This is a genomic window from Pseudomonas sp. JH-2, assembly GCF_036231725.1.
GTDB classification, from domain to species: Bacteria; Pseudomonadota; Gammaproteobacteria; order Pseudomonadales; family Pseudomonadaceae; genus Pseudomonas; species Pseudomonas delhiensis.
In genome coordinates this window covers 1-56,794 of sequence record NZ_JAZAQP010000001.1, presented here as the reverse complement: position 1 = coordinate 56,794, position 56,794 = coordinate 1, and the positions used below count along the sequence as shown (strand labels likewise).

Sequence of the window (56,794 nt, the reverse complement as noted above, 5' to 3'; positions counted from 1 at the left end):
AGGATGACCGGGGTGCGCCCGGCATCGCCGCTGGCGAAGGCGCCGACGTAGTAGTAATCGGTGCGCAGCTGCGGCTCGCCGAGGTTGCCGAGGTTGAGCCCGCCGCCGTCGCTGGCGAAGAAGGCGGCGTGCTGGCGCAGCCTGTGCTCGAAGCGGCTCACGTTGTCGGAGCCCAGGTAGTCGACGGCGTTCTGCGCCTGGCCCCACCAGGCGTCCGGGTCGTTGCCCCAATGCCACCGCCAACGCTCGTCGCTGACGCTGCGGACGCTGGTGGCGAGCAGTACGCAAAGCCCCTTGCGATCGATGCAGCTGGTGCCGCGGCCGTCGTCTTCCCGGGTTTCGCGGGCCAGGCGCCGCTCCACCTCGCGCAAGGCCGACTCGGCGGCGTTGAAGGTGCGCGCCAGTTCCGCGCGGTTGCCGGCCAGGCGGCTTTCCAGCTGGCTGGCGGTGATGCCGGCCAGAGCCAGCAAGGTCATCATCAGCAGCATGACCAGCGCCACCATGAGCACGGCGCCGCACTGGGCCTGGGCGCTCGGGCGGGGGCTCATGGGCTCGGGTTCCTCAGGGCGACGCCGGCCAGGCCGATCTGCAGCAGGCGGCCATCGTCGGCGGGGATGGCCGGCTTGCGGCCGCTCAGCGCCTCCCAGTCGTCCAGCACGTCGCTGGCGATGCCGCCCTGCAGGCCCCGCTCGCTGGCGAACAGCAGGTACAGGTCGAGCAGCTGCACCTTGTCGCCGGCCTTGGGGACCGGCTGGAAGCTGAAGTCCACCAGGCCGTCGACCAGCACGCCGGTGGCGCCCATGCTGCCTCCCTCCAGGGCGGATGCGCAGCCCAGTTCTCCGGTGGTGCGGTCCAGCGTCAGGCGGGCCAGCACGGTGGCCGGCGCCGCGGAGAAGCCCAGCGAGGCGCCGCTGCAATCCACCTCCTCGGCCTCCATGCCGCGCTGGTAACGCACGCACAGCGCGGCGCCAGCCTGGCTGGAGGCCAGCGCCACCGTCTGCCCCGCTGCGAACGCCGGGCAGCCCCTGCCGGCCGGGCGTGGCGGGAAGGCCTCCGCGGGCATCTGCAGCTCCGGCCTGGCCCGGTAGCCGGCGCGGGCCACCAGGCGCTCGATGGAGGCGGCGGCGAAACGGGCATTGCCCTGGTTGGCCAATTGGCCGAACTGGGACTGGGCGTGGCGCCTCTGGTCGAGGAACAGCTGGGTCACGCCGAGGATCAGGAAAGCGCCGAGCAGCAGCGCCACCATCAGCTCGACCAGCGACAGCCCCCGCTGCCGACCGCGCAAGTGGCAGGCCCGCATCTCAGGGCTCCGCCCGCAGCACGTAGCTGCACACGCTGTCGTTACACAGCCTGGAACGCTCATCGACCCAGGCGACGCGGATCATCACCAGGCTCCCTGCCCCGCTCGAACAGGTTTCGGCCGGACCGCTGCGGCAGACCACGAACTGCCTGGCCAGAACAGCCGGGGTGACCGGCAGCAACCGCTCCACCCTTTCGCGCCAGCAATGGAGGTCGGCCCTGGCGACCTCGGCGCCGCCACCGCCGCGATTGCGCGAGGCGCAGTTGGCCGACTGCGACGGAAAGGCCACGTTCTCCGCCTTGAAGTAGTCGGACTCGCCATTCAGCTGGCCCGCCGCATCGAACAGCACGTCGCGGTTGCTGCGCATCAGCTCCAGCAGCTCCTCGGCGAGCATCACCGCATTGCTGCGCAGGTTCGCGTCGACGCTGTGGCGCATCGCCTGCCCCTGCAGGGCGAGCATGCCGAGGGCGCCGACGGCGACCACCAGCAGCGCCACCAGTACCTCGATCATGCTGAAGCCGCGATGCGCCCGCCTCATGCCCCGCACCTCCCGCCGGCGGGCAGCTTCACCCGGCCGCTGCCCTGGACCCTGAGGTGGCGGCAGGACGCCTGGCTGCCCCTGGGGCAGACGCTGATGCAGAAGTCGCCGCGCACCGCGCCACCCATGCTGCCGTCGGCACGGAACTCGATTGCGGACCGCGGCGCCTCGACATCCACTTGCGCCAGCCCCGCCTGCTGGCGCAGGAGCCCGGTGCCGGCGCGCACCTCCAGCGGCCCCGCCCAGCCATCGGCCTGGGCGGCGCGGACGGACACCGGTCGGCCCCGCGTGGCCGCCTCACCACGGGCGTAGAGCAGCAGCGCGTGCAGCTGTTCCGCCGCCACCTGCGCCTGCTGGTTGCGCAGCAACTGGTTGAAGGCGGGCACGGCGAGGCTGGCAGCAATGGCCAGGAGCGCCAGGCAGACCAGCAGTTCGATCAGGCTGAAGGCGGCGGGTAGACGGAGGTTCGGCATGCTGGCCCCGGATGGCGGACGATGCGACCGGCAATCGAGCGGTCGCTGCCTATCCAGGGTGCGATGGTTGGCAATGGAGGATATGCCGGACGCATCCCTAACCTCAGCGGGATGTTCGCCACAAGTGCAAACTGAAACGTCTTACATAAATGGGAAAGGGACTACTAAAAGACCGGCCATCCCCCGCTAGCAACCACCCATCGGTTTTGCTCGCGGGAACGCCCGGGGCAGCCGTGGTGGCCGCCCCCGGCGCCTGGGCGGCGGGTTCAGCCGCCGGCCTGCTGCACGATCACCGTCTGCGCCGGCATCGGCGCCGGGAAGCCGGTGCCCAGGGCCTCCTTGATGGTGCGGTTGGTGTCGAAGTAGACCTGCCAGTAGTTGTCGTTGTGGCAGTACGGGCGCACCGCCAGCACCGGGCCGACCAGGTTGAACTCGAGAATCTCGACGTCCACCGGCGGCTCGGCGAGCACGTTGGGGACCTGCGCGATGCGTTCCTTGAGCAGCGCCGCGGCAGCGGCGTAGTCGGCCGCCCCGGACAGCTGCGCCTTGAGCTCGACGCGGCGGAAGTCGTTGTGGCTGTAGTTCTGGATGGTGTCGCCGAAGATCTTGTTGTTGCCCACCAGGGTCATCACGTTGTCCGGGGTGTTGATGGCGGTGACGAACAGGCCGATCTCCTTGACCGTGCCGGTGACCCCGGCGGCGGTGATGAAGTCGCCGACCTTGAACGGCCGCAGGACGATGATGAAGCCGCCGGCGGCGAGGTTGGCCAGCAGCCCCGACCAGGCCATGCCGATGGCCACGCCGGCCGCGGCGATCAGCGCCGCCAGGCTGGTGGTCTGCACGCCGAAGTAGCCGAGGATGCCGATCACCAGGACGATGTTGAGGGTCACGGTGATGAAGGAGCCGACGTAGCGCAGCAGGGTCGGGTCGACGCTCTGCCGGCCCAGGGCGCGCTGGACCATGCCCACCGCCATGCCGATCAGCCAGCGGCCGATCACCCAGAAGGCGATGGCGGCGAGGATCTTGATGCCGAAGGCCAGGGCGTACTGCTGCACCAGCGACCAGATTTCGTTGAACTTCTCCGTACCCACATTGACGATGTTCGTGTCGCCCATTGCCTGGCCCATCCGTTGATTGGGAAATGACCAGGGAAAAGCTAGCACGCCGTTTGCAGCTTGCCCGGACAGGTGCTCAAGCACACTGGAAGCGCTATAGTGTATTTACAACTGTAAATACAGGATATCCCATGCAGTTCGAATGGGACGAGGCCAAGAACCAGGCCAACATCCGCAAGCACGGTATCGATTTCCGCGACGTGCCGGAAATCTTCCAGCACCCGCTGCTGGCCTTGCGCGATGACCGACTCGACTACGACGAAGAGCGCTGGATCGCCATCGGCTGGCTCCGGCGGCTCGTCGGCGTGGTGGTCTATACCGAACGACGGGGCGAGGTGATCCGCATCATCTCGGCGCGCAAGGCCACACGCCAGGAGGTGAGGCGCTATGTCGAAAGCATCGAAGACTGATTGGAAGCGGCTGGTGGAACAGGGCGACGATGCCATCGACACCAGTGACATTCCCGAACTGGGCGAGGACTTCTTCCGCCACGCCGAACTGCGCGTCCCGGCCAAGCAGACCGTCACCATCCGCCTGGACGCGGACGTGCTGGAGTGGTTCAAGGCCCAGGGCAGCGGTTACCAGACGCGCATCAACCAGTTGCTGCGCCGCTACATGGAGGCCCATCGGAAGGCCTGATGACGGGGGGCGATGGGTATCGCTTCGCTCCACCCATCCTACGACGGCGTTTTTCCTGCAGTTGTCCTCGGGCACCGGTGTTCCGGTCGGCGGCGGATAACCGCGAACGGTTATCCGCCCTACGCCCATGGCGGGCTTGTCGTAGGGCGAATAACGCCCCGCGTTATCCGCCGCTTGACCTTCGCCCCATGCCGCTCGGTGCCGAGCACGAAGCCGCCCCCAAGCCGCGCCAAGCCCAACCACGAAGTTGCCGGCAAGGAAGGTGAAACGGCGGATAACCGCGAACGGTTATCCGCCCTACGGTCGGGCTCAGCCATCGCGGATCAATCCGCGCCTACACCGCCAGCTCCCAATGCGGCATCACCGTCACCCGCACCTCCGGATCGTGGCTGCCGCCGCCGAGGATCACCCCGCGCAGCGGCGAGACGTCGGCGAAGTCGCGGCCCCAGGCCAGGGTGATGTGTTCCAGGGCCGGGAGGATGTTGTTGGTGGGGTCGAAGTCCACCCAGCCGTTGGCCGGGCAGTACAGCGACACCCAGGCGTGGGAGGCGTCGGCGCCGATCAGGCGCGGTTGGCCGGGTGGCGGGCGGGTCAGCAGGTAGCCACTGACGTAGCGGGCGGCCAGGCCGCGCGAGCGCAGGCAGGCGAGCATCAGGTGGGCGAAGTCCTGGCACACGCCGCGGCGGCGTTCCAGCACCTCGATCAGCGGCGTCGCCACTTGGGTGGCTTCGGCGTCGAAGGCGAATTCGTCGAAGATCTTCTGCATCAGCGCCGCCGCGCCTTCCAGCAGTGGCCGCCCGAGCGGGAAGCAGTCGGCGGCGAACTCGGCGAACTGGCGCTTGATGCGCACGTAGGGCGACTCCATGCGGAAGCGGCAGGCTTCCAGTTCTTCCGCCGACAGGGCGCGGCCGCTGAAGGCCAGGCCGGCGACTACCCGTTCCCAGGCCGGCGAGGCCTGCAATTGCAGCGGCGGGCGCTGCAGCACCTCGACCTGCAGGCGGGCGTTCACCTGCAACTCGTCGTGGGGGCGTTCGAAGGCCAGGCGCGTCAGCGGGTTGCCGAACACGTCGAAACCGTCGCTGCGCTGGGTGGGCTGCGGCTCGATCTGCAGTTCGCGGCCCAGGCAGCGCTGCCAGGGGCATTCACGTGGCCACAGGTGCAGCAGCTGCTGCGACAGCGACACCGGCGCGGCATAGCGGTAGCGGGTGTCGTGGAACACCTGGTAGCGCGCCACTTGCGCGGGGGCGGGGCGGAGCTGGGCTTCGGCCATCAGGTGGATACCGTGCGCTGGCTGATGTCGTCGACGTGGGCGAAGTAGCGCAGGCCCAGGCGGTCGGAGACCTGGCCGGCGCCTTGCGCCAGTTCGCGCAGCAGGCGCGCCAGGCCGGCGAGCACCTCGTCCTGCCCGGCGCTGCCGAACAGCGCGTTCTCCAGGGTGGCGAAGTCGAAGGCCAGCAGGCGCGCGGTGAGCAGCGTCAGTTCCTGCTCGCGGGGCATGCCGAACTCCTGGTGCAGGCGCTCCAGGGAGCGCTCCAGGGCCTGCAGCTGGAAGTACAGGGCGTGGGGGTTCTGCTCGTGCAGCAACAGCAGGTCGAGCACCGGGATCGCCTGGGGCCCGGCGAGGTAGCGCGAACGGTAGGTGATGGTGCTGTTGCCCAGTTCCAGCAGCCACTCCAGGGCGCCCGGGTCCCAGGCCGCGCCGCCGTCGAGGAAACCGGCGATGGCGTCGGCGAAGAACTGGATGCGCTCGATGCGCCGGCCGATCATCAGGAAGCGCCAGCCATCGTCGCGGGTCATGTCGTCGAGGGCGAAGCCGGACAGCGCCGCCAGCGACATCAGCAGGCGGTTGAGGAAGTCCAGGGCGTCGCCCAGTTCGGTGTCGCGCGCGTCCAGCGCCTGCAGGTCGCGCTGCAGTTCCATCAGCGCCAGCCAGTTCTCCCGCGACAGCCGCCCGCGCACCTGGGCGGCGGCCCAGTGCAGGCGGCGCAGGTTGGCGCTGAGGCTGTTGCCCCAGTGCTCGTCCAGCAGGGCCGCCAGCAGGCGCTTTTCCAGCGGTGCCTCGCCCTGGGGGACCAGGCCCATGGCGCCGGCCAGGTCCAGCGCGCTGCGCAGGGCCTGCTCGTCGCCGTCGGCGTCGACGTAGCGCGACAGCACCACGCGCAGCAGGCGCGCGTCGTCGTCGCAGCGCTCGGCGTAGCGGCCGAACCAGTAGAGGTTCTCCACCACCCGCGAGGGCAGGTACGGGTCCTGCCGGATCAGGTCGCGCGCGCCTATGTTGCGCGGCCGCAGGGGCTCGCCGTGGACCGGGCGGTCGGCCAGCACCCAGGTGTCCTTGCTGGCCCCGCCGCGCTGCATGGAGACCACCTCGGCGTCCGCCGCCGAGGCCACCCGCGTCAGGCCGCCGGGCATCACCCAGTAGCGCCCGTCGCTGCCGGCCACGGCGAACACGCGCATGCCGATGGCGCGGGATTGCAGCTCGCCGCGCGCGCCGCGTTGCTGCCAGACCGGCGCCTGGGACAGCTGCGCCTGGCGCTGCGCCACGTAGGCATGGGGCTGCGCGCGCAGGCGCTGGCTCAGCTCGGCGCGGGCCGCCGGGCCCAGAGTGTGGCCGAACAGGGGTTCGAAGCTCTGCGAGGGGAAGGCCGGCTTGATGACCAGGCGGTCCAGTTCGGCCAGCGCCATGTCCAGGGCGCCCGGCTCGCCGCACCAGCGCGTCTGCACCGCCGGCAGCAGCAGGTCCTCGCCGAACAGCGCGCGGCTGGCCGCGGGCAGGAAGCCCAGCAGCCCCGGCGACTCCAGCACGCCGCTGCCCAGGGCATTGGCCACCAGCACGCGGCCGCGGCGCACGGCATCCAGCAGGCCGGGCACGCCGAGGGCGGAGTCGGTGCGCAGTTCCAGGGGGTCGCAGAAGTCGTCGTCCAGGCGCCGCAGCACCGCGTGGACGCGCTTCAGGCCGCCGAGGGTCTTCAGGTACAGGGTGGCGTCGCGCACCGTCAGGTCGTGGCCTTCCACCAGCGGGAAGCCCAGCTGGCGCGCCAGGTACAGGTGCTCGAAGTAGGTCTCGTTGAAGCGCCCCGGGGTCAGCAGCACCACCAGCGGCGTCTCGCCGTCGGCCGGGGCGCAATGCGCGAGGGTTTCCTGCAGGGTGCGGAAGTAACCGGCCAGGTACTGCACGCGCAGTTCACGATACAGCTCCGGCAGGGCGCGGGAGATGATCTGCCGGTTCTCCAGGGCGTAGCCGGCGCCGGAGGGCGCCTGGGTGCGGTCGGCGAGCACGTGCCAGCGGCCGTCGGCATCGCGTGCCAGGTCGACGGCATAGCTGTGCAGGTAGATGCCGCCGGGCACCGGCAGGCCGCTGCAGGGCCAGAGGAAGTTGGGGTGGCCGTAGACCAGCTCGCTGGGCAGCACGCCCTCGGCGAGCAGGCGCTGCTCGCCGTAGAGGTCGGCCAGCAGCGCATTGAGCACCCGCCCACGCTGCGCCACGCCGGCGGCGATGCCCGCCCACTCCTCGGCGGACAGCAGGTTGGGCAGCAGGTCCAGCTCCCAGGGGCGGTCGGCGCCCTTGGGGTCGGCGTAGACGTTGTAGGTCACGCCGTTTTCCTGGATCTGCCGCGCCAGCAGGGCCTGGCGCTGCTCCAGCTGCGCGGCGCTGGCGCGCTCCAGGCGCTGAACCAGGCGTTGCCAGTGCGGGCGAACGCCGCCCGCGGCGTCCAGCAGTTCGTGGTACGCCGTGGCGGACAGCGGGTAGTGGGCGAGCAACTCGGACATCAGGGACTCGGCGTGCAAGGCGGCCTGTTCACTTTAGCGGGCGGCGGCGCTCATGTCCGCCGCAGGTCGAGGGTCATCGGCAATTCGGCGTCGGCGCGCGGCGCCTCCACGCTCATCTTGCCGGGCGTGTGGCCATGCCGGAAGAAGCGCGCCAGGCGCCGGCTCTCGGCCTCGTAGGCGTTCACCGGGAAGCTGTCGTAGCTGCGCCCGCCGGGGTGGCTGACGTGGTACTGGCAGCCGCCGAGGGAGCGTTGCATCCAGGTGTCGACGATGTCGAAGACCAGCGGTGCCTGCACGCCGATGGTCGGCTGCAGGCAGGAGGCCGGCTGCCAGGCGCGGTAGCGCACCGCGGCGACGTATTCGCCGACCTGGCCGGTGGGCCGCAGCGGCACCGGGCGGCCGTTGCAGGTGACCACGTAGCGCTCCGCGGCCATGCCGCTCACCTTCAGTTGCACGCGCTCCAGGGACGAGTCCACGTAGCGCACGGTGCCGCCGCTGGCGCCCTCCTCGCCCAGCACGTGCCAGGGTTCCAGGGCCTGGCGCAGTTCCAGGTCGATGCCCTTCACCGCGTAGTCGCCGTATTTCGGGAAGCGGAACTCGAAGTGCGGCGCGAACCAGTCGCTGCGCAGCGGGTAGCCGAAGGCGTTGAGCTCGTGGATGACGTCGGCGAAGTCCTGCTCGACGAAGTGCGGCAGCAGGAAGCGGTCGTGCAGCTCGGTGCCCCAGCGCACCAGCTTCGGCGGCGCGTAGGGCTCGGCCCAGAAGCGCGCCACCAGGGCCCGCAGCAGCAGTTGCTGGGCCAGGCTCATGCGCGCGTGGGGCGGCATTTCGAAGGCGCGCAGCTCCAGCAGGCCGAGGCGCCCGGAGGCGCTGTCCGGCGAGTACAGCTTGTCGATGCAGAATTCGGCGCGATGGGTGTTGCCGGTGACGTCCACCAGCAGGTTGCGCAGCAGGCGGTCGACCAGCCAGGGCGGGCAGTCGGCGCCCGGCTCGGGCATCTGCGCGAAGGCGACCTCCAGTTCGTAGAGGGCGTCGTTGCGCGCCTCGTCCACCCGCGGTGCCTGGGAGGTCGGGCCGATGAACAGGCCGGAGAACAGGTAGGACAGCGAGGGGTGGTTGTGCCAATAGCCGACCAGGCTGCGCAGCAGGTCCGGGCGGCGCAGGAAGGGCGAATCCGCCGGGGTGGCGCCGCCGAGGACGAAGTGGTTGCCGCCGCCGGTGCCGACGTGGCGGCCGTCGACCATGAACTTCTCGCTGGACAGCCGCGACTGGCGCGCCGCCTCGTAGAGGAACTCGGTGCGCTCGGCCAGCTCGTCCCAGTTCGCCGAGGGGTGGATGTTCACTTCGATCACCCCCGGGTCGGGGGTGACGCGGAAGTTCACCAGGCGCGGGTCGGCCGGCGGCTCGTAGCCTTCCAGCAGCACCGGGCAGCCCAGCTCGCCGGCGGTGGCCTCGATGGCGGCGACCAGCTCCAGGTAGGCCTCAAGCTCCGCCAGCGGCGGCATGAACAGGTACAGGCGGCCGTCGCGCGGCTCGGCGCAGAGCGCGGTGCGGGTGATCCAGCCGGCGGACTGGTGCATCAGCGGCTGGCGCGTGGCGTCCGGCCCGCCCGGGGTGCGTTCGCGGCTCGGCTGCTGCATCTGCGCGGCGCGGCGCAACGGCGGCTGGGCCACGCTCGGGTCGGCCGGGTTGACGTAGGGATAGTCGGCTTCGCTGGCCCAGGGCTGCGAATCCAGCGGCAGGCGGTAACCCATGGCCGAGTCGCCGGGAATCAGCCGGCAATGCTCGCCGCGCAGGAACCAGCGGCCGCTCTCCCAGGCGTCGCCGGCGGCGCTGCGGGCCAGCGGCAGCACCTGGCCGACTTCCTCGCCCAGGCCGCGCTCGAATACCTTGCACAGGCGCTCGCGCTCCAGCGGATCGCTCAGGCGCGCGTCTTCCGGGGTGACGTTGGCCGGCAGCCGGCGTTCGCGCCAGAGGTAGTAGAACCAGTCCTCGTAGGCGGCGAACAGGGTGTCGCCGGACAGCCCCAGGCGCCCGGCCAGGCGGCGCAGGAAGCGTGCGGCCAGGGCGGCGTCGGCGCCGTAGCTGCGGCCTTCCTCGGCATAGAGCATGGGGTTGTTCCACAGCGGCTCGCCGTCGCGCCGCCAGAAGCAGTTCAGCGACCAGCGCGGCAGCTGTTCGCCGGGGTACCACTTGCCCTGGCCGAAGTGCACCAGGCCCTTGGGTGCGTAGTGGCGGCGCAGGCGGTGGAACAGGTCGGCGGCCAGGCGGCGCTTGTTCGGGCCCAGGGCGGCGGTGTTCCACTCGGGGTCGTCGGGATGGTCGATGGCGACGAAGGTCGGCTCGCCGCCCATGGTCAGGCGCACGTCCTGCTCGGCGAGGTCGGCGTCGATGCGCGAACCCAGCTCGCGGATCGCCTGCCACTGTTCCTCGCTGTAGGGCTTGGTCACCCGCGGCGCTTCCCACACGCGCTCCACGCGCATCTCGTGGCTGAACGTCACCTCGCACTCTTCCAGCGCGCCGCTGATCGGCGCCGCCGAGGACGGCTCGGGGCTGCAGGCCAGGGGGATGTGGCCTTCGCCGGCGAACAGCCCGGAGGTGGGGTCCAGCCCCACCCAGCCGGCGCCGGGCAGGTAGACCTCGGCCCAGGCGTGCAGGTCGGTGAAGTCCACCTCGGTGCCGCTGGGGCCGTCCAGGGACTTCTGGTCGGCGGTGAGCTGGATCAGGTAACCGGAGACGAAGCGCGCCGCCAGGCCCAGGTGGCGCGCCAGCTGGACCAGCAGCCAGGCCGAGTCGCGGCAGGAGCCGGAGGCCAGTTCCAGGGTCTGCTCGGGCGTCTGCACGCCGGGCTCCATGCGGATCAGGTAGCGCACGTCGCCGGCCAGGCGCTGGTTCAGCGCGACCAGGAAGTCCACGGTGGGGCTGGCCTCGCGCGGCACCCCGGCGAGGTATTCGGCGAACCGCGGGCTGGCCGGCTGGCGCGCCAGGTAGGGCGCCAGCTCGCGCTGCTCGTCGGCGCCGTAGGCGAAGGGGAACTGCTCGGCGTAGGGCTCGAGGAAGAAGTCGAAGGGGTTGAACACCGCCATCTCGGCGACCAGGTCCACCTCCACCCGCAGTTCCTCGGTCTTCTCCGGGAACACCAGGCGCGCCAGGTAGTTGCCCTGGGGGTCCTGCTGCCAGTTGATGAAGTGCTTGCCCGGGGCGACCTTCAGCGAATAGCCGAGAATGCGCGTGCGGCTGTGCGGCGCCGGGCGCAGGCGCACCAGCTGCGGGCCGAGGTTCACGGCGCGGTCGTAGCGGTAGTGGGTGACGTGCTGCAAGGCGACATGGATCGACACGGCGGGCCTCCTGCGGGCCTGGGCGACACAGCTTCCGCGCAAGTCCCGTGCCAGCCGCCAGGGGCCGTAGAACGGGCTGCGCACGGGCGCCGGGCACCATCGCGGGGCCCAGGGGCGCATGCCGGGCACGGGAGCGCACGGAAATGGGGCGCCCGGTGGGGATAGCCTAGACCTTGGGGTGTGACAGGGGGGAGAAGGTTGGGTGGTCTTTCGTTGGGGCGAGGTTGCTCGCGAACGGGGAGTTGGCTGGGGATTTTGGTGTTGGGCTGTAGAGCGCCCTCTCCCCAGCCCTCTCCCTGAAGGGCGAGGGGGCTTGTCCGTGCCAACGTCAACAATGGCTTTAACCGGAAGCGCCGGAGCTGCCGGCTGACTCGGGAATACCCAAGCGCTCCGAACGGTCCCCTCTCCCTTCAGGGAGAGGGTTAGGGAGAGGGAGCGGAGTCCCCCACGCACCGACGTCGCATGGAAGCTCCGGCGTCAGCTACAACTCCCCGGCAACGAAGCGATCCAGCGCTCCAGCACCTCCAGCCCTTCCTTGTGCACCAGCGCGCGCCCCAGCTCGGGCATCATCTCCCCGGGCTTGTCGCTGCCGACGCGGTAGGTCAGCACCGACAGCTCCGGGTGCCCCGGGTGGATGTCCTCGCGGCGCCCGCCGGTGCCGCCGCCGGCCGCCACCGGTTGCTTGCAGAAGCCGTAGTTCACCCCCAGCTCGGCGTGGGCGTCGAGGTACAGGCCCGAGGTACGCGCCGCGCCCTTGGGGTTGTGGCAGTGGCCGCAGTTGGCGTCGAGGTAGCTGCGCGCCTGCTTCTCCAGACTCTCGCCTTCGCGCGGGTGGCCCCACAGGGCGTTCTGCGGCACCTGCGCCAGTTCCGGCAGGCCCTGCAGGAAACCGCGCGCCTGCCAGTGGCGCAGCTGGTTGTCGCTGCCTTCGGCGTAGGCGAAGTCCTTGTTCAGGTGCCGGGCCTTGGGCCCCAGCGGGGCGATGCCGGCGCCCTTGGTCTCGGCGTGGCACTCGGAGCACTGGTTGGCGTCCGGCACCATGTAGGTGAAGGCCACCTTCTGCCCGGCTGCATCCCGCAGCTCCAGGGCCTGGCTGTCGCCGGCCAGCTCCAGGCGGGCTTCCTTCTGCCCGGCGTCCCACACGTAGGGCAGCGCCGTCCAGCCGTCCTTCTGCTTCACCAGCACGCGGGTCTCGACCAGGCGCACCTTCGCCAGGTCCAGGCCCTGCTGCGGGTCGCGGTCGTCCTGGGCGTTCTCCAGCAACTGGCCCTTGCCGTCGGTGGGGTAGTAGAAGGTCTTGGTCAGCACCGTGCCCAGCGGGTAGTCGAAGTGGTCGTCGGCATACTTCGCCGCCTGCCCCTCGGGCATCCACACCGTGCGCAGCTTGTGCGCGTAGTCGGTGAACAACGGGGTGTTGAGGTCGTAGGGCAGCACCTCGGCGGCAGGCTTCAGGTGGCCCTCGCCCAGGCGCAGCATGCCCCAGCCGCTGAGGACCTGCGGGTAGTCGTCGCCCTCGGGCTGGTAGCGCGGCTTCGCCTCCTGCCCGCACCCGGCCAGCGCGACGGCCAGGGCGAGCGACAGCCAGGCGCAGGCGGCTCGCGTCATGCCTTGCCCCCCTTCTCGCCCAGGCCAGCCTGTTCGATCTTCGGCAGCGGCTTGAGCTTGCAGCGGTGGCCGCTCATGTCGGTGCTGATGTTCTTGTAGCCGTTGGGCCCGTCGACGTTGACGATGCCGGCGTCGCCGTTGTCGATGCAGATGGCCAGGTCGTCCGGCAGCTTGCCGTCGACCAGCTTCTTCTGGTTCACGTAGCCGTCCCAGAGGATGTCCGGCAGGCGCCCGTTCAGGCCGAACTTGGCGATCTTCAGCGCCTTCAGCTCCAGGTGGTCGGGGCTGTCGCCGCCGGGACCGAAGGTGTTGCCGTGGATGTAGATGCCCTCGGGGTAGGGGTCGAAGTTCGGCTGCGTCGCCTTGTCCGAGTAGTTGGTGCTGTAGTAGCTGCTGATGATGACGTTGGCGGTCTTGTGGTCGCCGATCCTGTTGTCGAAGATCTCCACGTCGTCGTTGGAGTTCACCACCACCCCGGAACCGGCCGGGACGCTGGCCACCGGCGTGCCCTTGTGGCCGAAGTTGTCGTGGTTGTTGCCCTGCACGTCGTTGTTGAACACCCGGCTGCCACGCCCCGGCTGCTGCAGGTTGGGCATGTTGAAGACGAGGATGCCGCCGGTGTTGCCGGTGGCGACGTTGTCGTAGACGTCGGCGCCGATGGTGTTCTCGATCTCGATGCCGGCGACGTTGCGCTCGGCGCGGTTGTTGCGCACCACCACGTTGCGCGACTGGCCGACGTAGATGCCGGCGTCGGACGCGCCTATGGCCACGTTGCCTTCCAGCAGCACGTTCTCGGTCTGCACCGGGTACAGGCCGTAGGCGCCGTTCTCGGTGGCCGGGCCGTTGGTCCATTCGGTGCGCACGTTGCGGATGACGATGTTCTTCCCGCCCAGGACCTTGAGCGCGTCGCCCTTGCTGTCCTCGATGGCCAGGTTCTCGATGGTGAAGTCCGAGGCGTCCACCAGCAGCCCTTCGGCGCCGGCCTTCTGGTTGCGGAAGCTGAGGATGGTCTTGTCCATGCCGTCGCCGCGAATGGTGACGCCGTCCACCTTGAGGCTGAGGCCGCGATCGAGGTGGTAGGTGCCGGCGGGGATCGCGATGACCTCGCCGGGCTTGGCCTTGATCAGCCGGGCCTGCAGGTCTTTCTGGAAGTCCGCGCTGACCGCGGCGGTGGGTTTGTCCTGCTCGCCGCAGGCGGCCAGGAGCACGGCGAGGCTGAGGAGGGACAGGGCGGCGCGAGGCATGGCGGGGGTCTCCGGTCTTGTTTTTATGATTCTGGAACTATAGTGCCAAAATGTTTCGATGGATAGACCGGACGCGGTTCCCTTCCTGTAGGAGCGAGCTTGCTCGCGAACCGAGTTTCCCGGATACGCTGGCATCAGACCGACCTCCACCCCCTCTCCCCAGCCCTCTCCCTTCAGGGAGAGGGCTGGGGAGAGGGGCGGACTTATCCTAGGCTCCGTCGTTGCCGGTAGGCTCCGTTCGCGAGCAAGCTCGCTCCTACGAAAGCAGCCCGGGAAATGAAAACGGGGCCTTGCGGCCCCGTCGTCGGTCATGCTTCTCAGCGCGGTATGTTCGGCTGGCGCTTGGTGGTGCGCTTCTTGCCCTTGGCGTAGGCCGCTGCCTTGCCCTCCTCGTCCTTGTTCCACGGGCGCGAGCCGTCACTGGCGCGCGGCGGCAGGCCGGTGTGCTGGGTCAGCAGCGGCTTGCCGGTCTTCTTGCTGCCCACCGGCGTGGAGTTCTTGCGCCGGGCGCTCTGGTAGCCGCCGTCGCCGTCGGGCTGGTGGGTGGGGATCAGCTGGTGCTTGCCGTTGCCGATCAGGTCGGCGCGCCCCATGTCCTTGAGCGCCTCACGCAGCATCGGCCAGTTGTTCGGGTCGTGCCAGCGCAGGAAGGCCTTGTGCAGGCGGCGGTGACGCTCGCCCTTGACGATGTTCACGCCCTCGCTCTTGTAGGTGACCTTGCGCAGCGGGTTCTTGCCCGAGTGGTACATGGCCGTGGCGGTGGCCATCGGCGAGGGATAGAAGGCCTGCACCTGGTCGGCGCGGAAGCCGTTGCGCTTGAGCCACAGGGCGAGGTTCATCATGTCCTCGTCGGTGGTGCCCGGGTGCGCGGCGATGAAGTACGGGATCAGGTACTGCTCCTTGCCCGCCTCCCTGGTGAACTTCTCGAACATCTGCTTGAAGCGGTCGTAGCTACCGATGCCCGGCTTCATCATCTTCGACAGCGGGCCCTGCTCGGTGTGCTCCGGGGCGATCTTCAGGTAACCGCCGACGTGGTGCGTGACCAGCTCGCGGACGTACTCCGGCGACTCCACCGCCAGGTCGTAGCGCAGGCCCGAGGCGATGAGGATCTTCTTCACCCCCGGCAGGTCGCGGGCACGGCGGTACAGCTGGATCAGCGAGGAGTGGTCGGTGTTGAGGTTGTCGCAGATGCCGGGGAACACGCACGACGGCTTGCGGCAGTGCTTCTCGATCTCCGGGTCCTTGCAGGCGATGCGGTACATGTTGGCGGTCGGCCCGCCGAGGTCGGAGATCACCCCGGTGAAGCCCGGCACCTTGTCGCGGATCTCCTCGATCTCGCGGATGATCGAGTCTTCCGAGCGGTTCTGGATGATCCGCCCCTCGTGCTCGGTGATGGAGCAGAAGGTGCAGCCGCCGAAGCAGCCCCGCATGATGTTCACCGAGAAACGGATCATCTCGTAGGCCGGGATCTTCTCGCCGCCGTAGGCCGGGTGCGGCACGCGGGCGTACTGCAGACCGAAGACGTAGTCCATTTCCTCGGTGGTCAGCGGGATGGGCGGCGGGTTGAACCACACGTCGGTCTCGCCGTGGCGCTGCACCATGGCCCGGGCGTTGCCGGGGTTGGTCTCCAGGTGCAGCACGCGGTTGGCGTGGGCGTAGAGCACCGGGTCGTTCTTCACCTTCTCGAAGGACGGCAGGCGGATGACGGTGTGCTCGCGGGTCAGCCTGGGGTTGGGCAGCAACTGCACCACCTTGGCTTCGTTCGGGTCCTCCTGCGGGCCCTTGTCCTGCTCGATGGCGCAGGCGGCGGTGTCCTGGGTGTTGACGTAGGGGTTGATGATCTTGTCGATCTTGCCCGGGCGGTCGATGCGCGTGGAGTCCAGCTCGAACCAGCCCTCGGGGGTGTCGCGGCGCACGAAGGCGGTGCCGCGCACGTCGGTGATCGCTTCGATCGGCTCGCCGGCCGACAGCCGCTGGGCCACTTCCACCACGGCGCGCTCGGCGTTGCCGAACAGCAGGATGTCGGCCTTGGCGTCCATCAGGATGGAATGGCGGACCTTGTCCTGCCAGTAGTCGTAGTGGGCGATGCGGCGCAGCGAGGCCTCGATGCCGCCGAGCACGATCGGCACGCCCTTGTACGCCTCGCGGCAGCGCTGGCTGTAGACCATGCTGGCGCGGTCCGGGCGCTTGCCGGCATTGCCGCCGGGGGTGTAGGCGTCGTCGGAGCGGATCTTCCGGTCGGCGGTGTAGCGGTTGATCATCGAGTCCATGTTGCCGGCGGCCACGCCGAAGAACAGGTTCGGCTTGCCCAGCTTCATGAAGTCGTCCTTCGACTGCCAGTCGGGCTGGGCGATGATGCCCACGCGGAAGCCCTGGGCTTCCAGCAGGCGGCCGATGATGGCCATGCCGAAGGACGGATGGTCGACGTAGGCGTCGCCGGTGACGATGATGATGTCGCAGGAATCCCAGCCCAGCTGATCCATCTCCGCCCGGCTCATCGGCAGGAAGGGCGCCGGGCCGAAACACTCGGCCCAGAACTTGGGATAGTCGAACAGCGGCTTGGCGGCTTGCATCACGGGCACCGGGGTATCTCTAGGAATAGGGTCGCAAAATCGCGGGCGCGGAATATAGCACAAAAAGTGAACAATTCCGACCGGGACGCTGGGGTTTTTCCCGGTGCCGAATGACCGCCGGACGGGGACGATTGGCGGCGCCGCCGCGATGGCAACTGGCTATACTCGCTCCACCGTATCAACAGGCTTGGCCGCAGCGGCCGGGAACAGGGAGTGTCAGCCGTGCGTCATCTGTGGTGTCTGTTGTTTCTCCTGCTCGGTTGCGCCAGCGCCGCGGCCCAGCCCCTGGTACTCGACGAACGGGCCAGCGGGCGCTGGCTGAACGATGGCCTGATGCTGCTGGAAGACCCGGGCGCGCGCCTGGACCTGCAGCAGGCGCGCGAGCGGGACGCTGCCTTCGTGCCCGCCAAGGGCCGCACCAGCGTCGGCCAGAGCCCCAACCCCTGGTGGCTGCGCCTGGACCTCGAGCGCCAGGCCACCCCGCCCGGCGGCTGGTGGCTGGAGGTGGACGCGGTCAACCTGCTCGACCTGCGCCTGTACCTGCCCGACGGCCAGGGCGGCTACCGCGAGCTGCGCTCGGGCGAGGCGGTGCCCTTCGCCGAAGGCCGCGACCGCAGCTACCGCCGCCCGGTGTTCCACCTGCCCGCCGGCGAAGGCCCGCTGCGCCTGTACCTGCGCAGCCTGGACCCGGCCGGCAACTCCTTCCCGCTGCGCATCTGGTCGCAGGACGACCTGCAGGACCACCGTGCCGAGACCAACCTGTTCCTCGGCGGCGTCTACGGGCTGATCGCCGCGCTGCTGCTGTACAACCTGTTCATCCTGGTCAGCCTGCGCGACCGCGCCTACTTCTGGTACGTGCTCACCACCGGCTTCGCCCTGCTGTTCAGCATGGGCATGACCGGCCACGCCTTCGAGCTGCTCTGGCCGGACGCCGCGGTGCCCTGGTGGCTGAACCGCATCACCCTGCCCTCGCTGTGGGGCCTGTGCGTCACCCGCTTCACCCAGACGCTGCTGCAGACCCGCCGCAACGTGCCCTGGGCGCACCACCTGCTGACGCTGAACTGCCTGCTGTACGTCGCCTCGGTGCTGCTCAACGTCTTCGTCGGCCGCTCCGAGGCCGGCTGGGTGCTGGCCACCACCACCTTCGTCGGCATCCCGGCGGCGCTCGGCGCGGCCATCACCCGCTCGCTGCAGGGCTCCCTGCCGGCGCGCCTGTACCTGGTGGGCTTCGGCCTGGTGCTGTCCAGCGTGAGCATCTCGGTGATGCGCGCCCTGGGCGTGGTGCAACCGTCGCCGACCACCGCCTACCTGTTCCCGGTATCGGTGGCCATGGAGTCCATCCTGTTCTCCTTCGCCCTGACCTCGCGCATCCAGGAACTCAAGCGCGAGAAGACCCAGGCCCTGGAGCAGGCCAACCGCGAGAAGAGCGCGCGCATGACCCTGCTGCAGAGCGCGCAGAACGACCTGGCGCAGGCCGTGGCCGCGCGCACCGCCGAGCTGACGCAGAGCAACCGCCTGCTGCTGGAGCGCGAGGCCCAGCTGCGCCATGCCGCGCACAACGACCCGCTCACCGGGCTGCCCAACCGCCGCTACCTGGTGGAGCATGCCGAGCAGGCGCTGCAGCACGCCCAGCAGCACGGCGAGAGCCTGGCGCTGATGCTGATCGACCTAGACCACTTCAAGCCGATCAACGACAGCCACGGCCACGACGCCGGCGACTTCATGCTCCAGCACGTCGGCCACCGCCTGCGCCAGTGCGTGCGCTCCAGCGACTGCGTGGCGCGCCTGGGCGGCGACGAGTTCGCCGCGCTGGTGTCCGGCCCCGACGCCGAAGGCCACGCCCGGGAGATCGCCGTGCGCCTGCTCAGCGAGCTGTCGCGGCCGGTGCAGTTCGACCGCCTGGAGCTGAGCATCACCCCGAGCATCGGCGTGGCCATCTACCCGCGCCACGCCCTGCAGTTCGCCAAGCTGTACAAGGCCGCCGACCAGGCGCTGTACCAGGTCAAAGGCAGCGGCCGGGCCAGCTATGCGCTGGCCGGGGAGGACGGCGGCAACGGCGACTTCTGGCTGGAGACGCTGAAGACTTCGGACCGGCTGGTCTAGGCGATCGCCACCAATGACCGGAGAAGCGATGCACGCCGACACCCTGAAAGCCAAGGCCCGGGCATTGCGGGCGAGCCTGCGGCAGCACCTGGCGTGCGACCCGGCCGTCGGGCAGTTGCAGCGCGAGCTCGAGGACCTGCTCCGCCGCGCCGAGGCCGGCAGCCTGGAGGCGCCGGTGCAGTGGCGCGACATTCCCGGGCGCTACCTGTTCACCGAGCAGGGCCTGCAGCAATACCGCGAGCTGGAGCAGGCCTACGCCGAGTTCTGCATCGAGGCCAGCGGCGGCGAGTCGCCGGCGCTGCGCAAGCTGCGCGAGCGCATGGGCGACCACGGCTAGCGGTAGCGCCGCGGCACCCGCGCGGTGACCTTGGTCAGCAGTTCGTAGCCGATGGTGCCGGCGTGGGCGGCCACCTCGTCCACCGGCAGCTGCGCGCCCCAGAGTTCCACCGGGGCGCCGACGGCCACGTCGGGCAGGTCGGTGAGGTCCACCGCCAGCATGTCCATGGAGACACGTCCGGCCAGCGGCGCGCGGCGGCCGTCGACCAGCACCGGCGTGCCGCTGGGCGCATGGCGCGGGTAGCCGTCGGCGTAGCCGCAGCTGACGGTGCCGATGCGCGATGGCCGTCCGGCCACCCAGGTGGCGCCATAGCCGACGCTCTCGCCCACCGCCACCTCGCGGATGGCCATCACCTGCGCGTGCAGGCTCATGGCCGGGCGCAGGCCCATCTCGGCCGCGCCCAGGTCGGCGAAGGGCGAGGCGCCGTAGAGCATGATGCCGGGGCGGATCCAGTCCATGTGCGCCGCCGGGATGCTCAGCACGGCGGCGGAGTTGGCCAGCGAGCGCTGGTCGAAGTCCAGGTCGAGCAGGCCGAGGAAGCATTCCAGCTGCTCTTCGGTGAGCGTGTGGCCGCGCTCGTCGGCGCAGGCGAAGTGGCTCATCAGGTTCAGCTCGGCGACCTGCGCGGCGCCGCGCAGGCTCGGGAAGACCGCGCGCAGGGCCGCGGCGGAGAAGCCCAGGCGGTGCATGCCCGAATCCAGCTTGAGCCAGACGTTGAGCGGACGCGGCAGGCTGCTGGCCAGCAGCGTCGCCAGTTGCTCGGGCCCCTGCACGGCGATGTCCAGGCGCAGTTGCGAAGCCACCAGGCACTCGCTCGGCTCGAAGCAGCCCTCCAGCAGCAGGATGCGCGCGGTGCCGTGCAGCGCCCGGACCTCGGCGGCCTCCTCCAGGCAGGCCACGGCGAAGCCGTCGGCGTCGTCATGCAGCGCGGTCACCACCTCGCGCACGCCATGCCCGTAGGCATTGGCCTTGACCACGGCAAACGCCTCGCGGCCCGGCGCGCAGCGCTTGGCCAGGGCGTAGTTGTGCTGGATGGCGGAGAGATCGATATGGGCGATGAGGGGGCGCATGGGGGTCCCGAGCTACAAGCTGAGCAGAACGAGGAGCATAACCGCCCCGCCGCCGCAGCAGCAGGAAAACATGGGCGCAGGAGCGGACCTTGTCCGCGATGGCTGGAGGTTTCGGCGCGGATCGCGGATGAGATCCGCTCCTACGCCACGCCACCCGCGGCATTCACCTGTAGGAGCGCGCCCTGCGCGCGAATCGCGGGCAGGGCCCGCTCCTACAAAAACACGGCGCTCCCCGCAGGGGGCGTTATTCGTCTTCGAAGTTGTACATCCCCGGGGCGAGGTTGTCGAAGCGGCTGTACTTGCCGAGGAAGGCCACGCGCACCGTGCCGATGGGGCCGTTACGCTGCTTGCCGATGATGATTTCGGCGACGCCCTTGAACTCGGTCTCCGGGTGGTACACCTCGTCGCGGTAGACGAACATGATCACGTCGGCGTCCTGCTCGATCGCCCCGGATTCGCGGAGGTCGGAGTTCACCGGACGCTTGTTGGGACGCTGTTCCAGCGAGCGGTTGAGCTGCGACAGCGCCACCACCGGGCAGTTGAACTCCTTGGCCAGCGCCTTGAGCGAGCGGGAGATCTCGGAGATCTCGTTGGTGCGGTTGTCGCCGGAGGAGCCGGGAATCTGCATCAGCTGCAGGTAGTCCACCATGATCAAGCCGATTTCGCCGTGCTCGCGGGCCAGGCGCCGGGTACGCGCGCGCATCTCCGACGGCGAGATGCCGGCAGTGTCGTCGATGAACAGCTTGCGGTCGTTGAGCAGGTTGACCGCCGAGGTCAGGCGCGGCCAGTCGTCGTCGTCGAGCTTGCCCGAACGGACCTTGGTCTGGTCGATGCGCCCCAGCGATGCGAGCATACGCATCACGATCGAGTCCGAGGGCATCTCCAGGGAGTACACCAGGATCGTCTTGTCACTGCGCATCAGGGCGTTTTCCACCAGGTTCATGGCGAAGGTGGTCTTGCCCATGGACGGACGGCCGGCGACGATAATCAGGTCGGCCGGCTGCAGCCCGCTGGTCTTCTCGTCGAGGTCGGTGAAGCCGGTGGAGATGCCGGTCAGCGCCTCGTCGGTATTGAACAGGTGATCGATACGATCGATGGTCTTGGCCAGGATGTCGCCGATGCCCACCGGGCCGCCGGTCTTCGGCCGCGCCTCGGCGATCTCGAAGATCTTCCTCTCGGCTTCGTCGAGCACCTCGTTGGCGCTGCGGCCTTCGGGGTTGAAGGCGCTGTCGGCGATGTCGCTGCTGATGCCGATCAGTTGGCGCAGGGTGGCGCGCTCGCGAATGATCTGCGCATAGGCCTTGATGTTCGCCACCGACGGGGTGTTCTTCGCCAGCTCCGCCAGGTAGGCCAGGCCGCCGACCTGGGCCAGTTGGCCTTCGCGCTCCAGCAGCTCGGAGAGCGTCACCACGTCGATCGGCTGGTTGCCTTCGGCGAGCTTGTACACCGCGCGGAAGATCAGCCGGTGGTCGTGGCGGTAGAAGTCGCCATCGGACACCGCGTCCGAGACCCGCTCCCAGGCGTTGTTGTCGAGCATCAGGCCACCCAGCACCGCCTGCTCGGCTTCGATCGAATGCGGCGGCACCTTGAGGGATGCCGTTTGCAGGTCGTACTGCTCGGGGACGGTGATGTCGTTCATGGGCTCGGAGTAAAGGAATCAGGGGGCAGCAGAAAAACAAAGGGCACGATACCGCTCGGCGGTACCGTGCCCGATGTTAGCGAACTGCCGCGTCCACGCAAGGTGTGCACGGCGTCGCAGCGACGGATCGCTTACTCGGCGACGACGACCACGTGCAGGGTCGCTTCGACGTCGGTGTGCAGTTGCACTTCGATGTCGTATTCGCCGACGGTGCGCAGGGCACCGTTGGGCAGGCGCACTTCGGCCTTTTCCAGCGGGTAGCCGGCAGCGGAAACCGCTTCGGCGATGTCGCGGGTGCCGATCGAACCGAACAGCTTGCCTTCGTCGCCGGCGTGGGCGCCGATGGTGACGATCAGTTCGGCCAGCTGGGCGGCGCGAGCTTCGGCGTCAGCCTTCTTCGCGGCGGCAGCCTTTTCCAGCTCGGCGCGGCGCTCTTCGAAAGCAGCGACGTTGGCCGGGGTGGCGGCGGTGGCCTTGCCCTGCGGCAGCAGGTAGTTACGGGCGTAGCCGCCCTTGACGTTCAGTTTGTCGCCCAGGTTGCCCAGTTTGGCGATCTTTTCCAGCAGGATGACTTCCATTTGAGTCTTACCTCTTAACTTTTAACCTTCACCGTTCGTGGAGCCCTGGCGACGTACCAGGCGACCACGAAAATCAAACAGACTATCGACGACAGCAACCAGACAGATCACATTCCCCAGCACCAGCGCCAGGCCGTACAACAGCACCAGCCAGAACCCCGGCAGGCGTTTCAGCGCGACCAGCCCGTGGCCGAGCGCGAGCCCGGCCAACAGCAGCGGCACGGTGCACAGCGGCGCCACCACGGCGAACTGCGGGCCCAGCAACGGCACCACCAGCACGCCCAGCAGCAGCGCGACGGCCACCGGCGGCGCCAGGCGCAGCGCGCGGAACTCGCGGCCGAACCCTTGCGGGTTGTACAGCGCCGCTTGCCAGTAGCGCGCCAGCATCAGGCACAACAGGCTGATCAGCTGCAACGAGGCGGCCAGCAGGCCGGTAATGGCCGGGACCAACCCCGCTTGCAGTTCGGCCTGCTGGTCCGCCGAAAGCTTCGCTTCCGACAGCACCTGCGGCAGCACCTTGCCAAACGCCTCCGCCAGGCCTGCAACCAGGCCGGCGGACACCGTGCTCAACAGCAGCACGAAGAACACGCCCAACACCACGCTGGCCAGCATGACCCGATTCCAGGACATGCTGGTGCGCAACACCTGCGCCAGGGCCGCCGAACCCAGCATCACCAGGGTGACCGTGGGGTCGCCCAGGTACCACCAGGCCAGGGCCGGGAGCAGCGCCCAGGCCAGGATGCCAATGGCATCGCTGGCTCCACGGCGCAGCAGCACCAGGCTGCCGGCGGCGGCACCGAGCCAGAAGAACGGCTGCAGTACCGCGGCTGCGACGACCACCAGGGTCGCCTGCATGCGGCCTCGCATGACGAATTCAGCCAATGCGCGCATGCGATCTATCCATCAAAGCTACGTCGACTGCCCGATCAACGGCCGTGGCTGTCGGTGTAGGGAAGCAGGGCCAGGTAGCGAGCGCGCTTGATGGCGGTCGCCAGCTGACGCTGGTACTTGGCCTTGGTGCCGGTGATGCGGCTCGGAACGATCTTGCCGGTTTCGGAAACGTAGGCCTTCAGGGTGTTGAGATCTTTGTAATCGATCTCCTTGACGCCTTCAGCGGTGAAACGGCAGAACTTACGACGACGGAAGAAACGTGCCATGTTATCGGCTCCTCAATACTGGTCCGGGATTACTCGTCGGCGCTGTCGCGGCTGTCTTCGCCGTCAGCGGACTCGTTTTCGTTGGCGTCGGGACGCTCACGGCGCTCGCGGCGCTCGTTGCGGCTCTCTTCGGCCTTCAGCATTTCGGACTGGCCGGTAACGGCTTCGTCGCGACGGATCACCAGGTTACGGATGACGGCGTCGTTGTAGCGGAAGTTGTCTTCCAGCTCGGCCAGGGCCTTGGCGCTGCACTCGACGTTCAGCAGAACGTAGTGAGCCTTGTGCACGTTGTTGATGGCGTAAGCCAGTTGACGACGGCCCCAGTCTTCCAGGCGGTGAACCTTGCCACCGTCTTCTTCGATGACCTTGGTGTAACGCTCGACCATGCCACCGACTTGCTCGCTCTGGTCCGGGTGAACCAGGAACACGATTTCGTAATGACGCATAAATGCTCCTTACGGGTTGCAGCCTGCCGACGATGCGGTCAGGCAAGGAGTGAATGTCTTTTTGACTTGCCGACGGGTGGACGCGTAAACGCCTGCCCGGACGGCAAGGGGCGACATTCTAGGGAAAGGGGTGGGTTGGCGCAAGGCGGATTGATGAATAATTGAGCAGCTACAGGCTACAGGCGAAGAGCATGTGCGGGGCTCTTCGTAGGAGCGAGCTTGCTCGCGAACCGGGTGGGCACGGTGCCGGGTTTGGTTCGCGAGCAAGCTCGCTCCTACAGGGGGGACGGGACTGGCTCTTCGCTCTTGCCTGCAGCTTGTCGCTTGTCGCTTGTCGCTTGCAGCCGCTCTTAGGCCTTTTTCACCTGGCGCTGGCGGACGATCTCGAACAGGCAAACCCCGGTGGCCACCGACACATTCAGGCTGCTGACGCTGCCGCCCATGGGCAGCTTGGCCAGGTAGTCGCAGTGCTCGCGGGTCAGGCGGCGCATGCCCTTGCCCTCGGCGCCCATGACCAGCACCGTGGGCCCGGTCAGGTCCAGTTCGTAGAGGGTCTGGGTCGCCTCGCCGGCCGTGCCGACCACCCACAGGCCGCGTTGCTGGAGCTTCTCCAGGGTGCGCGCGAGGTTGGTCACGGCCACCAGCGGGATGACTTCGGCGGCGCCGCAGGCGACCTTGCGCACGGTGGCGTTGAGGGTCGCCGACTTGTCCTTGGGCACGATCACCGCCAGCGCGCCGGCGGCATCGGCGGTGCGCAGGCAGGCGCCGAGGTTGTGCGGGTCGGTGACGCCGTCCAGGGCCAGCAGCAAGGCCGGCCCCGGGGTGCGCTCGAGCAGTTCCTCGAGCATGTTCTCGCCCCACACCTGGCTCGGGCTGACCTCGGCGACCACGCCCTGGTGCACGCCCTCGGCCCACTCGTCGAGCTCCTTGCGCTCACGGGTGCCCACCGGCACCCGCATTTGCCCGGCCAGCTCGGCCAGCGCCTGGACCCGCGGGTCGTGCCGGCCCTCGGCCAGCCACAGCTGCTTGACGCGCTTGGGGTGATGGCGCAGCAAAGCCTCCACGGCGTGCACGCCGTAGACCTTTTCCCACTGGCTCATGGCTTCGCCTTACGCTTGCTTGCCGCGTCGCCCTGGCCGGTGCCTTCCGCCTTGGGCTTGGACGGCCCCTTGCGATGCTTGCTCGGCTTGGCGGCCTTGGCCTTCTGCTTCGATGGCTTGCGCGGCTTCTCCGCAGCGGCCTTGGCGTTCTTCGCCGGCGTGCCCTGGGCCTTGGCCGGCGGCCGCTTGCTACCCACCTTGGCTTCGTCGAGCAACGCCTGCTTCAGCGCGCGGCTTTTCCTGACGTCGGTGTTGCCGAGCATCTCGTCGGCCTTGGCGAGCATTTCCGGCGCGACCGAGGGCAACGCCTGGACCACGCCGACCTTGCGCTTGCGCGGCTGCACACCGGGCAGCGGCGGCTCCGGCACTTCCTGCGCCAGCTCGCGCGGCTGGCCCTTGGCCCTGGCCGGCTTGGCGGCCTTGGCAGGTTTGCCGGGCTTGGCCGCTTCGGCCTTGTCGCCGCGCTTCTTGCGACCGATGGGCGCGCTGAGCACGTTGTCGGCCAGTTCGAAGTCGATCTTGCGCTCGTCCAGGTCGACCCGCGCCACCACCACCTGGGTGGTGTCGCCGAGGCGGAAGCTGCGCCCGGTGCGCTCGCCGGCCAGGCGGTGGTGCACGGCGTCGAAGTGGTAGTAGTCGCCGGGCAGCGCGGTGACGTGCACCAGGCCTTCCACATAGATGTCGGTCAGCTCGACGAAGATGCCGAAGCCGGTGACCGCGGTGATCACGCCGTCGAAGGTCTCGCCGACGCGGTCGCGCATGTATTCGCACTTCAGCCAGTTGGTGACGTCGCGGGTGGCCTCGTCGGCGCGCCGCTCGGTCATCGAGCACTGCTCGCCGAGCTGCTCCAGGCGCGGCTCGTCGTACGGGTAGATGCGTGCCTTGGCCATGCTGGTGGCGCCGGCGCGCTGCACCAGGTCGGTCTCGCGCTTGGAGCGGACCACGCTGCGGATGGCGCGGTGCACCAGCAGGTCCGGGTAGCGGCGGATCGGCGACGTGAAGTGGGTGTAGGCCTCGTAGTTCAGGCCGAAGTGCCCGTGGTTCTCCGGGCTGTACACCGCCTGGCTGAGCGAGCGCAGCATCACCGTCTGGATCAGCTGGAAGTCCGGGCGGCCCTGGATGGACTCGAGCAGCGCCTGGTAGTCGCCGGGGGTCGGCTCGCCCTTGCCGCGGTAGAGGGTCAGGCCCAGCTCGCCGAGGAACTGCCGCAGGTTGTTCAGCTTCTCCTGCGGCGGGCCATCGTGGACGCGGTACAGCGCGGGGATTTCCAGCTTCTCGAGGAACTTGGCGGTGGCCACGTTGGCCGCCAGCATGCATTCCTCGATCAGCTTGTGCGCGTCGTTGCGCTGGGTCGGGCGGATCTCCGAGATCTTGCGGTCGGCGCCGAAGACGATGCGCGTCTCCTGGGTCTCGAAGTCGATGGCGCCGCGCACGTGGCGGGCGGCGACCAGCACCTTGTACAGGTCATAGAGGGTGCGCAGGTGCGGCACCACGTTCGGCAGTTGCTCGGCCAGGCGCGCGGCCTCGGGGCTGTCCGGGGTCTCCAGGTACTGGCTGACCTTGGTGTAGGTGAGCCGCGCGTGGGAGTGGATGACCGCCTCGTAGAACTGGTAGCCGGTCATCTTGCCGGCCTTGGACAGGTTCATCTCGCAGACCATGGCCAGGCGGTCGACCAGCGGGTTCAGCGAGCACAGGCCGTTGGAGAGGATTTCCGGCAGCATGGGGATGACGCGCTCGGGGAAGTACACCGAGTTGCCGCGCTTGGCCGCCTCCTCGTCCAGCGCCGAGCCCACTTTTACATAGTGGGAGACGTCGGCGATGGCGACGTACAGCTTCCAGCCGCCGCCCTTGCGCTTCTCGGCGTAGACGGCGTCGTCGAAATCGCGGGCGTCCTCGCCGTCGATGGTCACGAACGGCAGGGTGCGCAGGTCGACGCGTTTCTCCTTGTCCTTCTCCGCCACTTCGGGCTTGAGCTTGGCCGCTTCCGTCTCCACGCCCTGGGGCCAGACATGGGGGATGTCGTAGCTGCGCAGGGCGACTTCGATCTCCATGCCCGGCGCCATGTAGTCGCCCAGCACTTCCACCACTTCGCCCTGGGCCTGGCGGTGCACGCTGGGCCACTGCTCGATGCGCACCTGGACGAACTGGTTGTGCTTGGCGGTGCCGTTCTTGCCCGGGGCGATCAGCACTTCCTGCTGGATCTTCGGGTTGTCGGCGACCACGGTGCCGATGCCGCCCTCTTCGAAGTAGCGGCCGACCAGGGTCTCGTGGGCACGCTCGATCACCTCGACGATGGCGCCTTCGCGGCGGCCGCGGCGGTCGAAGCCGGAGACCCGCGCCAGGGCGCGGTCGCCATCGAACACCAGGCGCATCTGCGTGGGGCTGAGGAACAGGTCGTCGCTGCCGTCGTCGGGGATCAGGAAGCCAAAGCCGTCACGGTGGCCGGCGATACGGCCGCGGATCAGGTCGAGCTTGTCCACCGGGGCGTAGGCGCCGCGGCGGGTATAGATGAGCTGGCCATCGCGCTCCATGGCGCGCAGGCGACGGCGCAGAGCTTCTTCCGACTCCTCGTCGGCGAGCTTGAATTCTTCCAGCAGTTGCGCGCGGGTCGCAGGCGCGCCGCGTTCGGCGAGGTGCGCCAGGATGAGTTCGCGGCTGGGGATGGGGTTTTCGTATTTTTCCGCTTCGCGGGCGGCCTCGGGATCGAGGGTTTGCCAATCGGCCATCAGGGTGAGAGCACCTTATTCGTCTATAGATATGAGCGTCATCTGCTTATTGAAGCGCGAAATCCGCTCGTCGGTCAGCTTTGACCAAGAATAAATTTTTTATCGCATCAGGGGTTTACAAGCCAAAGTGGGCTCCGTATAGTTCGCGCCCACAGCGTCACTGAGACGTTGTAACACGGAAACGATGAGCAATCATCGCATCCAGTGCCCAGGTGGCGGAATTGGTAGACGCACTAGGTTCAGGTCCTAGCGGTGGCAACACCGTGGAAGTTCGAGTCTTCTCCTGGGCACCATTTTTCACGATAGAGCCAATGGCTGTATCGCGGCGGTTCGGAACCCTGATAACCGGACATTGAGACGCCGAAGCGACCGAAAGGTTGCAATACCGCAAGACGATGAGCGATCATCGCACCCCATGCTGAAAAGCATGCCCAGGTGGCGGAATTGGTAGACGCACTAGGTTCAGGTCCTAGCGGTGGCAACACCGTGGAAGTTCGAGTCTTCTCCTGGGCACCATCTTCAAGCGAAAAAGCCGAGCACTGCTCGGCTTTTTCGTTTCCGTCGTTCGCAGGTGCGGGCCGGGCACATCGCCCAGCCCCTCCCCTCATGCCTTGAACTGCCCCAGGCTGGCGCGCAGCTGCGCCGCCAGGCCATCCAGCACACGCCCGCTGCTGGCGGTTGCCGCCACGGCTTCCGCGGCGCGCCCCGCCTCGGCATGGATCACCTCGACACGCCCGCGCACCGCGACCGCACCGGCGGCCTGCTGCTCGGCGGCATGGGCCGCCGACTCGATGGCGCCATGCACCTCCTCCACGGCCCGCTGCACTTCGCGCTGCAGGCGCTCGCTGTCATGCAGCGCGGCCAGCCCCTGCACCGCCTGCTCGCGCGCCTGGCCGATGGCCTCCACCGCCTCGCGCGCGCCACGCTGCAAGGCGTCGATATGCGTCTGGATGTCGCCGGTGGATTGCTGCGTCTTGCTCGCCAGCGCCCGTACCTCGTCGGCCACCACGGCGAAACCGCGGCCGCTCTCGCCGGCGCGGGCCGCCTCAATGGCGGCGTTGAGCGCCAGCAGGTTGGTCTGCTCGGCGATGCCGTGGATCACCGAGAGCACCACCTCGATCTGCTCGCTCTGCTGCGCCAGCTTCTCGATCACCCCGGCGCCGCTCTGCACGCGGGACTCCAGGGTCTCGATGAGGCCACCGACGCGCCGGGCGATGGCGGCGTTGTCGTCGGCCGCCTTGCGGATGGATGCCACGCGCAGCAGCGCCTCCTGCATGGCCTGGCTTTCCAGCTGGGCCTCCGCGGCCATACCGGCAAGCGCCTCCAGGCTGCCCGCCACCTCGTTGCGCTGGCGGTCGGCGGCCGCCTCGGCGCTGGCGCTGCGCGAGGCCAGCGCGGCGATCTCGCTGCCGGTACGCTGCGCCACTTGCCCCGCCTCGCGGACGATGGGCTGCAATTTGTCGACGAAGCGGTTCACCGCGGTCGCCATCTCACCCACCTCGTCACGGCTGTCCAGGCGCACGCGGCGGGTCAGGTCGCCCTCCCCGGCCGCCAGGTCGTCGAGCGCATCGATCAACAGGCGCAGGCGATTGACCACCCGCCGCCCGAGCACCAGGGCCAGCACCAGCAGCACACCCAGCCCCACCAGCAACAGCCCCAGGCCGATGTGCCAGCGCAGGCTGCTGGCGGAAGCTTCCACCGCGCCGCGGGCGCCCTGGCTCATCTCGCCGGCCGCCTGCTGCGCCGCCTGCAGGCGGGCACTCAGCGCCTTGTTGCTGTCTGCGGCGGCGCCGGCCAGGCTGTCGGCCACCAGTTGGTCGCCACTGGCGATCAGGGCGGAGAAGCGCTTGTCCAGGGCCTCCACCTGCTTTTCCACCTCGGCCGTGGAAATGCCCAGGCGCACGGTACCTATCACCACGCCATTGGGGCTGATGGGCACGCTGGCGAGAATCACCGAATCGTCGTGGGCCGCCGCCTCCAGCACCTTGTCCAGGGCCCGCTCGCCCTGGCCCTTGGCGAGCAGCGCCTGGATGCGCGGGTCCTCGCGGTTGAGGTAGCGCGTCAGGTGCTGCCCCTGGGCATCGTCGTAGACCACGAAGAGCACGTTGGGGTTGGCCTGGGCGCGCCGGGCGTACTCGGAGAGCGTCGGCACGTCATTGTCCCACATGGCCTTGGGCGCCACGGCGGCGAGCAGTTGGGCGAGCTGCTCGGCGGATTGCCGCAGGCTCTGTTCGAGGCTCCGGCGGGTTTCACCACGCTCCTCCTCCAGGCGCGCCGACAAGGCGGCGCCAAGGCGCTCGCGGGTACGGGCGGACAACTCGGTCAGCCCGGAGCTCAGCTCGCCACCGGCGCGCTCCAGCTCGCCGGCCAGGCGCTGCGACTGGCCGCCCAGGCGCTCGCCCAGGTCGGCCACCAGTTGGTCCACGGTACTGCGGGTGAGCCACAGGGCGATCAGCAACTGCACCAGCAGCGCCAGGCCCAGGGCGATGAACACGGGGCGCAGCAGGCGGCTGCGCAAAAGCGAAAGGACGGCGGACACGGAGTGCCTCCTCGGGTAACGGAATACTGGCGCGGGATGCGCCGATGCCATTTGCCAGCAAGGGGCGTGCCGTCGAGGTGGCCATTTACCGGCGGAGTGGGGTTGGGGGCTTTTTCGTAGGAGCGAGGGGGACGCCTAGTTCTTGCTCGCGAAGGGTGTTTATTGGTGAGCGTTTGGCGTTCGCCCCGAGAGCCCCCTCTCCCTAACCCTCTCCCTGAAGGGAGAGGGGACCGTTCGGTGTGTTTGGATGCTTTGGAGTCAGCCGGCAATGCCGAAAGCTACCGGTTGAAATTTAGCTTTCAGCCGGCACGGACTGCCCCCTCTCCCTTCAGGGCGGGGCGCGCAGCCGAGGGCTGGGGAGAGGGAAGAGTCAAACCAAGGCACCGTAGCCACAGGCGAGCAGGGTTCGCGAGCAAGCTCGCTCCTACGAAGAGCCCCAGCCCCAAACGAAAAAGCCGCTTCCCCATCAGGAGAAGCGGCTCTTCACACCCTTCGCAGCAGCTAGCGCCGCGACGGATCAGCCGAACGGATGGCGCAGGACGATGGTCTCGTTGCGGTCCGGGCCGGTGGAGATGATGTCGATGGGCGCACCGACCAGCTCCTCGATGCGCGCGATGTAGGCGCGGGCGTTGGCCGGCAGGGCTTCCAGGGTCTTGGCGCCGACGGTGGATTCGCTCCAGCCCGGCAGCTCCTCGTACACCGGCTGCAGGCCGATGTAGCTGTCGGCATCGGTCGGCGCATCGACCAGCAGTTCGCCGGCGGCGTTCTTGTAGCCGGTGCAGATACGCACGGTTTCCAGGCCGTCGAGCACGTCCAGCTTGGTCAGGCACAGGCCGGACAGGCTGTTGATCTCGATGGCGCGACGCAGGATCACGGCGTCGAACCAGCCGCAACGGCGGGCACGGCCGGTGGTGGCGCCGAACTCGTGGCCGACCTTGGCCAGGTGCGCGCCGACGTCGTCGAACAGCTCGGTCGGGAACGGGCCCGAACCCACGCGGGTGGTGTAGGCCTTGGTGATGCCCAGGATGTAGTCCAGGTACAGCGGGCCGAAACCGGAACCGGTGGCGGTGCCGCCGGCGGTGGTGTTGGAGCTGGTGACGAACGGGTAGGTGCCGTGGTCGATGTCCAGCAGCGAGCCCTGGGCGCCTTCGAACATGATGTTCTGGTCGGCGCGGCGCAGGTCGTGCAGGGTCGAGGTGACGTCGGCCAGCAGCGGCTTGAGCTGCTCGGCGTAGGCCATGCACTCGTCCAGGGTCTTCTGGAAGTCGACCGCCGGCTCCTTGTAATAGTTCTGCAGGACGAAGTTGTGGTAGTCCAGCAGCTCGCCCAGCTTGGCGGCGAAGCGCTCGCGGTGGAACAGGTCGGCCACGCGCAGGCCGCGACGGGCGACCTTGTCTTCGTAGGCCGGGCCGATGCCGCGGCCGGTGGTGCCGATCTTGGCGTCGCCGCGGGCCTTCTCGCGCGCCTGGTCGAGGGCCACGTGGAAGGACAGGATCAGCGGGCAGGACGGACTGATACGCAGGCGCTCGCGCACCGGTACGCCCTTCTCTTCCAGCTTGACGATCTCGCGCAGCAGCGCGTCGGGCGCCAGCACCACGCCGTTGCCGATCAGGCACTGCACGCCTTCGCGCAGGATGCCCGACGGAATCAGGTGCAGCACGGTCTTCTCGCCGTCGATCACCAGGGTGTGGCCGGCGTTGTGGCCGCCCTGGTAACGAACCACGGCAGCAGCCTGGTCGGTGAGCAAGTCGACGATCTTGCCTTTGCCCTCATCACCCCACTGGGTGCCCAGGACTACGACATTCTTACCCATAACACTTGTCCCCATCGTGGATATTCGGTGCCGGCCTCGGCCGGCGGAAACTCGCGGTGCCCGTCGATCACGGGTCAGAAAGGCACCACCTGCCAATTGCCTTCGCGCAGCTGCAGTTGCGCATCGCAACCCGCCTCGCGCGCCGAAGCCGCATCCTGCCCGGGCAGCGCCTGAACCACGCGCCGTCCGTCGCGGCGCAGCTGCTGCACCGCCTGCCAGAGGCCGGCCCCTTCGGCCGGCGCCCAGATGCCTTGCACCGGCGCGTCCAACTGAGCCTGGCCCAGGGTCACCAGGGTCTTCAGGTCGGTGGAGAAGCCGGTGGCCGGCCGCGCACGGCCGAAGTCGGCGCCGATGTGGTCGTAGCGACCACCCTGGGCGATGGACTCGCCGACGCCGGGCACGAAGGCGGCGAACACCACCCCCGTGTGATAGTGGTAGCCGCGCAGCTCGCCGAGGTCGAAGTACAGCGGCAGCTGCGGGAAGCGTTGCGCCAGGGCGTCGGCAATGGCGACCAGGTCGGCCAGGGCGGCCTTGACCACCGCCGGCGCGCCGGCCAGCACCGCGGCGGCCTGCTCCAGTACCTCGCGGCTGCCGCACAGCTCGGCCAGGGCGCGGAGCATGCCGGCGAGTTCGGCCGGCAGGCTGTCGGTGAGCGCGGCGACTTCATCCACCGCCTTGCGCTGCAGGGCGTCGAACAGGGCCTGCTCAGCCTCGCCGGAAAGGCCGGCGGCACGGGCCAGGCCACGGTAGATGCCGACGTGGCCGAGGTCCATGTGCACGTCCGGCACCTCGGCCATGGCCAGCATGTCGAGCATCAGGCTGATGACTTCGACGTCGCTCGCCGGGCTGGCGTCGCCGTAAAGCTCGGCGCCCAGCTGGATCGGGCTGCGCGAGGTGGCCAGGGCACGCGGGCGGGCATGCAGCACGCTGCCGGCGTAGCACAGGCGGTTCGGGCCCTCGCGGCGCAGGCTGTGGGCGTCCATGCGCGCCACTTGCGGCGTGATGTCCGCACGGAAGCCCATGAGCCGGCCCGAGGCCGGGTCGGTGACCTTGAAGGTGCGCAGGTCCAGGTCCTGGCCGGCACCGGTCAGCAGGGACTCCAGGTATTCGATGTGCGGGGTGACGACGAACTCGTAACCCCAGCGCTGGAACAGGTCCAGCACCTGACGCCGGGCTGCTTCGACGCGCGCCGCCTCAGGTGGCAGCACTTCTTCGATCCCATCTGGCAGCAGCCAGCGGTCTACCGTTGCCATGTCGCCTCTCCCCTTTCAGCCGGGCGGCAATTCATCTAGTGAATCCAGTAAAGAAGGCCGGTGCCGAGCAGCATGCTGCCCAGCCCGATGAGCCGCAGGCGCCGGTCGTCGAGGCGACCGAGCCCGCTGACGGCCTCACGCCAGCCACGCGGATACAGGAAAGGGAGGATGCCCTCCAGCACCAGCAACAGACAGAACGCTTTGCCGAATTCCTGCCACATGGCCCTTGTACACAGATCTCGCGGACGCAAAAAAGCCGGGATTTCCCGGCTGACCCATGATAACACGTTTTCTCCGGCGGGCGCTGCCGCCCGCCGGAGAACCCCACTCAGGGCTTGGACTTCTCCAGGTAACGGAAGAACTCGTTTTCCGGGCTCAGCACCAGGACGTCCTTCTTGTCGGCGAAGCTGTCGCGATAGGCCTTGAGGCTACGGGTGAAGGCGTAGAACTCCGGGTCCTGGCTGTAGGCCTTGGCGTAGATCGCCGCCGCCTTGGCGTCGCCCTCACCGCGGGTTTCCTCGGACTGCCGATAGGCCTCGGCCAGCAGCACGCGGCGCTGGCGGTCGGCGTCGGCGCGGATGCCCTCGGCCAGCTCGCGGCCCTTGGCGCGGTGCTCGCGGGCCTCGCGCTCGCGCTCGGTGCTCATGCGCTCGAACACGCTGCGGTTGACTTCCTTCGGCAGGTCGATGGCCTTGACGCGCACGTCGATGACCTCGATGCCCAGCTCCTTCTGCGCCATGCGGTTGAGCGACGCGGTGATGTCGCCCATCAGGGCGTCGCGCTCGCCGGACACCACCTCGTGCAGGGTGCGCTTGCCGAACTGGTCGCGCAGGCCGGCTTCCAGGCGCCGCGACAGGCGCTCGTCGGCGATCTGCTTGAGGCCCGAGGTCGCGGTGTAGAAGCGCTCGGCGTCGGAGACGCGCCACTTGGCGTAGGCGTCGACCATCACCGCCTTCTTCTCCAGGGTGAGGAAGCGCTGGGTCGGCGAGTCCAGGGTCAGCAGGCGGCCGTCGAACTTGCGCACCTGGTTGACGTACGGAATCTTGAAGTGCAGGCCGGGCTGCACGTCCGGCTCGACCACGCGACCAAAGCGCAACAGCACCGCACGCTCGGTCTGCTGCACCACGTAGATGCTGCTCCACAGCGCCACGGCAGCCACCACGGCGGCGATCAGGGCGATCAGGGACTTGTTACTCATCAGCGGCTCTCCCTGGTGCGCAGGTCACGTTGCTGCAGGTCGCTGGCGACCCGCGAGCCGATGTCCGGCGTGCTGCTCGTCGTGCCCGTCGCGCCACTGCCCGGGGTCGCCGAGCCACGGCCGTCGATCATCTTGTCCAGCGGCAGGTAGATCAGGTTGTTCTGCCCCTGCTGCCCGGTGACCAGCACCTTGCTGCTCTGCGACAGCACGTCCTGCATGGAGTCCAGGTACAGGCGCTCGCGGGTCACCTCGGGCGCCTTGCGGTACTCGGCGACCAGCTTGCTGAAGCGATCCGCCTCACCCTCGGCGCGGGACACCACCTCGTCGCGGTAGCCGTTGGCTTCCTCGATGATGCGCTGGGCCTGGCCACGGGCTTCGGGCACCACGCCGTTGGCGTAGGCCTCCGCCTGGTTCTTCTCGCGCTGTTCGTCTTCACGGGCGCGGATCACGTCGTCGAAGGCTTCCTGCACCTCGCGCGGGGCGGCGGCGCTCTGGATGTTCACCTGGGTGACGGTGATACCGGTCTTGTAGGTGTCCAGGAAGCGCTGCAGGCGATCGCGCACATCGGTGGCCATCTGTTCGCGGCCCTCGGTGAGGATCTGGTCCATGGTGGTGGAACCGGCCACGTGGCGCAGAGCGCTCTCGGTGGCGTGCTGCAGGCTGACCTCGGGCTGGTCGACGTTGAGCACGAAGTCCTTCAGGTTGCTGATCTTGTACTGCACGGTCAGCGGAACCTCGACGATGTTCTCGTCCTCGGTGAGCATCTGCCCCTGCTTGCTGTAGGCACGCTCGCGGGTGACGTTCTCCTGGAACCGGCGGTCGATCGGCGGGAAGTAGAAGTTCAGGCCCGGGCCCACGGTGTCGTAGTACTTGCCCATGCGCAGGATGACCGCCTGCTCCTGCTCGTCCACCACGTAGATGGCGTTGTACAGCCAGAGCACGGCGAGCACGGCCAGGCCGATGCCGAACAGGCCCAGGCCACCGCCCTTGCCGCCGACGGGGCTGCCGCCGCGCGGTTTCTTGCCGCCGAAGATGCGATTGAGGCTGTCCTGCAGCTTGCGGAAGGCCTCATCGAGATCCGGAGGGCCCTGGCGGCCGCCACCACGGCGCCCACCCCAGGGGTCCTGATCATTCTTGTTCGAGTTGTCACCCGGCTCGTTCCAAGCCATAGCGCTCTCCATCTAGTAACGCGAAACGCGCCTGCGGCGCGACCACCCATGCTACCGAATGCCCGCCTCGGTGCCAAAAGCACCGTCCCGGGCTTTATTGCAAAGTGTGTTGCGCAATGAACTCCGCCGGCTGCCATCCCTCGCGGCTGACCAGGCGGTTCAACTCGACACGCGGCAGGCGAACCTGCAAAACGGCGCGCCCCTGCTCGTCATGGTCCTCGGACTGCACCGCACCCAGCTCGAAGAACTGTGCGCGCAGGCGCCCCAGGCGCTGCGGCAGGCAGAGCGTACCGACGAACAGGTCGTCGCCCAACAGCTCGGCCACCGCCTTTTCCAGCAGCTCCAGCCCGCGCCCGTCACGGGCGGAGAGCCAGACCCGCACCGGCTTGCCGGTCTCGTCGCGCTGGATTCGCGCGTCCATTTCCGGCAGCAGGTCGATCTTGTTGTACACCTCGAGCATCGGCAGCTCGTTGGCGCCGATCTCGGTCAGCACCGCGTGCACCTGCTCCACCTGCGCGTCGCGCTCCGGCTCGTGGGCGTCGATCACGTGCAGCAGCAGGTCGGCGTTGCTCGACTCTTCCAGCGTAGCGCGGAAGGCCTCGACCAGCTTGTGCGGCAGGTGACGGATGAAGCCCACGGTGTCGGCCAGCACGACCGGGCCGACGTCCTCCAGCTCGAGCCGGCGCAGGGTCGGGTCGAGGGTGGCGAACAGCTGGTTGGCCGCGTAGACCTCGGACGTGGTCAGGGCATTGAACAGCGTGGACTTGCCGGCGTTGGTGTAGCCGACCAGCGAAACCGAGGGGATTTCCGCCCGGCGCCGGCCACGGCGGGCCTGTTCGCGCTGGCTGCGGACCTTCTCCAGGCGCTGCTTGATCTGGCGGATGCGTGCGCGCAGCAGGCGGCGGTCGGTTTCCAGCTGGGTTTCACCCGGGCCGCGCAGGCCGATACCGCCCTTCTGCCTTTCCAGGTGGGTCCAGCCGCGCACCAGGCGCGTGCTCATGTGCTCGAGCTGAGCCAGTTCCACCTGCAGCTTGCCCTCATGGGTGCGGGCGCGCTGGGCGAAGATGTCGAGAATCAGACCGGTACGGTCGAGCACCCGGCATTCGAGGACGCGTTCGAGGTTGCGTTCCTGGCTGGGCGTCAGGGTGTGGTTGAAGATGATCAGCTCGACTTCCTGGGCTTGCACCAGGTCGCGCAGCTCATCGACCTTGCCACTGCCGATCAGGAACTTGGCCGACGGCTGATGGCGCGAAACGTTGACGAACGCCACCGACTCCGCACCCGCCGAACGGGCCAGCTCCTGGAATTCCTGCGGGTCTTCGCGCGCCTCGGGGTCCTGACCTTCCAGATGCACCAGAATGGCCCGTTCCCCACCACCCGGGCGCTCAAAGAACAAGGCGGGCTACCCTCAAGCGTTGCCCGGCTCGACCGGTTGATCGCCGCTGGGCAGACGCACCGGACGGCTGGGCACGACGGTGGAAATGGCGTGCTTGTAGACCATCTGGCTGACAGTGTTCTTCAGCAGAATCACGAACTGGTCGAAGGATTCGATCTGACCTTGCAGTTTGATGCCGTTCACCAGATAGATGGAGACCGGTACGCGTTCTTTACGCAGGGTGTTCAGGTAAGGGTCTTGTAGCGAATGCCCTTTTGACATATGCCGCACTCCTTTAGGGAATCAATAGATTTAGTAGTAGTCGAATGGCTTCTTGCCGTCGGTAACCCCAAGGATAGACGGCTGAATTATGGTCTCGAACCTATATGGAGACCGCCTCAAGATATTTCAAGGCACGCGGCAGATTGTCGCCTGCCAGACTGTCCAACCAGTGTAGATGGCCCCAGCTGCGCAGCCAGGTGAACTGGCGCTTGGCTAGTTGCCGGGTGGCAATCACGCCGCGCTCCTCCATCTCAGCGTAGGACAGTTTGCCCTCGAGGTATTCCCATACCTGTCGGTAGCCCACGGCACGAATGGATGGCAGCCCGGCGTGCAAGTCGTCTCTCGCGCGAAGTGCTTCGACCTCGGCGATGAAGCCCTGTTCCAGCATCTGACGAAAACGTTGCGCGATTCGCGCGTGCAGTACCTGGCGCTGCTGAGGTGCAATCGCCAGTTGCGCCACAGTATACGGCAATTGCGCCCCGCCTGGCGCGCTGGCACCGGCATTTTCAGCCGCCTGGCGACGACGGTGGTCGCTCATCGACAAGCCGCTGACGCGTTGCACTTCCAGCGCCCTGACCAGGCGTTGCGGGTCGTTGGGGTGGATGCGTGCCGCCGACTCCGGATCGACCCGCTGCAGCTCCGCATGCAGGGCCGCCCAGCCTTCGGCCGCGGCCCAGGCCTCGAGTTCGGCGCGCACCGCCGGATCGGCGCCGGGCATATCCGCCAGGCCTTCCAGCAATGTCTTGAAATACAGCATGGTGCCGCCGACCAGCAGGGGAATGCGCCCCGCCGCGGTGATCTCGGCCATGGCCGCCAGCGCGTCGGCGCGGAATTCCGCCGCCGAATAGCTTTCGGCCGGGTCGCGGATGTCGATCAGGCGGTGCGGGAACTGTTCGAGTATCTCCCTGGACGGCTTGGCGGTGCCGATGTCCATGCCCCGGTAGACCAGCGCCGAATCCACGCTGACCAGCTCGCAAGGCAGCAGCCGCGCCAGTTCCAGCGCCAGGTCGGTCTTGCCGGCGGCGGTCGGGCCCATGAGGAAGATGGCGGGAGGCAGGGAGGACATCGGCAACTCTTCGGCGCAACGGGCGCGCGCCAACCGCGCGCTGAATCGATTGGCGCGCAGTTTACTGCACTTGGCTTGCGGCTGGCTTTATTTCAACGCCCGCGCAGGAAGAGTTTGTCCAGCTCGTCCAGGCCCAGCTGCGTCCAGGTAGGCCGGCCGTGGTTGCACTGGCCGCTGCGCTCGGTGATTTCCATGTCGCGCAGCAGGGCGTTCATCTCCGGCAGCGTCAGGCGCCGGTTGGCGCGCACCGCGCCGTGGCAGGCCATGGTCCCGAGCAGCTCGTTGAGGTGCGCCTGGATGCGGTCGCTGGTGCCGTATTCCAGCAGGTCGGCGAGCACGTCGCGCACCAGCTGGGTCGCCTCGGCCTGCTTGAGCAGCGCCGGGACCTGGCGGATCGCCAGGGTTTCCGGGCCCAGGCGCTGCAGCTCGAAGCCGAGCCGGCTGAACCAGGCCGAGTGCTCCTCGGCGCAGTCGGCCTCGCGCTCGCTCACCGCGAGGGACTCGGGCACCAATAGCGGCTGGCCGCGCAGGCCCTCGCTGTCCATGGCGATTTTCAGGCGCTCGTAGGTGATGCGCTCATGTGCCGCATGCATGTCCACCAGCACCAGGCCGTGGGCGTTCTCGGCGAGGATGTAGATGCCCTTGAGCTGGGCCAGGGCATAGCCCAGCGGCGGGACGTCCTGGGCGCTCTCGGGCAGAGGCTGGGGCGCGGACTGCTCCGGCAGCGGCGCGAAATAGGCGCGGTAGGCGCCCTGGGCCTCGGCGGCGGGCGGCAGGTCCTGGCGCGGCGGCTGGTAGGAATAGCCGCCACCACCGCCGGAGGAGCCTCCGGAGCCGCTCCAGGTACGCGCCGCGGCCGGCGCCTCCAGGACCTTCTCGGACAGGCTCATCTCGCCCTGCGGGCCGAACTCGCCGGCCTCCAGGCCGCTCGGGCGCGGCACGGTCAGGGTGGTGGCCCCCGGCGGCGCCAGCTGGTCGTCCGGACGCACCTCGGCGAGCGCCCGGTGCAGGGTGCCGTAGAGGAAGTCGTGGACCATGCGGCTGTCGCGGAAGCGCACCTCGTGCTTGGTCGGGTGCACGTTGACGTCCACCGTCGCCGGGTCGACCTCCAGGAACAGCACGAAGGTCGGGTGGCGGCCGTTGTAGAGCACGTCGCGGTAGGCCTGGCGCACCGCGTGGGCGACCAGCTTGTCGCGCACCATGCGGCCGTTGACGTAGAAGTACTGCAGGTCCGGCTGGCTGCGGGAGAAGGTCGGCAGGCCGACCCAGCCCCACAGGTGCAGGCCGTTGCGCTCGATCTCGATGGGCAGCGCCTGCTCGAGGAAGGCCGGGCCGCACACGGCGCCGACGCGGCGCGCGCGGGCCACTTCGTCGCCGGCCTCATGCAGGCTGAAGATGGTCTTGCCGTTGTGGCGCAGGTGGAAGGCCACGTCGAAGCGGGCCAGGGCCAGGCGCTTGATGACTTCCTGCAGGTGGTCGAACTCGGTCTTCTCGGCACGCAGGAACTTGCGCCGCGCCGGGGTGTTGAAGAACAGGTCGCGGACCTCGACGCTGGTGCCCACCGGATGCGCCGCCGGCTGCACCCGCGGCTGCATGTCGCGGCCCTCGGTCTCCACCTGCCAGGCCTGCTCGGCGTCGGCGGTGCGCGAGGTCATGGTCAGCCGCGAGACCGAACTGATGGAGGCCAGGGCCTCGCCGCGGAAGCCCAGGCTCATCACCGCCTCGAGGTCTTCCAGCTCGCGAATCTTGCTGGTGGCGTGGCGCGCCAGGGCCAGCGGCAGGTCATCGGCAGGGATGCCGCCGCCGTCGTCGCGCACCCGAAGCAGCTTGATGCCGCCCTGTTCCACCTCGACGTCGATGCGCCTGGCGCCGGCGTCCAGGCAGTTCTCCAGCAGTTCCTTGATCACCGAGGCCGGGCGCTCGACCACCTCGCCGGCGGCGATCTGGTTGGCCAGCCGCGGGCTGAGCAGCTGGATGCGACGTGCTTCGTTCATTGCTGCGCCGCCAGGGAAGTCGCGGGGATGTTCAGCACCTGGCCGATGCGCACGCTATCGGTCTTCAGGTTGTTGGTGCTGCGCAGGGTGGCCATGCTCACGTCATAGCGCGCGGCGATCATCGACAGGCTCTCGCCGGCGCGCACCACGTGCTGCCGCGGCCCGCTGGAAAGCTGCCCGCCGTCGCGCAGCGAGGCGATGTAGGTGCCCGGCGGCGGCGTCTGCACGAAGTACTGGCGCACGCCCGCGGCGATCGAGCGCGCCAGGGCCTGCTGGTGCGAGGCGGTGTTGAGCTTGCGCGACTCGCCGGGGTTGGAGATGAAGCCGGTCTCCACCAGGATCGACGGGATGTCCGGCGACTTCAGCACCATGAAGCCGGCCTGTTCCACGCGGCTCTTGTGCAGCGAGGTGACGCGGCCGACGTTGGTCAGCACCTTGTGGCCGACGTCCAGGCTGGAGGACATGGTGGCGGTCATCGACAGGTCGAGCAGCACGCCGGCGAGCATGTGGTCCTTGTCGTCCAGGCTGACGCTGCCGTCGCCGCCGATCAGGTCGGAACGGTTCTCGCTGTCGGCCAGCCAGCGCGCGGTCTCGGAGGTGGCGCCGCGGTCGGAGAGGGCGAACACCGAGGCGCCGAAGGCGCTGCGGCTGGGCGCGGCGTCGGCGTGGATGGAGACGAACAGGTCGGCGCCCTTCTTGCGCGCGATGGCGGTGCGCCCGCGCAGCGGGATGAAGTAGTCGCCGGTGCGCGTCAGCTCGGCGCGGAAGCCCTTCATCTGGTTGATCTGCCGTTGCAGCTCGCGGGCGATGGACAGGGTGATGTTCTTCTCGTGCAGGCCGCCGGGGCCGGAGGCGCCCGGGTCCTCGCCGCCGTGGCCGGCGTCGATGGCGATGATGATGTCGCGCTTGCCGCCGGCCGGCACCGGCGCCTTGGCCACCGGCTGCGTCGGCGTCACCGGGGTGGCCGGCTGGTTCGGCGTGGGCGTGGCGGGCACGTCGGGGGTGATGTCCGCGCCCTGGTCGTACAGGTCCACCACCAGGCGGTTGCCGTACTGCTGGTTGGGCGGCAGGACGAAGCTCTTGGGCGTCACCTGGGCAGACAGGTCCAGCACCAGGCGCAGGTCGGTGGGCGAGCGTTGCGCCGAGCGCACCGAGGTGATGGGGGTGTTCTTCAGCTTGAGCTGGTTCAGCGCGGTGCTCATCTGCGCGCCGCTCAGGTCGATGACGATGCGGTTGGGCGCGCTGAGGGTGAACAGGCTGTGCTGCACCGGGCCGGAGAGGTCGAACACCAGGCGGGTGTTGTCCGGTGCGCGCCACAGGCGCACGCTCTTGATCTGCGTGATTTGCGCGGCGGCAAGAACCTCGCCGGCGCCCAGCGCCAGCAGGATGAACAACCCGGCCAACAGCGCCCGAAGGCGCAACCCCCAACCCATGTTTTTTCTCATGCTCCCGTAGCCAGGACGGCGCACCAGGCTTCGCCCCGCACTCCGTGCGGTTCCAGGCGCAGCATGCGGCCGCCCGCTTGCGGAGTAATGGTAATGTCCAGGTCGGCCTTTGGCAAAATGCCCGTGCCTCTTTCGGCCCACTCGATCAGGCACAGGGCGTCGCCTTCGAAGTAGTCGCGGATGCCCAGATATTCCAGCTCCTCGGGGTCGGCCAGGCGGTACAGATCGAAATGGAAGGCGCGCACCTCGCCCAGTTCGTAGGGCTCGACCAGGGTGAAGGTCGGGCTCTTCACCGCCCCGGCATGGCCCAGGCCGCGCAGAATGCCGCGCGAGAGCGTGGTCTTGCCGGCGCCGAGGTCTCCGTGCAGGTAGATCACCCCGTGCCCGCCGGTAGCCTGGGCGATCCTCGCCCCCAGTGCGTACATGGCCTCCTCGCCGTCGGCGAACAGCTTCAGTTCAGGCATGGGGCAAACTCCTCGAGCAACTGACGAACGGCAGGGATCAGGTCGCTGGCGGCGAGACCCCGCCCCTGCGCGCCGAGCACCTCGCCGGCACGGGCATGCAGCCAGACGGCCAGGCAGGCGGCGTCGAAGGGCTCGAGTTTCTGCGCCAGCAACGCGCCGACCACGCCGGACAACACGTCGCCCAGGCCGGCGGTGGCCATGGCCGGGTGACCATGGGAGCACAGCGCCAGGCGCCCATCCGGCGCGGCGACCAGGCTGCCGACGCCCTTGAGCACGGCCACCGCCTGGTAGCGGCTGGCCAGCTCGCGCGCGGCGGCGGCCCGGTCGGCCTGCACCTCGGCGGTGGAGCGGCCCAGCAGGCGCGCCGCCTCGGCGGGATGCGGGGTGATCACCAGGCTGCCCGACGGGCGCTGCACCTGGCCCTCCGCCAGCAGGTTGAGCGCATCGGCGTCCCACACCTGGGGCAGCGCCAGGCTGGCCGCGGCGCTGGCCAGGCAGCGGCCCCAGGCGTTGCGGCCGATGCCGGGGCCAACCACCAGCACGCTGGCGCGCTCGGCGGCGCGCAGCACCTCGGCGGACGAGGACACGCCGCGGGTCATCAGCTCCGGGCAACGCGCCAGCGCCGCCGGCACGTGGGCGGCGCGGGTGGCGACGGAGACCAGCCCGGCGCCGCTGCGCAGGGCCGCCTCGCCGGCCAGCAGGCTGGCGCCGCCCATGCCGTGGTCGCCGCCGATCAGCAGCAGGTGGCCGAACAGCCCCTTGTGCGCCGCCTTCGGCCGCGGCGCCAGGTGCGCCAGGCTGGTCGGCGCCAGGCGCGTGGCCTGGGCGTCCCCGGGCAGTTGCGCGGGGTCGGCGTCCAGGTTGTCGAAGGCCAGCTCGCCGCACTGGTCCGGGCCTTCGGCGGTGAACAGGCCGAACTTGAGGCCGATGAAGGTCACCGTCAGGTCGGCGCGCACCGCGCAGCCCAGCACCTGGCCGGTGTCGGCGCTGAGGCCGGAGGGGATGTCGATGGCCAGCACCGGCAGGCCGCTGGCGTTGATGCGTGCGATGGCCGTCGCGTATGGATCACGCACCGTGCCGCCAAGACCGGTGCCGAGCAGCGCATCCACCAGCACACCATGCAGTTCGGCGTGTTCGTGCCAGGGCAGGATGGTCACGCCGGCGGCCAGGGCCTCGGCATGGGCCGAGGCGGCGTCGCCGGCCAGCCGCGCGGTATCGCCCACCGCCAGCACGCGCACGTTCCAGCCGGCGCGCCGGGCCAGGGCGGCGACCAGGTAGCCGTCGCCGGCGTTGTTGCCGTGCCCGGCCAGCACCGTCAGGCGCCCGGCGTCCGGCCAGCGCCGGCGCAGGGCGCGCCAGGCCGCGTGGGCGGCACGCTGCATGAGTTCGAAGCCGGGGGTGCCGGCGGCGATCAGGCGCGCGTCGAGGTCGCGCACCTGCCGGGCGCTGTACAGCGCGGTCGGCAGGCTGTCGTGAGGATGCGAATTCATCGGGTTTCCGCGGGGAATCGGGCGCCGGTCGGCGCGGTCTGGCAGAATTATACCTACCCCGGTCCCGCTTTCCCGCCCTCCCATGCACGATTCCACTTCCGACTACAGCACCATCGCCGAGCGCATCAAGGCCTGGGGCCGCGAACTGGGCTTCCAGCAGGTGGGCATCGGCGGGCTGGACCTGGAAAGCCACGGCGAGCACCTGCAACGCTGGCTGGCCGCCGGCTACCAGGGCGAGATGGACTACATGGGCGCCCACGGCAGCAAGCGCTGGCGCCCGGACGAGCTGGTGCCCGGCACCCTGCGGGTGGTCTCGCTGCGCATGGACTACCTGCCCGGCGACACGCGCATGGCGCAGCGCCTGGCCGAGCCGGAAAAGGCCTACGTGTCGCGCTACGCCCTGGGCCGCGACTACCACAAGCTGGTGCGCAAGCGCCTGCAGCAGCTGGCCGAGCGCATCCAGGCGGAAGTCGGGCCGTTCGGCTACCGCGCCTTCGTCGACAGCGCGCCGGTGCTGGAAAAGGCCATCGGCGAACAGGCCGGGCTCGGCTGGATCGGCAAGAACACCCTGCTGCTCAACCGCAAGGCCGGCAGCTACTTCTTCCTCGGCGAGCTGTTCACCGACCTGCCGCTGCCCCTGGACGAGCCCCACGGCAGCGAGCACTGCGGGCGCTGCAGCGCCTGCCTGGACATCTGTCCGACCAACGCCTTCGTCGGCCCCTACGTGCTGGACGCACGGCGCTGCATCTCCTACCTGACCATCGAGCTGAAGGGCCCGATCCCCGAGGAACTGCGCGCGCCCATGGGCAACCGGGTGTTCGGCTGCGACGACTGCCAGATCGTCTGCCCCTGGAACCGCTTCGCCCGGCCCAGCGAACAGGGCGACTTCCAGCCGCGTCATGGGCTGGACAATGCAGAGTTGGCAGAGCTGTTCCTGTGGAGCGAGGAGGGATTCCTCAGCCGCACCGAAGGCTCACCGCTACGCCGCGCCGGCTATGAGCGCTGGCTGCGCAACCTGGCGGTGGGATTGGGTAATGCGCCGTCGAGTATTCCGGTGATAGAGGCGCTGAAGGCGAGGCGGGAGTTTCCGTCGGAGTTGGTGCGCGAGCATGTGGAATGGGCGCTGCGGCGGCATGGGGTGGGGCGGTAGGGGCTCTGCCGGTTGGGTTCGGAGCTCGCCCTGAAGAGCGCCCTCTCCCTAACCCTCTCCCTGAAGGGAGAGGGGACCGTTCGGAGTATTCGGATGCTCCTGAGTCAGCCGGTAACAACGGAGGCAGCCGGCGAGCGCCATACTCTCCGTCGGCACGGACAAGCTCCCTCTCCCTTCAGGGAGAGGACTGGGGAGAGGGAGCGGAGCCAAGCCGAAATACCTAAGCCGCCTGGAAACCCCGTTCGCGAGCAAGCTCGCTCCTACGAAAAGCGAGGGTTCAGACCTTGATGAAGGTCTCGCGGTAATAGCGCAGCTCGGCGATGGACTCACGGATATCGTCCAGCGCCAGATGGGTATTGCCCTTCTTGAAGCCGTCGCGCACCTGCGGGGCCCAGCGGGCGGCCAGTTCCTTGAGGGTGGAGACGTCGAGGTTGCGGTAGTGGAAGTAGGCTTCCAGCTTCGGCATGTGCCTATAGAGGAAGCGGCGGTCCTGGCAGATGCTGTTGCCGCAGATCGGCGAGGCGCGCTTGGGCACCCACTTCTCCAGGAAGGCCAGGGTCATGGCCTCGGCCTGGGCGGCGTCGATGGTGCTTTCGCGCACGCGCTGGGTCAGGCCGGACTGGCCGTGCTGGCGGGTGTTCCACTCGTCCATGCCGGCGAGGGCCTCCTCGCTCTGGTGCACGGCGATCACCGGACCTTCGGCAAGAATGTTCAGCTCGCTGTCGGTGACGATGGTGGCCATTTCGATGATCAGGTCCCGGTCCGGGTCCAGGCCGGTCATCTCCAGGTCGATCCAGATCAGGTTCTGTGGGTTCTGCATGCTGCGCTCCTCGGCTCAAGCCCCCTAGTTTAGCGGGAAGCGCGCCGGGGCATGCTAAACTCGCCGGCGATTTTTCACTCGGGTTGCCTATGGCCAAGCGTCATCTCACCCGCCGGCAGAGCTGGCGCATCGAAAAGATCCAGGAAGAGCGCGCCGCGCGCGCCGCCAAGCGTGAGTCACGCGCCCTGGAGGAGCTGGAGGGCGGCGACCTGGGGCCGGAGCAGAACGGCCTGGTGATCGCCCACTTCGGCGTCCAGGTGGAAGTCGAGGCGCTGGAAGGCGAGCACGCCGGTGAAGTGCTGCGCTGCCACCTGCGCGCCAACCTGCCGCCGCTGGTGACCGGCGACCGCGTGGTCTGGCGCCCGGGCAACCAGGGCATCGGCGTGATAGTCGCGCAGTTGCCGCGCACCTCCGAGCTGTGCCGCCCGGACATGCGCGGCCTGCTCAAGCCGGTGGCGGCCAACGTCGACCGCATCGTCATCGTCTTCGCCCCGCGGCCCGAGCCCCACGCCAACCTGATCGACCGCTACCTGATCGCCGCCGAGCACGCCGGTATCCAGCCGCTGCTGCTGCTGAACAAGGCCGACCTGATCGACGAGCAGAACGCCGAGCAGATCGATGCCCTGCTGGGCACCTACCGCGACCTGGGCTACCCGCTGCTGGAGGTCTCGGCCTTCAACGGCCTGGCCATGGACGCCCTGCGCGCGGCGCTGAACGACCACGTCAGCGTGTTCGTCGGCCAGTCCGGGGTGGGCAAGTCGTCGCTGGTCAACGCCCTGCTGCCGGGGGTGGACACCCGTGTCGGCGATCTTTCCGAGGTGACCGGCAAGGGCACCCACACCACCACCACGGCGCGGCTGTTCCACTTCCCCGCCGGCGGCGACCTGATCGACTCCCCCGGCATCCGCGAGTTCGGCCTGGGCCACGTCACCCGCGACGACGTCGAGGCCGGCTTCATCGAGTTCCGCGACCTGCTCGGGCATTGCCGCTTCCGCGACTGCAAGCACGACCGCGAACCGGGCTGCGCGCTGCTCCAGGCGCTGGAGGAAGGCCGCATCAGCCCGCAGCGCATGGCCAGTTATCGGCACATTCTCACCAGCCTGCCGGAAACGGATTACTGATCGACGCCCGCGCTCCGACAACCCTGCCGGAGCGCCAGGCCCCATCTCACTGCTTCTTCAGCTCGTCCAGCTTCAGCTTGCCGTCGTCGAACAGGTTGAGCTTCTCGCGCACCTGCCCGGCCGGCAGCGGCTGGGATGCAGGCGCCGGCGCGCTGCCCTGGGGTGCCGGTGCGGCGCCGGCAGGCGGCGTGGCCGGCTGGCTGGCCGCCGGTTCCTCGGCCGTGCCGTCCTGGCCTTCGATGGCGCGTTGCGCGCGCTTGGTCAGGACGATGATGTCGATGCGCCGGTTCACCGGGTTCAGCGGGTTCTTGCGGTCGAACAACTGCGACGAGGCGTAGCCCACCACCCGGGCGATCTGCCCTTCCGGGTAGCCGCCGGCCACCAGGGCGCGGCGCGCGGCGTTGGCGCGGTTGGCCGACAGCTCCCAGTTGCCGAACTCGTCGCCGGCGTAGGGTTTGGCGTCGGTGTGGCCGCTGATGCTGATCTTGTTCGGCACCTGCTTGATGGTCTCGGCCATGGCCAGCAGGATGTCCTCGAAGTACGGCTGCAGGCGCGCGCTGCCGAGGTCGAACATCGGCCGGTTCTCGGCGTCGACGATCTGGATGCGCAGGCCGTCGCGGGTGATCTCGAACAGGATCTGGTCCTTGAAGCGGCGCAGCGTGGGGTTCTCGTCGACCTTGTTCTGCAGCTCCTGGAGCAGCAGCTCGAGGCGCTCGTGCTCGATCTGCTCGGCCTGGCGCTCGGCCTCGGCGGGGTTGACCTCCTTCTCCGACTCCGGGCTGATGCGCGTCTCGTCCGCCTCCGGCTGTGCCTGGATCTGCGGGTTGAGGGTCTTGTCCGGGGCCGGCGTCGGGGTGCCGCCGAGGTCGATGACGTAGGGGCTGGCGCTCTCGGTGAAGCCGATGGGGTCCTGGAAGTAGCCGGAGATCGCCTTCTTCTGCTCCGGCGTGGCCGAGGACAGCAGCCACAGCACTAGGAAGAACGCCATCATCGCCGTGGCGAAGTCGGCGAAGGCGATCTTCCAGGAGCCGCCGTGGTGCCCGGCGGCGTAGCGCTTGACGCGCTTGACGATGATCGGCTGGTTGTTGTCCATCGCTTAGCGCCCGCGCACTGCCTGCTCAAGCTCGGAGAAGCTGGGGCGGTGCGCCGGCAGCAGCACCTTGCGGCCGAACTCCACCGCCAGCGACGGCGGCATGCCCGAGGCCGAGGCCACCAGGCAGGCCTTGATCGCCTCGTAGAGGTTCAGCTCTTCCTTGGCGTCGTGCTCCAGCGCGTTGGACAGCGGGCCGACGAAACCGTAGGCGGCGAGGATACCGAGGAAGGTACCGACCAGCGCGGCGGCCACGTGGTGGCCGATCTCCGCCTGGCTGCCCTGGCCGAGCAGGGCCATGGTGATCACGATGCCCAGCACCGCGGCGACGATACCGAAGCCGGGCAGCGCGTCGGCGACGCGGGTGACCGCGTGGGACGGATGCTCGAAGTCTTCCTTGAGGCTGCCCAGCTCCATGTCGAACAGGCCTTCCAGCTCGTGGGGGGCCATGTTGCCGGAGGACATGATGCGCAGGTAGTCGCAGATGTAGGCGGTCATGCGCTCGTCCTTCAGCACCGCCGGGTACTTGCTGAAGATCGGGCTGGAGGCGGGTTCCTCGAGGTCGGCCTCGATGGCCATCATGCCCTCGCGGCGGCTCTTGTTGAGGATCTCGTAGAGCATGCCCAGCACTTCCAGGTAGAAGACGTGGGTGAAGCGGTTGCTGAACATCTTCGGCGCCTTCTTCAGCACCGTCATGAAGGTGCTGCCGGGGTTCGCCTGGAGGAAGGCGCCCAGCGCGGCACCGCCGATGATCAGCACTTCGAAGGGCTGCACGATGGCCATGATCTTGCCGCCGGAGAGCAGGTAGCCGCCGAGGACGCTGCCCAGCAGGACAATGATGCCGATGATTTTTGCCATTGAAGAGTCGACTGGAACGGTGGACGGGACGGGGGCGCCAATATGCGCCGCCCTCTTGTTATCGGAGAAACCGCGCAAGACTATAGGCTGCAAATTGTAAAAACCAGTTCGGCGGCCCAAGCATGCCCATCCAGACACCCGACCCGCAGCGCCTCGCCTCCTGGCTCCAGTTGCTGGAGGAATTGCCGCTGCCGGTGCCCGCCGAACAGCACGAGCGCGTGCGCCGCGCCCTGGCGGACAACCGCCGGTCCCTGCGCGACATCGCCGACCTGCTGCAGGACTGCCCGACCCTGGCCCTGGCCATCCTGCGCGAGGCCAACCGCGCGCGCATGGCCCGGGACAACCCGGCGGAAAGCCTGGAGGTGGCCCTCAGCCGCCTCGGCCTGGTGCGCGCCACGGCCCTGCTGGAGAGCCTGCCCAGCGTGCCCGCCGCGCAGATGCCGCCGGCCCTGGGGCAGATGCTGCTGATCAGCCGCCACGCCATGCACCAGGCCAGCGGCCTGTTCGCCAGCCGCCTGGCGCGGCTGTGGCAGGAAATCCACTGGGGCAGCCTGCTGATCCTGGCGCCGGTCTGGGCGCTGGCCACGGCGCGCCCGGACCTGCTCGAACAATGGCAGCAGCAGGTGCTCGGCGAAGGCCGCGCCAGCGCCGAGGTGGAGCAGGAACTGCTGGGCATGCGCCTGCTGCCGCTGTGCGCGGCCCTGGCCGAGCGCTGGCGCCTGCCGGAATGGATCGGCCAGGGCCTGCACCTGCTCGGCGAGGACCATGAACTGCTGGTCCGCGCCCTGCACCTGGCCCACGCCGAAAGCGAACCGCTGGCCCAGCAGCAGCGCCTGGACGCCGACCCCGAGCTGGCGCGCTGGCTGACCCGCCCGGCCAACACCATCCTCCTGGCCAACAGCCTGGCGATGGCCGCGCACCAGTCCTGGGGCGGGCCGCACATGCTGCGCTGGCAGCGGCTCACCGCGCTCTACCTGCAGGAGCCGCTGGAGGCACTGCAGCAACAGGTCCACGCCCTGGCCGTGGAGAGCGCCCGGCGCGACGCCGACGCCCGCTACTGGCACCCGGCCCAGGCACTGCTCTGGCCGTGGGAAAGCCAGCGCTGGCAGCCGCGACACAACGCCGCGGCAGCGGATGCACCCGCCGCCGGCGACCCCGGGCAGTGGCGCCGGCTGTGCGCCGAACTGCTGCGCACGCCCAGCCCGTTCGGCAACCTGGTGCCCCTGCTGGAATGCGCGGCCGAAGCCCTGCACGCCTGCGGCCTGGACCGTGCCGTGCTGCTGCTCGCCGACCGCCAGCAGAACCTGCTGCAGGCCCGCCGCAGCTTCGGCCTGGCCCCGGCGGAGCAGAACCTGCAGCTGCCGGTGGCCGGCAGCCAATTGCTGCGCCGCCTGCTGGAACGCCCGGCGCGCCTGCACCTGACCCCGGCCAACATGGCCGAGTACTCCGCGCTGCTGCCCGGCCGCCTGAAGGCGGCGCTGCCCGGCGACCACCTGCTGCTGCGCTCCCTGGCCCGCGGCCAGCGCGTGGTGATGCTGGTGGTGGCCGACCGCCACGGCCAGCCCATCGGCAGCGTGCAGGGCCAGGCCTTCGACAAGACCTGCCAGTGCATCGAGCGCGCCCTGCAGCAATTCGGCGCGGCGCCGGCCCAGTGACACGCCCTGAAGCGATTGCCCGCCAGCGCCGCGCGCTTTTTCGTTAAACTGCTGGGTTTCGCGGGTAGCCCAGGGCGCCAGCTCACGCCATCCCGTCCCACGACACCCGCCTTCAGGGAGATGCCGACATGTCCGCCTTTTCCGACCTGCCCCTGGTGATAGAACCGGCCGAGCTGGCCGCCCGCCTCGACGCCCCCGAGCTGATCCTGGTCGACCTGACCAGCCCGGCGCGCTACGCCGAGGGCCACCTGCCCGGCGCCCGCTTCGTCGCCCCCGCGCGCACCCAGTGGGGCCAGCCGCCGGCGCCCGGCCTGCTGCCGGCCAAGGCCGACCTGGAAGCGCTGTTCGGCGAACTGGGGCACAACCCGGGCGCCGTGTACGTGGTGTACGACGACGAAGGCGGCGGCTGGGCCGGGCGCTTCATCTGGCTGCTGGACGTCATCGGCCACCCGCACTACCACTACCTGGACGGCGGCCTGCACGCCTGGCTGGCCGAAGGCCGCGAACTGAGCCGCGACGTCCCGGTGCCAGCCGGCGGCCCGCTGCCGCTGACGCTGCACGACGAACCCACCGCCACCCGCGAATACCTGCAGAGCCGCCTGGGCGCCGCCGACCTGGCCGTCTGGGATGCGCGCAACCCCAGCGAATACAGCGGCCAGAAGGTGCTGGCGGCCAAGGGCGGGCACGTCCCCGGCGCGGTCAACTTCGAGTGGACCGCCGGCATGGACGCGGCCCGCGCCCTGCGCATCCGCACCGACATGGCGCAGATCCTCCGCGACCTGGGCATCACCCCGGACAAGGAAGTGATCACCCACTGCCAGACCCATCACCGTTCCGGCTTCACCTACCTGGTGGCCAAGGCCCTCGGCTACCCGCGGGTCAAGGGCTACGCCGGCTCCTGGTCGGAATGGGGCAACCACCCCGACACCCCCGTAGAGGTTTAAGGAATGTCGTTCAAAGATCGTCTGTTCATCCTCGGCCAGTACCTGCTGCCGCACCATCTGCTGTCGCGCCTGGTCGGCTGCGCGGCCGAATGCCGCGCCGCCTGGTTCAAGAACCGCCTGATCGGCTGGTTCGCCCGCCGCTACCAGGTCGACATGCGCGAGGCGCTGGTGGAAGACCTGCAGGCCTACGAGCACTTCAACGCCTTCTTCACCCGCGCCCTCAAGGAGGGCGCGCGGCCGCTGGACGAGACGCCCGGCGGCGTGCTCTGCCCGGCCGACGGCGCCATCAGCCAGCTCGGCCCCATCGAGCACGGGCGCATCTTCCAGGCCAAGGGCCACAGCTTCAGCCTGAGCGAACTGCTGGGCGGCGACGCCGAGCGCGCCGCGCCCTTCATGGGCGGCAGCTTCGCCACCGTCTACCTCTCGCCGAAGGACTACCACCGCGTGCACATGCCGCTGGCCGGCACCCTGCGCGAGATGGTCTACGTGCCCGGCCGGCTGTTCTCGGTGAACCAGCTCACCGCCGAGCAGGTGCCGGAGCTGTTCGCCCGCAACGAGCGCGTGGTCTGCCTGTTCGATACCGAACGCGGCCCCATGGCCGTGGTGCTGGTGGGCGCGATGATCGTGGCCTCGGTGGAAACCGTGTGGGCCGGCCTGGTCACCCCGCCCAGGCGCGAGCTGAAGGCCTTCGCCTACGACGAAGCGGCCCGCCAGCCCATCCACTTGGAAAAAGGCGCGGAACTGGGGCGCTTCAAGCTGGGCTCCACCGCCATCGTGCTGTTCGGCCCCGAGCAGGTCGCCTGGGCCGAACAACTGGCCGCCGGCAGCCCGGTGCGCATGGGCCAGCTGCTGGGCAACGCCCGCCAGGCGTGAGCCGGCGCAAGCCGGGACCCCTGTAACCGGCCTGTTACCTGAAAGCCAACGGCAGGCCCGTCTCCCAACCAGGGAACGGGCTGCCTTCTCAGGTGGATACTGCTAGAGTTTGGAAAAAACCGGCGCCCAAGACCGGCACAACGGTCCAGCGAACGGCCCAGATCGTGGAGCACCTCATCCGACCATGGACAATACGAGTCCCCAGCAATTGCTGCGCGTCCCCACCCCGACGCAGGAAAGCCTGAGCTTCTGCAACGTCACTGCGCGCGATATCAAATACTGGCTGGACCACCTGCCCAAGGCCAACCTCGGCGAGACCGCACGCCAGCTGTACCAGGGCCTGATCGAGCTGAACCAGCTGAAACTCCCGGTGGAGGCCCGCCTGCAGCTGCTGGAGCTGTTCCGCCCGGAAGTCCAGTCGGTCTGCCACAACCTCGAACGCCACTTTCTCAACCAGTCCATCGTCCTCGACGAGCGCCCGCGCAAGGTCGCCAACCTCTGCCAGGCCCTGCAGAACCACCTGGCCGTGGGCTACAAGCTGGTGGTGGTGCGCGAGGCACCGCGCTTCACCCGCGAACGCGCACAGATCCTCACCCTCGCCCTGCAGCGGGCCATCCGCAGTCTCTGCGGCCCGCTGATCCGCGCCCAGCAGCTCTATTGCCCGGTGCCGGAAAGCCTGTGGCTGGAGCTGCACCAGCTCTACCAGCTGGCCCGCAGCAAGGGTGTGCAGGGCTTGGCGGTCCGCGACGACCTTGCCAAGCATGGCAACAGCCTGAACGTCGAACAGGCCTACCTGGTGGCCCTGCTGCTGGGCTGCGCCCGCTGCAACCAGATGCGCCAGGCCGGCATCGCCCAGGTGGCCGAGGCCCTGGAGGCCTGGGGCTCGCTGGTACGCCTGCAGGAGGCCGACCTGCCGTCCAGCCTGTTCGTGGTCGCCCCACAGGTGGACGGCCCACCGCGCTACCGTTCGCTGTACAAGGCCAGCGACCTGCACAACGGCCTGGGCATGGACCCGCAGCGCCTGGTGGCGGCGATCAAGGAATACCTGCAGGCCCCCGCCGAGCAACGCGACAAGCTGCCGCTCAAGGGCGGCGAGCGCATCAGCATCGACCTGCTGCAGCACCTGGCCAGCGCCTGGGGCGACATCGCCGAACGCAGCTTCCAGCGCACCTCCGGCCAGGGCCAGCTGACCCTGTGCATCGGCATGAGCGCACTGCACTACTACCTGTCCGGCCGACGCCCCTTCGCCGACCTGCTCAAGCTGCCAGAACCTGTGCAGGCGACCTTCCAGGCGGAAGTGAACGACGCCTGGGCCAATGCCTTCGACGCGCAGAAGGTCACCGACTGGCAACCGGGCATGCCGCTGGAGGAAATCGAATACCAGCCGCTGCGGTCGGCGGACCAGGGCTCGCCCGACGCCGCCGGGGCCGCTGCCAGCGACGAGTACCCGGTCTTCACCCTGTCCATCGTCAACCACAGCCCCGGCGGCTACTGCCTGACCTGGCCGAAGGAAATCCCCAGCCAGCTGCAGGCCGGCGAGCTGCTCGGCATCCAGGATGCCCCCGGGCACAGCTGGAGCGTCGCGGTGGTGCGCTGGATCCGCCAGGTCCGCGGCGGCGGCACGCAGATGGGCATCGAACTGATCGCCCCCATCGCCCAGCCCTGCGGCCTGCAACTGCTGCGCAAGTCGGAGCAGAGCAGCCACTACCTGCGCGCCCTGCTGCTGCCGGAAATCGCCGCCATCTCGCGGCCGGCGACACTGATCTCGCCACGCCTGCCCTTCCAGGAAGGCAGCCGCGTGCAGATCAACCTGCACGGCGAGGAACGCCGCGCTACCCTGACGCGCAAGCTCACCGCCACCGGCAGTTTCAGCCAGTTCGAATACAGTACCCAGGAGCGTCCGAAGGGCGCCGACGATAAGCCCGTCACAGGGACGAGCAGCCATACGGGGCATGGGGAGGAAGACTTTGACTCACTCTGGAAGTCGCTGTAGATTCGGCCGCACTCCATTCGTCGCCTCCTGGCTGCCATCCGGCGCGCTATAAGCAGCTCTTCATGGCCAATGAAAAGAAAACCGTCCGCCTGCTGATCCTGGAAGACTCGCAGAACGAGGCCGAGCGCCTGGTCAGCCTGTTCCGCAATGCCGGGCGCGCGACCCGCGTCCACCGCGTCACCTCCAGCGAAGACCTCGCCGAAGCCCTGCAACAGACCTGGGACCTGCTGATCGCCGCCCCGCACAGCGGCGCCCTGGCGCCGGACGAGGCCCTGGCCAGCCTGCGCCGCCAGGCCAAGGACATCCCCTTCATCCAGTTGGTCGAGGGCAACGACTCCGACAGCATCACCGAGGCCCTGGCCCTCGGCGCCCAGGACGCCCTGCCCCAGGGCGAGGACGAGCGCCTGGTGCTGGTGGCCAACCGCGAAATCGCCGCCCTGGAGGAACGCCGCGCCCGGCGCACCGCCGAAGTCGCCCTGCGCGAGGCGGAAAAGCGCTGCCAGCTGCTGCTGGACAGTTCGGTGGACGCCATCACCTACGTCCACGACGGCATGCACATCTACGCCAACCGCGCCTACGTCGCGCTGTTCGGCTACGAGGACGCGGAGGAGCTGGAAGGGCTGCCGATGATCGACCTGATCGCCCCGGCCGACCAGGCGACCTTCAAGGACTTCCTCAAGGGCTACCAGCACGGCGACGGCGACAACGAGCTGCTGTGCAGCGGCGTGCGCGTCGATGGCCAGGCGCTGCGAGCACGCATGGGCTTTTCCCCGGCCACCTATGACGGCGAACCCTGCATCCAGGTGGTGATCCGCGCCGAGCAGGACAACAGCGAACTGCAGGAGAAGCTGCGCGAGGTCAGCAGCCAGGACCTGGTCACCGGCCTGTTCAACCGTGCCCACTTCCTCGACCTGATGGATGCCGCCGTGGAGCGCGCCGTCACCGCCGGCCAGCCGGCCACCCTCGCCTACCTGCTGCTCGACCGTGCGCAGAACCTGCAGCTGAGCCTGGGCATCGCCAGCATCGACCTGCTGCTGGCCGACCTCGCCCACCTGCTGCGCGAGCATTTCCCCGAGAACGCGCAACTGGCCCGTTTCAGCGACGACGCCTTCAGCGTGCTGCTCGACGGCCAGACGCCGGAACAGAGCAAGGCGCTGTTCGCCAGCCTGCTGAAGCGCATCGAGGGCCACCTGTTCGACATCCACGGGCGCACCGCCCAGGTCACCCTGTCGATCGGCTGCGCCGGGCTCGACGAAAAGACCAGCCGCGCCCAGGACGTCATCGAGCGCGCCCACCGCTGCGCCGACGAAATCGCCCAGGCCGAGGGCAACGGCATCAAGCTCTACGACCCGGCCGACGAACTGGCCGCCGCCGCCAGCCGCGGCGACCTGCTGGCCATCGTCCAGCAGGCGCTGGAGAAGAACGCCTTCCGCCTGCTGTTCCAGCCGATCATCAGCCTGCGCGGCGACAGCCACGAGCTGTACGAAGTGCTGCTGCGCCTGCTCAACCCGCAGGGCGAGGAAGTGCCCGCCGCCGACTTCCTCGGCGCGGCCAGGGCCGGCGGCCTGGCCGAGCGCATCGACCGCTGGGTGCTGCTCAACTCCATCAAGCTGCTCGCCGAGCACCGCGCCAAGGGCCACGACACCAAGCTCTTCGTGCACCTGTCCGGCCCCAGCCTGCAGGATGCCGGGCTGCTGCCCTGGCTGGCGGTGGCCCTGAAGGCCGCGCGCCTGCCGGCCGACTCGCTGATCCTGCAGATCAGCGAAACCGACGCCGTGGCCCACCTCAAGCAGGCCAAGGCCCTGAGCCAGGGGCTCGCCGAGCTGCACTGCCAGGTCGCCCTCGGCCAGTTCGGCTGCGCCCTGAACCCGTTCAGCACGCTCAAGCACATGAACGTCGATTTCGTGAAGATCGACGGCTCCTACGTGCAGGACCTCAGCCGCCCGGAGAACCAGGAGAACCTGCGCACCCTGATGGCCAGCCTGCACGCCCAGGCCAAGCTGACCATAGTGCCGATGGTGGAGAGCGCCACCGCCCTGGCCACCCTCTGGCAGGCCGGCGCCAACTACATCCAGGGCCGCTACCTGCAGGGCCCGAGCCAGGCGATGGACTACGACTTCTCCTCGGAGGAGTGACGCCCGCCCACATCCCACACCTGCAGGAGCGGGCCCTGCCCGCGATTCGCGCGCAGGGCGCGCTCCTACATGGGAATCACACAGGTGGTGCGGTTCTTATCCGCCCTACCAACTATCACGAACGCGGGGAGCCAGGGTTCGCGAGCAAGAACTAGGCGTCCCCCCTCGATCCTACGAAAAGCAAAAGCGCTTTTGCTCTCGCATTTGCATTTGGGACTTCCAGAGAAACAACCGAGCGCACCGGAACGCCCCTTCAGAAGGCCGAGCGAAACCGGCGCTCAGGAGGTCATGCGACATGGATGTCGCGAGAGCCCCGAT

46 protein-coding genes and 2 tRNA genes (1 of these 48 cut by a window edge) are annotated in these 56,794 nt (G+C 68.8%); 13 read left to right on the top strand and 35 right to left on the bottom strand.

Features of this window, described 5'->3' with window-relative positions; translation table 11 throughout:
- The 5 genes from VV867_RS00240 to VV867_RS00220 all read right to left on the bottom strand — a co-directional run.
- Positions 1 to 548, bottom strand: partial view of a pilus assembly PilX family protein gene (locus tag VV867_RS00240; RefSeq protein WP_328565331.1) — the 5' portion only. It extends 34 nt beyond the left edge of the window; 548 of the gene's 582 nt are visible here — the first part of the coding sequence; its start codon is at positions 546 to 548; its stop codon lies off the left edge, out of view.
- Positions 545 to 1,300, bottom strand: coding sequence for a PilW family protein (locus tag VV867_RS00235; protein ID WP_158546442.1), 756 nt, complete (start codon positions 1,298 to 1,300; stop codon positions 545 to 547). Before VV867_RS00235 ends, VV867_RS00240 begins: the two co-directional genes overlap by 4 nt.
- Position 1,301: 1 nt before the next feature.
- Positions 1,302 to 1,838: a type IV pilus modification protein PilV gene (gene pilV / locus VV867_RS00230; RefSeq protein WP_328565330.1), complete on the bottom strand. Its 537-nt coding sequence runs from the start codon at positions 1,836 to 1,838 to the stop codon at positions 1,302 to 1,304.
- Positions 1,835 to 2,311 carry a GspH/FimT family pseudopilin gene (locus tag VV867_RS00225; RefSeq protein WP_275628435.1) on the bottom strand — a complete coding sequence of 159 codons (477 nt, stop codon included), beginning with the start codon at positions 2,309 to 2,311 and terminating at the stop codon, positions 1,835 to 1,837. Before VV867_RS00225 ends, pilV begins: the two co-directional genes overlap by 4 nt.
- 266 nt (positions 2,312 to 2,577) lie before the next feature.
- Complete coding sequence (locus VV867_RS00220; RefSeq protein WP_109935992.1) at positions 2,578 to 3,426, bottom strand: mechanosensitive ion channel family protein; 849 nt, start codon at positions 3,424 to 3,426, stop codon at positions 2,578 to 2,580.
- 131 nt (positions 3,427 to 3,557) lie between these two features.
- Between VV867_RS00220 and VV867_RS00215 the strand changes: the two genes are divergently transcribed.
- Together VV867_RS00215 and VV867_RS00210 are read left to right on the top strand one after the other, a co-directional pair.
- Entirely contained in the window at positions 3,558 to 3,836 is a 279-nt protein-coding gene (locus VV867_RS00215) for a BrnT family toxin (RefSeq protein WP_089390010.1), read from the top strand.
- Positions 3,814 to 4,065, top strand: coding sequence for a BrnA antitoxin family protein (locus VV867_RS00210; RefSeq protein WP_089390009.1), 252 nt, complete (start codon positions 3,814 to 3,816; stop codon positions 4,063 to 4,065). Before VV867_RS00215 ends, VV867_RS00210 begins: the two co-directional genes overlap by 23 nt.
- 334 nt (positions 4,066 to 4,399) lie before the next feature.
- On the opposite strand, the gene VV867_RS00205 is transcribed toward VV867_RS00210, so the two are convergent.
- From VV867_RS00205 to VV867_RS00180, 6 genes are all read right to left on the bottom strand, one after another.
- Complete coding sequence (locus VV867_RS00205; protein WP_089390008.1) at positions 4,400 to 5,335, bottom strand: transglutaminase family protein; 936 nt, start codon at positions 5,333 to 5,335, stop codon at positions 4,400 to 4,402.
- Positions 5,335 to 7,833, bottom strand: a complete 2,499-nt coding sequence (locus tag VV867_RS00200; RefSeq protein ID WP_328565329.1) for a circularly permuted type 2 ATP-grasp protein — start codon at positions 7,831 to 7,833, stop codon at positions 5,335 to 5,337. Before VV867_RS00200 ends, VV867_RS00205 begins: the two co-directional genes overlap by 1 nt.
- Before the next feature lie 50 nt (positions 7,834 to 7,883).
- Positions 7,884 to 11,171, bottom strand: a complete 3,288-nt coding sequence (locus tag VV867_RS00195; RefSeq protein WP_328565328.1) for a transglutaminase family protein — start codon at positions 11,169 to 11,171, stop codon at positions 7,884 to 7,886.
- Between the two features lie 477 nt (positions 11,172 to 11,648).
- Positions 11,649 to 12,776, bottom strand: coding sequence for an SO2930 family diheme c-type cytochrome (locus VV867_RS00190; protein WP_328565327.1), 1,128 nt, complete (start codon positions 12,774 to 12,776; stop codon positions 11,649 to 11,651).
- A complete protein-coding gene (locus VV867_RS00185; protein ID WP_328565326.1) occupies positions 12,773 to 14,020 on the bottom strand; it encodes a parallel beta-helix domain-containing protein in 1,248 nt (415 codons plus the stop codon). The genes VV867_RS00190 and VV867_RS00185 overlap by 4 nt, the downstream gene beginning before the upstream one ends.
- A 317-nt stretch (positions 14,021 to 14,337) precedes the next feature.
- Positions 14,338 to 16,593 carry a YgiQ family radical SAM protein gene (locus tag VV867_RS00180; protein WP_328565325.1) on the bottom strand — a complete coding sequence of 752 codons (2,256 nt, stop codon included), beginning with the start codon at positions 16,591 to 16,593 and terminating at the stop codon, positions 14,338 to 14,340.
- A 222-nt stretch (positions 16,594 to 16,815) separates the two neighbouring features.
- Here VV867_RS00180 and VV867_RS00175 point away from each other — a divergent pair, with 222 nt between their 5' ends.
- Together VV867_RS00175 and VV867_RS00170 are read left to right on the top strand one after the other, a co-directional pair.
- Positions 16,816 to 18,696 (top strand): diguanylate cyclase domain-containing protein, encoded by a 1,881-nt coding sequence (locus tag VV867_RS00175; RefSeq protein WP_328565324.1) that lies wholly within the window; start codon positions 16,816 to 16,818, stop codon positions 18,694 to 18,696.
- Positions 18,697 to 18,724: 28 nt separating this feature from the next.
- Positions 18,725 to 19,033, top strand: coding sequence for a hypothetical protein (locus tag VV867_RS00170; RefSeq protein WP_109935998.1), 309 nt, complete (start codon positions 18,725 to 18,727; stop codon positions 19,031 to 19,033).
- Here the strand turns inward: VV867_RS00170 and alr are convergent.
- The 8 genes from alr to rnr form a co-directional block, all read right to left on the bottom strand.
- On the bottom strand, positions 19,030 to 20,103 hold the full coding sequence (alr, locus tag VV867_RS00165; RefSeq protein ID WP_328565323.1) for an alanine racemase: 1,074 nt from the start codon (positions 20,101 to 20,103) through the stop codon (positions 19,030 to 19,032). The two genes, VV867_RS00170 and alr, sit on opposite strands and share 4 nt — an antisense overlap.
- Before the next feature lie 244 nt (positions 20,104 to 20,347).
- Positions 20,348 to 21,742 carry a replicative DNA helicase gene (dnaB, locus tag VV867_RS00160; protein WP_089390001.1) on the bottom strand — a complete coding sequence of 465 codons (1,395 nt, stop codon included), beginning with the start codon at positions 21,740 to 21,742 and terminating at the stop codon, positions 20,348 to 20,350.
- A gap of 131 nt (positions 21,743 to 21,873) precedes the next feature.
- Entirely contained in the window at positions 21,874 to 22,320 is a 447-nt protein-coding gene (gene rplI, locus VV867_RS00155; RefSeq protein WP_009613455.1) for a 50S ribosomal protein L9, read from the bottom strand.
- 21 nt (positions 22,321 to 22,341) lie between these two features.
- Entirely contained in the window at positions 22,342 to 23,211 is an 870-nt protein-coding gene (locus tag VV867_RS00150) for a hypothetical protein (protein ID WP_328565322.1), read from the bottom strand.
- 35 nt (positions 23,212 to 23,246) lie between these two features.
- Positions 23,247 to 23,477 carry a 30S ribosomal protein S18 gene (gene rpsR, locus VV867_RS00145; RefSeq protein WP_003095634.1) on the bottom strand — a complete coding sequence of 77 codons (231 nt, stop codon included), beginning with the start codon at positions 23,475 to 23,477 and terminating at the stop codon, positions 23,247 to 23,249.
- Between the two features lie 29 nt (positions 23,478 to 23,506).
- Positions 23,507 to 23,923, bottom strand: a complete 417-nt coding sequence (gene rpsF, locus VV867_RS00140) for a 30S ribosomal protein S6 (protein WP_074983333.1) — start codon at positions 23,921 to 23,923, stop codon at positions 23,507 to 23,509.
- 350 nt (positions 23,924 to 24,273) lie between these two features.
- Positions 24,274 to 25,023, bottom strand: a complete 750-nt coding sequence (gene rlmB / locus VV867_RS00135) for a 23S rRNA (guanosine(2251)-2'-O)-methyltransferase RlmB (protein WP_328565321.1) — start codon at positions 25,021 to 25,023, stop codon at positions 24,274 to 24,276.
- Positions 25,020 to 27,749 (bottom strand): ribonuclease R, encoded by a 2,730-nt coding sequence (gene rnr, locus VV867_RS00130; RefSeq protein WP_275628430.1) that lies wholly within the window; start codon positions 27,747 to 27,749, stop codon positions 25,020 to 25,022. The genes rlmB and rnr overlap by 4 nt, the downstream gene beginning before the upstream one ends.
- A 206-nt stretch (positions 27,750 to 27,955) precedes the next feature.
- On the opposite strand from rnr, the gene VV867_RS00125 reads away from it, so the two are divergent.
- Together VV867_RS00125 and VV867_RS00120 are read left to right on the top strand one after the other, a co-directional pair.
- Positions 27,956 to 28,042, top strand: a tRNA-Leu gene (locus VV867_RS00125).
- A 136-nt stretch (positions 28,043 to 28,178) separates the two neighbouring features.
- A tRNA-Leu gene (locus VV867_RS00120) sits at positions 28,179 to 28,265 on the top strand.
- An 88-nt stretch (positions 28,266 to 28,353) separates the two neighbouring features.
- Here VV867_RS00120 and VV867_RS00115 read toward each other — a convergent pair.
- From VV867_RS00115 to VV867_RS00055, 13 genes are all read right to left on the bottom strand, one after another.
- Positions 28,354 to 30,288: a methyl-accepting chemotaxis protein gene (locus VV867_RS00115; RefSeq protein ID WP_328565320.1), complete on the bottom strand. Its 1,935-nt coding sequence runs from the start codon at positions 30,286 to 30,288 to the stop codon at positions 28,354 to 28,356.
- A gap of 517 nt (positions 30,289 to 30,805) precedes the next feature.
- A complete protein-coding gene (locus VV867_RS00110; protein ID WP_109933813.1) occupies positions 30,806 to 32,101 on the bottom strand; it encodes an adenylosuccinate synthase in 1,296 nt (431 codons plus the stop codon).
- A gap of 74 nt (positions 32,102 to 32,175) precedes the next feature.
- A complete protein-coding gene (locus VV867_RS00105; protein ID WP_109933814.1) occupies positions 32,176 to 33,354 on the bottom strand; it encodes an ATP phosphoribosyltransferase regulatory subunit in 1,179 nt (392 codons plus the stop codon).
- A 35-nt stretch (positions 33,355 to 33,389) separates the two neighbouring features.
- Positions 33,390 to 33,575 (bottom strand): DUF2065 domain-containing protein, encoded by a 186-nt coding sequence (locus VV867_RS00100; RefSeq protein WP_009613466.1) that lies wholly within the window; start codon positions 33,573 to 33,575, stop codon positions 33,390 to 33,392.
- Between the two features lie 107 nt (positions 33,576 to 33,682).
- Positions 33,683 to 34,552 (bottom strand): protease modulator HflC, encoded by an 870-nt coding sequence (hflC, locus tag VV867_RS00095; protein ID WP_089389994.1) that lies wholly within the window; start codon positions 34,550 to 34,552, stop codon positions 33,683 to 33,685.
- Positions 34,552 to 35,721 (bottom strand): FtsH protease activity modulator HflK, encoded by a 1,170-nt coding sequence (gene hflK / locus VV867_RS00090; RefSeq protein ID WP_109933815.1) that lies wholly within the window; start codon positions 35,719 to 35,721, stop codon positions 34,552 to 34,554. Before hflK ends, hflC begins: the two co-directional genes overlap by 1 nt.
- Positions 35,722 to 35,815: 94 nt before the next feature.
- Positions 35,816 to 37,117, bottom strand: a complete 1,302-nt coding sequence (hflX, locus tag VV867_RS00085) for a ribosome rescue GTPase HflX (protein WP_109933816.1) — start codon at positions 37,115 to 37,117, stop codon at positions 35,816 to 35,818.
- A gap of 12 nt (positions 37,118 to 37,129) precedes the next feature.
- Entirely contained in the window at positions 37,130 to 37,378 is a 249-nt protein-coding gene (gene hfq / locus VV867_RS00080; protein WP_109933817.1) for an RNA chaperone Hfq, read from the bottom strand.
- Positions 37,379 to 37,478: 100 nt separating this feature from the next.
- On the bottom strand, positions 37,479 to 38,444 hold the full coding sequence (miaA, locus tag VV867_RS00075; RefSeq protein ID WP_109933818.1) for a tRNA (adenosine(37)-N6)-dimethylallyltransferase MiaA: 966 nt from the start codon (positions 38,442 to 38,444) through the stop codon (positions 37,479 to 37,481).
- A 92-nt stretch (positions 38,445 to 38,536) separates the two neighbouring features.
- On the bottom strand, positions 38,537 to 40,438 hold the full coding sequence (mutL, locus tag VV867_RS00070) for a DNA mismatch repair endonuclease MutL (protein WP_328565319.1): 1,902 nt from the start codon (positions 40,436 to 40,438) through the stop codon (positions 38,537 to 38,539).
- Positions 40,435 to 41,871: an N-acetylmuramoyl-L-alanine amidase AmiB gene (gene amiB / locus VV867_RS00065; RefSeq protein WP_328565318.1), complete on the bottom strand. Its 1,437-nt coding sequence runs from the start codon at positions 41,869 to 41,871 to the stop codon at positions 40,435 to 40,437. Before amiB ends, mutL begins: the two co-directional genes overlap by 4 nt.
- Before the next feature lie 8 nt (positions 41,872 to 41,879).
- Positions 41,880 to 42,347 carry a tRNA (adenosine(37)-N6)-threonylcarbamoyltransferase complex ATPase subunit type 1 TsaE gene (gene tsaE, locus VV867_RS00060; RefSeq protein ID WP_109933821.1) on the bottom strand — a complete coding sequence of 156 codons (468 nt, stop codon included), beginning with the start codon at positions 42,345 to 42,347 and terminating at the stop codon, positions 41,880 to 41,882.
- Positions 42,335 to 43,837 carry an NAD(P)H-hydrate dehydratase gene (locus VV867_RS00055; RefSeq protein WP_328565317.1) on the bottom strand — a complete coding sequence of 501 codons (1,503 nt, stop codon included), beginning with the start codon at positions 43,835 to 43,837 and terminating at the stop codon, positions 42,335 to 42,337. Before VV867_RS00055 ends, tsaE begins: the two co-directional genes overlap by 13 nt.
- An 82-nt stretch (positions 43,838 to 43,919) precedes the next feature.
- Between VV867_RS00055 and queG the strand changes: the two genes are divergently transcribed.
- Complete coding sequence (gene queG, locus VV867_RS00050; protein ID WP_328565316.1) at positions 43,920 to 44,987, top strand: tRNA epoxyqueuosine(34) reductase QueG; 1,068 nt, start codon at positions 43,920 to 43,922, stop codon at positions 44,985 to 44,987.
- A 277-nt stretch (positions 44,988 to 45,264) separates the two neighbouring features.
- Here queG and orn read toward each other — a convergent pair whose 3' ends face one another.
- Positions 45,265 to 45,807: an oligoribonuclease gene (orn, locus tag VV867_RS00045; RefSeq protein WP_275628424.1), complete on the bottom strand. Its 543-nt coding sequence runs from the start codon at positions 45,805 to 45,807 to the stop codon at positions 45,265 to 45,267.
- Positions 45,808 to 45,896: 89 nt separating this feature from the next.
- On the opposite strand from orn, the gene rsgA reads away from it, so the two are divergent.
- Positions 45,897 to 46,928 (top strand): small ribosomal subunit biogenesis GTPase RsgA, encoded by a 1,032-nt coding sequence (rsgA, locus tag VV867_RS00040; RefSeq protein WP_109933824.1) that lies wholly within the window; start codon positions 45,897 to 45,899, stop codon positions 46,926 to 46,928.
- 46 nt (positions 46,929 to 46,974) lie between these two features.
- Here the strand turns inward: rsgA and motB are convergent, their stop codons facing one another.
- Together motB and motA are read right to left on the bottom strand one after the other, a co-directional pair.
- On the bottom strand, positions 46,975 to 48,021 hold the full coding sequence (gene motB, locus VV867_RS00035) for a flagellar motor protein MotB (RefSeq protein WP_275628423.1): 1,047 nt from the start codon (positions 48,019 to 48,021) through the stop codon (positions 46,975 to 46,977).
- Between the two features lie 3 nt (positions 48,022 to 48,024).
- Positions 48,025 to 48,876 (bottom strand): flagellar motor stator protein MotA, encoded by an 852-nt coding sequence (motA, locus tag VV867_RS00030; protein ID WP_043268576.1) that lies wholly within the window; start codon positions 48,874 to 48,876, stop codon positions 48,025 to 48,027.
- Positions 48,877 to 48,998: 122 nt separating this feature from the next.
- Here motA and VV867_RS00025 point away from each other — a divergent pair, with 122 nt between their 5' ends.
- From VV867_RS00025 to VV867_RS00005, 5 genes are all read left to right on the top strand, one after another.
- Positions 48,999 to 50,531, top strand: a complete 1,533-nt coding sequence (locus tag VV867_RS00025; RefSeq protein ID WP_328565315.1) for an HDOD domain-containing protein — start codon at positions 48,999 to 49,001, stop codon at positions 50,529 to 50,531.
- A gap of 128 nt (positions 50,532 to 50,659) precedes the next feature.
- Complete coding sequence (rhdA, locus tag VV867_RS00020) at positions 50,660 to 51,475, top strand: thiosulfate sulfurtransferase (RefSeq protein WP_328565314.1); 816 nt, start codon at positions 50,660 to 50,662, stop codon at positions 51,473 to 51,475.
- 3 nt (positions 51,476 to 51,478) lie between these two features.
- Complete coding sequence (gene asd, locus VV867_RS00015; RefSeq protein ID WP_109933828.1) at positions 51,479 to 52,348, top strand: archaetidylserine decarboxylase; 870 nt, start codon at positions 51,479 to 51,481, stop codon at positions 52,346 to 52,348.
- A 184-nt stretch (positions 52,349 to 52,532) separates the two neighbouring features.
- A complete protein-coding gene (locus VV867_RS00010) occupies positions 52,533 to 54,341 on the top strand; it encodes a molecular chaperone (protein ID WP_328565313.1) in 1,809 nt (602 codons plus the stop codon).
- Positions 54,342 to 54,403: 62 nt separating this feature from the next.
- Positions 54,404 to 56,476: an EAL domain-containing response regulator gene (locus VV867_RS00005; protein WP_275628421.1), complete on the top strand. Its 2,073-nt coding sequence runs from the start codon at positions 54,404 to 54,406 to the stop codon at positions 56,474 to 56,476.
- The last annotated feature ends 318 nt before the right edge of the window (positions 56,477 to 56,794 follow it).

Excerpts from the sequence above, each read along its gene's own strand:
- queG (WP_328565316.1), top strand. The coding sequence starts at position 43,920 with ATGCACGATTCCACTTCCGACTACAGCACCATCGCCGAGCGCATCAAG.
- rhdA (WP_328565314.1), top strand. The coding sequence starts at position 50,660 with ATGTCCGCCTTTTCCGACCTGCCCCTGGTGATAGAACCGGCCGAGCTG.
- rpsF (WP_074983333.1), bottom strand. The coding sequence starts at position 23,923 with ATGCGTCATTACGAAATCGTGTTCCTGGTTCACCCGGACCAGAGCGAG.
- rlmB (WP_328565321.1), bottom strand. The coding sequence starts at position 25,023 with ATGAGCCAGTGGGAAAAGGTCTACGGCGTGCACGCCGTGGAGGCTTTG.
- motA (WP_043268576.1), bottom strand. The coding sequence starts at position 48,876 with ATGGCAAAAATCATCGGCATCATTGTCCTGCTGGGCAGCGTCCTCGGC.
- hflC (WP_089389994.1), bottom strand. The coding sequence starts at position 34,552 with ATGAGTAACAAGTCCCTGATCGCCCTGATCGCCGCCGTGGTGGCTGCC.
- VV867_RS00210 (WP_089390009.1), top strand. The coding sequence starts at position 3,814 with ATGTCGAAAGCATCGAAGACTGATTGGAAGCGGCTGGTGGAACAGGGC.
- orn (WP_275628424.1), bottom strand. The coding sequence starts at position 45,807 with ATGCAGAACCCACAGAACCTGATCTGGATCGACCTGGAGATGACCGGC.
- VV867_RS00005 (WP_275628421.1), top strand. The coding sequence starts at position 54,404 with ATGGCCAATGAAAAGAAAACCGTCCGCCTGCTGATCCTGGAAGACTCG.
- VV867_RS00010 (WP_328565313.1), top strand. The coding sequence starts at position 52,533 with ATGGACAATACGAGTCCCCAGCAATTGCTGCGCGTCCCCACCCCGACG.
- VV867_RS00025 (WP_328565315.1), top strand. The coding sequence starts at position 48,999 with ATGCCCATCCAGACACCCGACCCGCAGCGCCTCGCCTCCTGGCTCCAG.
- rnr (WP_275628430.1), bottom strand. The coding sequence starts at position 27,749 with ATGGCCGATTGGCAAACCCTCGATCCCGAGGCCGCCCGCGAAGCGGAA.
- VV867_RS00225 (WP_275628435.1), bottom strand. The coding sequence starts at position 2,311 with ATGCCGAACCTCCGTCTACCCGCCGCCTTCAGCCTGATCGAACTGCTG.
- VV867_RS00055 (WP_328565317.1), bottom strand. The coding sequence starts at position 43,837 with ATGAATTCGCATCCTCACGACAGCCTGCCGACCGCGCTGTACAGCGCC.
- VV867_RS00220 (WP_109935992.1), bottom strand. The coding sequence starts at position 3,426 with ATGGGCGACACGAACATCGTCAATGTGGGTACGGAGAAGTTCAACGAA.
- rsgA (WP_109933824.1), top strand. The coding sequence starts at position 45,897 with ATGGCCAAGCGTCATCTCACCCGCCGGCAGAGCTGGCGCATCGAAAAG.
- dnaB (WP_089390001.1), bottom strand. The coding sequence starts at position 21,742 with ATGAACGACATCACCGTCCCCGAGCAGTACGACCTGCAAACGGCATCC.
- rplI (WP_009613455.1), bottom strand. The coding sequence starts at position 22,320 with ATGGAAGTCATCCTGCTGGAAAAGATCGCCAAACTGGGCAACCTGGGC.
- tsaE (WP_109933821.1), bottom strand. The coding sequence starts at position 42,347 with ATGCCTGAACTGAAGCTGTTCGCCGACGGCGAGGAGGCCATGTACGCA.
- hflK (WP_109933815.1), bottom strand. The coding sequence starts at position 35,721 with ATGGCTTGGAACGAGCCGGGTGACAACTCGAACAAGAATGATCAGGAC.
- VV867_RS00215 (WP_089390010.1), top strand. The coding sequence starts at position 3,558 with ATGCAGTTCGAATGGGACGAGGCCAAGAACCAGGCCAACATCCGCAAG.
- VV867_RS00190 (WP_328565327.1), bottom strand. The coding sequence starts at position 12,776 with ATGACGCGAGCCGCCTGCGCCTGGCTGTCGCTCGCCCTGGCCGTCGCG.
- mutL (WP_328565319.1), bottom strand. The coding sequence starts at position 40,438 with ATGAACGAAGCACGTCGCATCCAGCTGCTCAGCCCGCGGCTGGCCAAC.
- VV867_RS00150 (WP_328565322.1), bottom strand. The coding sequence starts at position 23,211 with ATGCGCGCATTGGCTGAATTCGTCATGCGAGGCCGCATGCAGGCGACC.
- rpsR (WP_003095634.1), bottom strand. The coding sequence starts at position 23,477 with ATGGCACGTTTCTTCCGTCGTCGTAAGTTCTGCCGTTTCACCGCTGAA.
- VV867_RS00105 (WP_109933814.1), bottom strand. The coding sequence starts at position 33,354 with ATGGCAACGGTAGACCGCTGGCTGCTGCCAGATGGGATCGAAGAAGTG.
- miaA (WP_109933818.1), bottom strand. The coding sequence starts at position 38,444 with ATGTCCTCCCTGCCTCCCGCCATCTTCCTCATGGGCCCGACCGCCGCC.
- pilV (WP_328565330.1), bottom strand. The coding sequence starts at position 1,838 with ATGAGGCGGGCGCATCGCGGCTTCAGCATGATCGAGGTACTGGTGGCG.
- VV867_RS00185 (WP_328565326.1), bottom strand. The coding sequence starts at position 14,020 with ATGCCTCGCGCCGCCCTGTCCCTCCTCAGCCTCGCCGTGCTCCTGGCC.
- asd (WP_109933828.1), top strand. The coding sequence starts at position 51,479 with ATGTCGTTCAAAGATCGTCTGTTCATCCTCGGCCAGTACCTGCTGCCG.
- VV867_RS00170 (WP_109935998.1), top strand. The coding sequence starts at position 18,725 with ATGCACGCCGACACCCTGAAAGCCAAGGCCCGGGCATTGCGGGCGAGC.
- VV867_RS00200 (WP_328565329.1), bottom strand. The coding sequence starts at position 7,833 with ATGTCCGAGTTGCTCGCCCACTACCCGCTGTCCGCCACGGCGTACCAC.
- VV867_RS00100 (WP_009613466.1), bottom strand. The coding sequence starts at position 33,575 with ATGTGGCAGGAATTCGGCAAAGCGTTCTGTCTGTTGCTGGTGCTGGAG.
- alr (WP_328565323.1), bottom strand. The coding sequence starts at position 20,103 with ATGCGCCCCCTCATCGCCCATATCGATCTCTCCGCCATCCAGCACAAC.
- VV867_RS00180 (WP_328565325.1), bottom strand. The coding sequence starts at position 16,593 with ATGCAAGCCGCCAAGCCGCTGTTCGACTATCCCAAGTTCTGGGCCGAG.
- VV867_RS00205 (WP_089390008.1), bottom strand. The coding sequence starts at position 5,335 with ATGGCCGAAGCCCAGCTCCGCCCCGCCCCCGCGCAAGTGGCGCGCTAC.
- hfq (WP_109933817.1), bottom strand. The coding sequence starts at position 37,378 with ATGTCAAAAGGGCATTCGCTACAAGACCCTTACCTGAACACCCTGCGT.
- VV867_RS00235 (WP_158546442.1), bottom strand. The coding sequence starts at position 1,300 with ATGCGGGCCTGCCACTTGCGCGGTCGGCAGCGGGGGCTGTCGCTGGTC.
- amiB (WP_328565318.1), bottom strand. The coding sequence starts at position 41,871 with ATGGGTTGGGGGTTGCGCCTTCGGGCGCTGTTGGCCGGGTTGTTCATC.
- motB (WP_275628423.1), bottom strand. The coding sequence starts at position 48,021 with ATGGACAACAACCAGCCGATCATCGTCAAGCGCGTCAAGCGCTACGCC.
- VV867_RS00110 (WP_109933813.1), bottom strand. The coding sequence starts at position 32,101 with ATGGGTAAGAATGTCGTAGTCCTGGGCACCCAGTGGGGTGATGAGGGC.